General features: G+C 37.9%; 49 protein-coding genes and 1 riboswitch (2 of these 50 cut by a window edge). Of the genes, 33 read left to right on the top strand and 16 right to left on the bottom strand.

What is annotated here, in order from left to right:
* Positions 1 to 324 carry the final stretch of a glycoside hydrolase family 95 protein gene (locus KHA88_RS18540; RefSeq protein ID WP_213122625.1) on the top strand. Its footprint begins 2049 nt before the window's first position, so only the last 324 of its 2373 coding nucleotides appear in the window; its start codon lies beyond the left edge, outside the window; it ends in the stop codon at positions 322 to 324.
* A 404-nt stretch (positions 325 to 728) separates the two neighbouring features.
* Positions 729 to 1910, top strand: a complete 1182-nt coding sequence (locus KHA88_RS18535; protein WP_213099571.1) for a Gfo/Idh/MocA family protein — start codon at positions 729 to 731, stop codon at positions 1908 to 1910.
* 55 nt (positions 1911 to 1965) lie between these two features.
* Here the strand turns inward: KHA88_RS18535 and KHA88_RS18530 are convergent, their stop codons facing one another.
* Positions 1966 to 3603, bottom strand: coding sequence for a DUF4091 domain-containing protein (locus KHA88_RS18530; RefSeq protein WP_213099572.1), 1638 nt, complete (start codon positions 3601 to 3603; stop codon positions 1966 to 1968).
* Between the two features lie 209 nt (positions 3604 to 3812).
* Here KHA88_RS18530 and KHA88_RS18525 point away from each other — a divergent pair, with 209 nt between their 5' ends.
* The 3 genes from KHA88_RS18525 to KHA88_RS18515 all read left to right on the top strand — a co-directional run bounded on the left by KHA88_RS18525 (position 3813) and on the right by KHA88_RS18515 (position 8280).
* Positions 3813 to 5156 (top strand): sialidase family protein, encoded by a 1344-nt coding sequence (locus KHA88_RS18525; RefSeq protein ID WP_213099573.1) that lies wholly within the window; start codon positions 3813 to 3815, stop codon positions 5154 to 5156.
* Positions 5157 to 5337: 181 nt separating this feature from the next.
* Positions 5338 to 7083 carry a glycoside hydrolase family 35 protein gene (locus tag KHA88_RS18520; RefSeq protein ID WP_213099574.1) on the top strand — a complete coding sequence of 582 codons (1746 nt, stop codon included), beginning with the start codon at positions 5338 to 5340 and terminating at the stop codon, positions 7081 to 7083.
* 78 nt (positions 7084 to 7161) lie between these two features.
* A complete protein-coding gene (locus KHA88_RS18515) occupies positions 7162 to 8280 on the top strand; it encodes a GNAT family N-acetyltransferase (protein WP_213099575.1) in 1119 nt (372 codons plus the stop codon).
* 44 nt (positions 8281 to 8324) lie between these two features.
* Here KHA88_RS18515 and KHA88_RS18510 read toward each other — a convergent pair whose 3' ends face one another.
* Complete coding sequence (locus tag KHA88_RS18510) at positions 8325 to 8981, bottom strand: YesL family protein (protein WP_213099576.1); 657 nt, start codon at positions 8979 to 8981, stop codon at positions 8325 to 8327.
* A 58-nt stretch (positions 8982 to 9039) separates the two neighbouring features.
* Between KHA88_RS18510 and KHA88_RS18505 the strand changes: the two genes are divergently transcribed.
* The 11 genes from KHA88_RS18505 to KHA88_RS21070 all read left to right on the top strand — a co-directional run bounded on the left by KHA88_RS18505 (position 9040) and on the right by KHA88_RS21070 (position 20898).
* The gene (locus KHA88_RS18505; RefSeq protein WP_213099577.1) at positions 9040 to 9768 is read left to right on the top strand and encodes a FadR/GntR family transcriptional regulator; all 729 of its coding nucleotides are present in this window, start codon (positions 9040 to 9042) and stop codon (positions 9766 to 9768) included.
* A 215-nt stretch (positions 9769 to 9983) separates the two neighbouring features.
* Positions 9984 to 10700, top strand: a complete 717-nt coding sequence (locus KHA88_RS18500) for a (Fe-S)-binding protein (RefSeq protein ID WP_213099578.1) — start codon at positions 9984 to 9986, stop codon at positions 10698 to 10700.
* A 24-nt stretch (positions 10701 to 10724) separates the two neighbouring features.
* Positions 10725 to 12155 (top strand): LutB/LldF family L-lactate oxidation iron-sulfur protein, encoded by a 1431-nt coding sequence (locus KHA88_RS18495; protein ID WP_213099579.1) that lies wholly within the window; start codon positions 10725 to 10727, stop codon positions 12153 to 12155.
* Positions 12152 to 12871 (top strand): LutC/YkgG family protein, encoded by a 720-nt coding sequence (locus KHA88_RS18490; RefSeq protein ID WP_213099580.1) that lies wholly within the window; start codon positions 12152 to 12154, stop codon positions 12869 to 12871. Before KHA88_RS18495 ends, KHA88_RS18490 begins: the two co-directional genes overlap by 4 nt.
* A gap of 238 nt (positions 12872 to 13109) precedes the next feature.
* Positions 13110 to 13937 carry a sugar phosphate isomerase/epimerase family protein gene (locus KHA88_RS18485; RefSeq protein ID WP_213099581.1) on the top strand — a complete coding sequence of 276 codons (828 nt, stop codon included), beginning with the start codon at positions 13110 to 13112 and terminating at the stop codon, positions 13935 to 13937.
* 2 nt (positions 13938 to 13939) lie between these two features.
* The gene (locus tag KHA88_RS18480) at positions 13940 to 14914 is read left to right on the top strand and encodes a Gfo/Idh/MocA family protein (protein ID WP_213099582.1); all 975 of its coding nucleotides are present in this window, start codon (positions 13940 to 13942) and stop codon (positions 14912 to 14914) included.
* 24 nt (positions 14915 to 14938) lie between these two features.
* The gene (locus tag KHA88_RS18475; protein ID WP_213099583.1) at positions 14939 to 15940 is read left to right on the top strand and encodes a Gfo/Idh/MocA family protein; all 1002 of its coding nucleotides are present in this window, start codon (positions 14939 to 14941) and stop codon (positions 15938 to 15940) included.
* A 1-nt stretch (position 15941) separates the two neighbouring features.
* Positions 15942 to 16922, top strand: coding sequence for a Gfo/Idh/MocA family protein (locus KHA88_RS18470; RefSeq protein WP_213099584.1), 981 nt, complete (start codon positions 15942 to 15944; stop codon positions 16920 to 16922).
* A 50-nt stretch (positions 16923 to 16972) separates the two neighbouring features.
* Positions 16973 to 17836: a sugar phosphate isomerase/epimerase family protein gene (locus KHA88_RS18465; protein ID WP_213099585.1), complete on the top strand. Its 864-nt coding sequence runs from the start codon at positions 16973 to 16975 to the stop codon at positions 17834 to 17836.
* Between the two features lie 12 nt (positions 17837 to 17848).
* Positions 17849 to 18910 (top strand): Gfo/Idh/MocA family protein, encoded by a 1062-nt coding sequence (locus KHA88_RS18460; protein ID WP_213099586.1) that lies wholly within the window; start codon positions 17849 to 17851, stop codon positions 18908 to 18910.
* A gap of 314 nt (positions 18911 to 19224) precedes the next feature.
* Entirely contained in the window at positions 19225 to 20898 is a 1674-nt protein-coding gene (locus tag KHA88_RS21070; protein ID WP_213099587.1) for a methyl-accepting chemotaxis protein, read from the top strand.
* Positions 20899 to 21004: 106 nt separating this feature from the next.
* Here the strand turns inward: KHA88_RS21070 and KHA88_RS18450 are convergent, their stop codons facing one another.
* Complete coding sequence (locus KHA88_RS18450; RefSeq protein WP_213099588.1) at positions 21005 to 22222, bottom strand: MFS transporter; 1218 nt, start codon at positions 22220 to 22222, stop codon at positions 21005 to 21007.
* 680 nt (positions 22223 to 22902) lie between these two features.
* On the opposite strand from KHA88_RS18450, the gene KHA88_RS18445 reads away from it, so the two are divergent.
* From KHA88_RS18445 to KHA88_RS18435, 3 genes are read left to right on the top strand one after another with little or no spacing between them, the layout of a single operon-like run.
* Complete coding sequence (locus KHA88_RS18445; protein WP_213099589.1) at positions 22903 to 24033, top strand: betaine/proline/choline family ABC transporter ATP-binding protein; 1131 nt, start codon at positions 22903 to 22905, stop codon at positions 24031 to 24033.
* Positions 24030 to 24683 (top strand): ABC transporter permease, encoded by a 654-nt coding sequence (locus tag KHA88_RS18440; protein WP_213099590.1) that lies wholly within the window; start codon positions 24030 to 24032, stop codon positions 24681 to 24683. The genes KHA88_RS18445 and KHA88_RS18440 overlap by 4 nt, the downstream gene beginning before the upstream one ends.
* Before the next feature lie 9 nt (positions 24684 to 24692).
* Complete coding sequence (locus KHA88_RS18435) at positions 24693 to 25580, top strand: glycine betaine ABC transporter substrate-binding protein (protein ID WP_213099591.1); 888 nt, start codon at positions 24693 to 24695, stop codon at positions 25578 to 25580.
* 43 nt (positions 25581 to 25623) lie between these two features.
* Here KHA88_RS18435 and KHA88_RS18430 read toward each other — a convergent pair whose 3' ends face one another.
* Entirely contained in the window at positions 25624 to 26709 is a 1086-nt protein-coding gene (locus KHA88_RS18430; RefSeq protein WP_213099592.1) for an SDR family oxidoreductase, read from the bottom strand.
* Between the two features lie 215 nt (positions 26710 to 26924).
* Between KHA88_RS18430 and KHA88_RS18425 the strand changes: the two genes are divergently transcribed.
* The gene (locus KHA88_RS18425; protein WP_213099593.1) at positions 26925 to 27305 is read left to right on the top strand and encodes a hypothetical protein; all 381 of its coding nucleotides are present in this window, start codon (positions 26925 to 26927) and stop codon (positions 27303 to 27305) included.
* A gap of 132 nt (positions 27306 to 27437) precedes the next feature.
* On the opposite strand, the gene KHA88_RS18420 is transcribed toward KHA88_RS18425, so the two are convergent.
* Together KHA88_RS18420 and KHA88_RS18415 are read right to left on the bottom strand one after the other, a co-directional pair.
* Positions 27438 to 27920: a QueT transporter family protein gene (locus KHA88_RS18420; protein ID WP_213099594.1), complete on the bottom strand. Its 483-nt coding sequence runs from the start codon at positions 27918 to 27920 to the stop codon at positions 27438 to 27440.
* Between the two features lie 6 nt (positions 27921 to 27926).
* Positions 27927 to 27971, bottom strand: a riboswitch (PreQ1 riboswitch).
* Between the two features lie 86 nt (positions 27972 to 28057).
* Complete coding sequence (locus tag KHA88_RS18415; RefSeq protein ID WP_213099595.1) at positions 28058 to 28285, bottom strand: hypothetical protein; 228 nt, start codon at positions 28283 to 28285, stop codon at positions 28058 to 28060.
* Between the two features lie 174 nt (positions 28286 to 28459).
* Here KHA88_RS18415 and KHA88_RS18410 point away from each other — a divergent pair, with 174 nt between their 5' ends.
* From KHA88_RS18410 to KHA88_RS18395, 4 genes are all read left to right on the top strand, one after another.
* Positions 28460 to 28894, top strand: a complete 435-nt coding sequence (locus KHA88_RS18410; protein WP_213099596.1) for a GyrI-like domain-containing protein — start codon at positions 28460 to 28462, stop codon at positions 28892 to 28894.
* Positions 28895 to 29074: 180 nt separating this feature from the next.
* Positions 29075 to 29305, top strand: a complete 231-nt coding sequence (locus KHA88_RS18405; protein ID WP_213099597.1) for an excisionase family DNA-binding protein — start codon at positions 29075 to 29077, stop codon at positions 29303 to 29305.
* Positions 29306 to 29363: 58 nt separating this feature from the next.
* On the top strand, positions 29364 to 30512 hold the full coding sequence (locus KHA88_RS18400; protein ID WP_249313316.1) for an HAD family hydrolase: 1149 nt from the start codon (positions 29364 to 29366) through the stop codon (positions 30510 to 30512).
* A 135-nt stretch (positions 30513 to 30647) separates the two neighbouring features.
* Complete coding sequence (locus KHA88_RS18395; protein ID WP_213099599.1) at positions 30648 to 31367, top strand: YheC/YheD family protein; 720 nt, start codon at positions 30648 to 30650, stop codon at positions 31365 to 31367.
* A 115-nt stretch (positions 31368 to 31482) separates the two neighbouring features.
* On the opposite strand, the gene KHA88_RS18390 is transcribed toward KHA88_RS18395, so the two are convergent.
* Both KHA88_RS18390 and serA read right to left on the bottom strand, forming a co-directional pair.
* Positions 31483 to 31950: a hypothetical protein gene (locus tag KHA88_RS18390; RefSeq protein ID WP_213099600.1), complete on the bottom strand. Its 468-nt coding sequence runs from the start codon at positions 31948 to 31950 to the stop codon at positions 31483 to 31485.
* Positions 31951 to 32076: 126 nt separating this feature from the next.
* Positions 32077 to 33684, bottom strand: a complete 1608-nt coding sequence (gene serA, locus KHA88_RS18385; protein ID WP_213099601.1) for a phosphoglycerate dehydrogenase — start codon at positions 33682 to 33684, stop codon at positions 32077 to 32079.
* A gap of 495 nt (positions 33685 to 34179) precedes the next feature.
* Between serA and KHA88_RS18380 the strand changes: the two genes are divergently transcribed.
* The 7 genes from KHA88_RS18380 to KHA88_RS18350 all read left to right on the top strand — a co-directional run bounded on the left by KHA88_RS18380 (position 34180) and on the right by KHA88_RS18350 (position 43990).
* Entirely contained in the window at positions 34180 to 35169 is a 990-nt protein-coding gene (locus tag KHA88_RS18380; protein ID WP_213099602.1) for a Gfo/Idh/MocA family protein, read from the top strand.
* 90 nt (positions 35170 to 35259) lie between these two features.
* A complete protein-coding gene (locus tag KHA88_RS18375) occupies positions 35260 to 38001 on the top strand; it encodes a tetratricopeptide repeat protein (protein WP_213099603.1) in 2742 nt (913 codons plus the stop codon).
* A 32-nt stretch (positions 38002 to 38033) separates the two neighbouring features.
* Positions 38034 to 38417 carry a methylglyoxal synthase gene (gene mgsA / locus KHA88_RS18370; RefSeq protein ID WP_213099604.1) on the top strand — a complete coding sequence of 128 codons (384 nt, stop codon included), beginning with the start codon at positions 38034 to 38036 and terminating at the stop codon, positions 38415 to 38417.
* Positions 38418 to 38654: 237 nt separating this feature from the next.
* Entirely contained in the window at positions 38655 to 40385 is a 1731-nt protein-coding gene (locus KHA88_RS18365; protein WP_213099605.1) for an AAA family ATPase, read from the top strand.
* 151 nt (positions 40386 to 40536) lie between these two features.
* Complete coding sequence (locus KHA88_RS18360) at positions 40537 to 41496, top strand: polysaccharide deacetylase family protein (RefSeq protein WP_213099606.1); 960 nt, start codon at positions 40537 to 40539, stop codon at positions 41494 to 41496.
* Between the two features lie 114 nt (positions 41497 to 41610).
* Entirely contained in the window at positions 41611 to 42378 is a 768-nt protein-coding gene (locus KHA88_RS18355; RefSeq protein ID WP_213099607.1) for a FixH family protein, read from the top strand.
* Between the two features lie 238 nt (positions 42379 to 42616).
* Complete coding sequence (locus KHA88_RS18350; RefSeq protein ID WP_213099608.1) at positions 42617 to 43990, top strand: C40 family peptidase; 1374 nt, start codon at positions 42617 to 42619, stop codon at positions 43988 to 43990.
* A 20-nt stretch (positions 43991 to 44010) separates the two neighbouring features.
* On the opposite strand, the gene KHA88_RS18345 is transcribed toward KHA88_RS18350, so the two are convergent.
* From KHA88_RS18345 to KHA88_RS18335, 3 genes are all read right to left on the bottom strand, one after another.
* A complete protein-coding gene (locus KHA88_RS18345) occupies positions 44011 to 45408 on the bottom strand; it encodes a UDP-N-acetylmuramoyl-tripeptide--D-alanyl-D-alanine ligase (protein WP_213099609.1) in 1398 nt (465 codons plus the stop codon).
* A gap of 68 nt (positions 45409 to 45476) precedes the next feature.
* Complete coding sequence (locus KHA88_RS18340; RefSeq protein WP_213099610.1) at positions 45477 to 46253, bottom strand: YheC/YheD family protein; 777 nt, start codon at positions 46251 to 46253, stop codon at positions 45477 to 45479.
* A 26-nt stretch (positions 46254 to 46279) separates the two neighbouring features.
* Complete coding sequence (locus KHA88_RS18335) at positions 46280 to 47659, bottom strand: UDP-N-acetylmuramoyl-tripeptide--D-alanyl-D-alanine ligase (protein ID WP_213099611.1); 1380 nt, start codon at positions 47657 to 47659, stop codon at positions 46280 to 46282.
* Between the two features lie 163 nt (positions 47660 to 47822).
* Here KHA88_RS18335 and KHA88_RS18330 point away from each other — a divergent pair, with 163 nt between their 5' ends.
* Both KHA88_RS18330 and KHA88_RS18325 read left to right on the top strand, forming a co-directional pair.
* The gene (locus KHA88_RS18330; protein ID WP_249308737.1) at positions 47823 to 49076 is read left to right on the top strand and encodes an ATP-grasp domain-containing protein; all 1254 of its coding nucleotides are present in this window, start codon (positions 47823 to 47825) and stop codon (positions 49074 to 49076) included.
* Between the two features lie 515 nt (positions 49077 to 49591).
* Positions 49592 to 50946, top strand: a protein-coding gene (locus KHA88_RS18325) for an IS3 family transposase (protein ID WP_213121260.1) whose coding sequence is annotated in 2 segments (ribosomal slippage) — positions 49592 to 50045 and positions 50045 to 50946 — 1356 coding nt in all. Because the reading frame shifts where the segments join, the coding sequence is not laid out codon by codon here.
* A 232-nt stretch (positions 50947 to 51178) separates the two neighbouring features.
* On the opposite strand, the gene KHA88_RS18320 is transcribed toward KHA88_RS18325, so the two are convergent.
* The 5 genes from KHA88_RS18320 to KHA88_RS18300 all read right to left on the bottom strand — a co-directional run.
* Positions 51179 to 53344 (bottom strand): YheC/YheD family protein, encoded by a 2166-nt coding sequence (locus KHA88_RS18320; RefSeq protein WP_213099612.1) that lies wholly within the window; start codon positions 53342 to 53344, stop codon positions 51179 to 51181.
* Positions 53345 to 53533: 189 nt separating this feature from the next.
* Entirely contained in the window at positions 53534 to 54697 is a 1164-nt protein-coding gene (locus KHA88_RS18315) for an iron-containing alcohol dehydrogenase (protein WP_213099613.1), read from the bottom strand.
* Between the two features lie 125 nt (positions 54698 to 54822).
* Entirely contained in the window at positions 54823 to 55731 is a 909-nt protein-coding gene (thrB, locus tag KHA88_RS18310) for a homoserine kinase (protein ID WP_213099826.1), read from the bottom strand.
* Positions 55731 to 56792 carry a threonine synthase gene (gene thrC / locus KHA88_RS18305; RefSeq protein ID WP_213099614.1) on the bottom strand — a complete coding sequence of 354 codons (1062 nt, stop codon included), beginning with the start codon at positions 56790 to 56792 and terminating at the stop codon, positions 55731 to 55733. The genes thrB and thrC overlap by 1 nt, the downstream gene beginning before the upstream one ends.
* Positions 56789 to 57671, bottom strand: partial view of a homoserine dehydrogenase gene (locus KHA88_RS18300; RefSeq protein ID WP_213099615.1) — the 3' portion only. It continues 419 nt past the right edge of the window; the window shows 883 of its 1302 coding nt (coding positions 420-1302); its start codon lies off the right edge, out of view — the gene reads right to left on this strand; it ends in the stop codon at positions 56789 to 56791. Before KHA88_RS18300 ends, thrC begins: the two co-directional genes overlap by 4 nt.

Below are 57671 nucleotides of genomic sequence, written 5' to 3'. Positions count from 1 at the left end.
TACACAGCAGGAGTAGCGGAGATGATTATTCAATCCCATAAAGGTTATGTTGAATTATTACCAGCCCTTCCTTCCACATGGTTAAAAGGATCGTTAACTGGCATTCGTGTCCATGGAGGTTTTGAGGTAAGTGTATCTTGGGATAAGATGCAGGTCAGCTTGTTAGAAGTAACTTGTAACACCGAAAATCCATTTATTTTCAAGTCTAGTGAATCCGTCATCGTTCGCGAAGAAGGTAAAGAAGATAAACGAATCGATCCTGTTGATGGATTAATTGAAATTGAGATGAATAAAAACCAAAAGTATCAGTTTGTATTTAAATAAATATAAAAGGCACTTTTCTAAGAGATTGTTGCTTTTAAAGCAATAACTGTTGTATGTAGGTTGATTGGAGCGAAAGTGCGAGACTCCTGCGGGAGCAGCGGGACAGGTGAGACCCCAAAGGCGTTTACGCCGAGGAGGCTCTTGGAAAAGCGAAAGCGCCTTGACCAGCCCCGACAAGCATAAGACATATTACGTAGTGGCTGCCTTTCAGCCACGAAGTAATATGCCTTATGACCTCGAGGGGCTAGGAGCTGTAGCTGGACAAACCGCCCGCCCCGCGGAAAGCGAGCAACTGGAGCGGAAATCAACCTCTCTGCACTACTTGGTTAAAGCAACAAAGTTTGCGAAAACAATCATATTAAAAAATTGCCATGAAGCCCTAATATTAGAAGAGGTGTTAAATAGTGAAACAGTTAAGAATCGGCATCATCGGAGCAGGTGGAAGAAGTTCAATTGTAGAATATTGGCATAAGCCAGAGGGTAACTCAGTTGTCGTTGCAGCTGCTGATGTATCTTTAAAGGCACTAGATACATTTAAAAAAGATGTAAATGAAGCTGCATTTGTTACCACTGATTATCAAGAGTTGCTTCTAAGAGAAGACATCGATGCAATTGCAATTTTTTCACCAGATTTTATGCATGAAGAACATGCAACCGCAGCTCTACAGGCAGGAAAACATGTTTATTGTGAAAAACCATTAGCGATTACACCAGAAGGCTGCGACCGCATTCTTGATGAATGGAAAAAATCAGGGAAACATTTAATGATTGGTTTCAACATGCGTTATATGAGCATGTACCAAACGATGAAAGAAATCATCGATTCAGGTGTGATTGGTGAAATTAAAGCAGTTTGGGTGAGACATTTTGTTGGGCTTGGCGGCTATTTTTATTATCATGATTGGCATGGGACAGCTGCGAACACAACATCATTACTGCTGCAAAAAGCATCTCATGATTTCGACGTCATTCATTGGTTAACTGGCAAATATGCAAAGAAAGTTTCTGCATATGGAAGCCTAGATTATTATGGTGGAGACAAACCGAATGATTTACATTGCCCTGATTGTGAACTAAAAGATACATGCCCAGAAGCTAGTCTAGAACGGTTAACACAATGTGCATTCCGTGAAGAAATTGACGTAGAAGATAATAATATGGTGATCATGGAATTAGAAGGTGGCATTAAGGCGTCTTACATGCAATGTCATTTTACACCTGATTATTCTCGAAATTATACATTTATCGGTACGAAAGGGCGTATCGAAAATGACGATGTCAACGATAAGGTATATGTAAAAACAAGAAAATCTGGCTCATGGCATGAAATGAGCGATATTGTATATGAAATGAAGCAAATGCCTGGAACGCATGGCGGTGCGGATCCACGTATTTGTGAAGACTTCGTCAATTTAGCTTTATATAATAAGCAACCACTTACAACACCATTCGCCGGCCGGATGAGCGTTGCGGTTGGATGTGCAGCTACTGAATCGATTCGATCTGGTGGAAAAGTTGTTTATGTTGATCAAGGAATTCATCGTCCTAAGACGGATGAAGAGCTAAAAGTCGAAGTTAACGCTTAAACGAGAAAAATAGGCGACGAAGAAAATTAATTCTTCTGTCGCCTATTTTTTAAAATTAAAGGGCTTGTTCTATTTCCCTATTAATCTCTTCTCTAATTTGGAAAATATAATCTTTCTCTACCGGATAGTCAGTAAAGGTTATGGTTTGATTTTTTTCAATGATATTTAATACGAAAGCTTTTCCTTTTAGTTGTTCAAGCAATTGAAATGCGCGCAAATCTTGCAAGGCATGATAGAAGACCCGCGAGCGGATGGATGGAATTGCTTCTCCGTTTTTCCCAGGATAGACGAGAAACGAATCGCCCGAAGGAAAAGCTTTATTTGCATCTGTTATCACATAAGGATCGATTGGCTCTATCGAATATTGACTATTATAAAAGTTATATCCCCAGTGGAGAAATCCTTCTATGTTGTATTTGAATAATTGTGTGGCAATAATCCGATTTCTTGCTGAAGGCATAGCCATAAATCGATTGCTCACGTTTTTGTTCTGGGCACAACAATAATACACCCATAAGTTTGAAAGATTATTGTCGATAAAAGGTTGAATATGATCCGACGCGATGACAGGCTTCGTAACGATTCCCTTTTGGAAAAATGAATAATCACTTAGTGCATCGATAATTTTAAAATCTTTAAGATGCGGTTCTGCAATTGCTTTCGCTTTTGAGTAGGTAGCAATATTGGACTCATTCGGTTCATCAGAAATATGAAAATAAACTTTTTCTGCTTCCCAATTTGCTTTTAAAAACTCAGTCAATGCGGGGAGAAAAGAATCTAAAAATGAACGATATTCCATGCTGTCAGCAGCTACATCCCAACCAAATTTCCGTACGAGATCTCCATTTTCCATAACCATAATTTTAGGAGTAAATTGAGCGCCCCATTGTGTAAACAGATGAGCAATTTCTATGTACTTAATTCCATTACGTTTACAAATTTCTAGCCATTTTTTCAGTAATGAAAAATCAAACGAATACTCACTTTCGATAAAGGAAATTTGAACAAGTTGAACCGTTGTTCGCTCACCGCCAACCTTAGTATCCAATGGTGGTGTGAAAATAGGGGTAAGCAACATATTAATTCCGTTTTCTTTAGCTGTCTTAATGAAATTTTCAATGACTCGCCAATGTTCATCGGAAAAGGCTTCCACTTGATAATAATTCGCTAGGGAGTCAGCATGAAACCATTGTGTATGGATTAATGTTTGTTCAGGTAATGAGTGCGGTATGACTCTAAAATTGATTGATTGTTCGTAAATGGACGTATTAGTTTCATCTGTAATATGCAGTTTAATCGTCGTTTCGCCCACAGTACCTGATTGAGGATTTACATCGAACCAAATAGAGTTCCAGCCATCCGTTTCTAGCTCAATATTTCCATCCGATACAGGCTCTAGTAAATCAGGAAATAACCCTGGTGTAGTGTATAGATAATTTTCATCATGTGAATCAGGATAAGCTGGTAGATTAGAAGGCACTTTTTTTACAACACTTACAGATGTGTGGATTGAATCATCAGCCTCTACATGAATGTTAATCTTACTGTTTCTGTCATAACAATGATAGGCAAGTTGAAATGAAAATTGTTCATTTTGAAAAACAGAAATACTTTTCGATGAAAAAGATGTTGGCGGAGCTTCGGGAAATACTTTTTCTAATGAATCAGTTAATAGAAATTCAAAGTTAGCCATAAAAATCCTCCAATTTCGGTACTAGTAAGACTAGTCTATTTTTTTAAAAAAAGAGATTGACAATCATACTGTAAGCGTTTAACCTCAGTGGTAAGACCATAATATACCTTAGAACCGCTTTTTTCAATTGAGAAAAGTATAATAATCTCATATTTTTTATTTTTACTGATATGGGATATTAATAGATGGACTGTGAGGAGTTTTAAATAATGCCAAACATTGAAACACAAGCAATTTTTTATCCAAACTATGCAGCTTCAAAAGCGTATCGAATTCCGTCGATGATTACAACTAGGAAGGGAACTATTATTGCAGGAATCGATGCGAGGATCGTCGACCAGACAGACAACCCAAATAAAATCGATATGACGATTAGACGAAGTGAAGACAATGGTAAGACGTGGGGAGAAGCACAAAAGCTCGTTGCTTATGCTGGAGAAGGATTAGATGGTGCGGCAGCTATTGATTCGGCGCTATTAGAGGATGAAGAAACGGGCACCATTTTTATGCTTTATATGCATACACCAGGTGGAATTGGGCTGTTGGCGAGTGAACCAGGAGTAGGATTTGATGTAGATGGCCGCAGGAATTTATTTGATAAAGATGGAAATGTATACATATTGGCTGAAGACGGACAAGTGTATGATTCAAAAGGTGGGAAAACCGCTTATACTGTCAATGATAAAGGTTATGTTTTTAAAGATGGAGAGACATTAGGAAATATTTATTTTAAAAAAGACGTAGACCCAAATGAAAGTTTACTAGAAGCAAGGACATCATTCTTACAAATTATTCAAAGTGATGATGATGGGCTTACTTGGTCTAAACCAAGAGAATTAAATCCGTTAGTTAAAGAAGAATGGATGCGCTTTATTGGATCAGGTCCTGGATGCGGGATTCAAATGAAACATGGAGATAAAGCAGGACGTTTAATATTCCCAATCTACTTTTCAAATGAAGCGGGACATTTATCATGTGCTTGTATGTATAGTGATGATCATGGTGAAACTTGGCACCGCGGGGAATCGCCGAATGATGGGCGAGAGCTAGATGGAGAAACTTTATCTGCAAAATCGATTTCTAATGTGAAGCAATATTTGACAGAATCACAAGTAATAGAGTTGCCTACAGGAGAGCTAAGATATTATCTAAGAAATCACTATGGACTGCAAAGAACCGCTGTGACCACGAGCTCAGATGGCGGGGAAACATGGGGGGAAGTGACATTTGATGAGACTCTCATTGATCCAATCTGCCAATCAAGTGTTGTTCTTTATCCTGACCTAGGAGACGGAAAGGTGCGTGTCCTATTCTCAAATCCTGCTGATGAAAAAATTAGAGTAAAGGGAACAGTCCGTTTAAGCGAAGACGGTGGAAAAACGTGGCCCTACAGTAAAGTGATTGATGATGGTTTTTATGGTTATTCATGCTTAACCGTCCTTAAAAATGGAGAAATAGGAGTCTTGTACGAACGGGTATATGATTATGATGATTGGAATCAATTAGATATTAGGTTTGGGACGTTTACACTCGAGTGGTTGAAATCAAAATAATCAAGTTGCCAAATCGTTCGTAAATAGTGTGAACACGAATAAACAGCCGGTGAACGCGAATAACAGTTGCCGAACACGAATAAACAGCCGATGAACGTGAATAAACAGTTGCTGAACGCGAATATACAGCCAGCAAACACGAATAACAGTTGCTTTTCAATTTTAAAAATAGAGGTGCGAAATGCCAAAGTTAACCTATAATGAAAAGTCATTTTTACTAGATGGTGAGGAAACTTTACTATTAAGTGCTGCCATGCATTATTTTAGAACTGTACCAGAATACTGGGAAGACCGATTAATTAAATTAAGGGAATGTGGATTTAATACAGTAGAAACATATGTAGCATGGAATTTACATGAGCCAGAAGAAGGACAGTTTGTTTTCGAAGGAATTGCCGATATTGAGCGATTTATTCAAACCGCTGAAAAGGTTGGTCTTCATGTCATTGTGAGACCTGGCCCATATATATGTGCTGAATGGGAATTTGGCGGCTTTCCATATTGGTTAATGACCGTGCCGAATATTAAATTACGTTGCTATAATGAGGCGTATTTAGATAAGGTAGAAGCTTATTTTGATCAATTATTTAAGCGTCTGCAGCCACACTTAAGTTCAAACGGGGGCCCGATCATAGCTTTACAAATTGAAAATGAATATGGCAGTTTTGGTAATGATCAAAAATATTTACAATACATGCGTGATAGCGTCAAGAAAAGAGTCGGAGACGATCTTCTCTTTACATCAGACGGCCCTTTACCTAGCATGCTTAACGGCGGGATGATCGAAAACGTTCTAGAAACAGTTAATTTTGGCTCAAGGACTAAAGAAGCGTTCGAACAATTAAAGAAATTTCAGCCGAATGGTCCACTTATGTGTATGGAGTTCTGGCATGGCTGGTTTGACCATTGGGGAGAAGAACATCATACAAGATCATCGGAAAGCGTTGTAGAAACATTGGAAGAAATGCTAGAGCGAAATGGTTCTGTTAATTTCTATATGGCACATGGCGGCACAAATTTTGGTTTCTATAATGGCGCTAATCATAATGAAGAAATTTATCAGCCAACCATAACAAGCTATGACTATGATGGCTTATTGACAGAATCCGGAGATGTGACAGAGAAATTTTATGCTGTTCGAAAAACTTTCGAAAAATACGTAGAACTGCCTGAGATGAAGTTGCCTGCCCCATCATCTAAAAAACAATATGGTGAGGTTCAATTAACAGAACGCGTTGCATTACTAGATTCATTGGATCAGCTTTCCTCTCCACAGCAAAGCCAAGCACCTTTAACGATGGAGGAATATGGACAAGGGTATGGCTTCATAGTATATGAAACAGTTATAAAAGGCGCATATGGCAAACAAATCTTAACAGTTCAAGATGTTCATGATCGTGGACAAGTTTATTTGAATGGTGAATATGTCGGTTTAGTAGATCGAATTAGTGGAGAATCTCGACTGGAAGTTGACATCACTGAGGAAGAGACAACACTCCAAATTATTGTTGAGAATATGGGACGCATTAATTATGGCCCATTCCTAGTCGATTTTAAAGGAATTACCGAAGGGGTAAGAATGAATAATCAATTTTTATTTGATTGGACAGTTTATCCATTGCCTTTAAAGGAAGTAAGTCATCTTCGCTTTACCAATGCTGAAACGAAAGAAAATCATCCTTACTTCCATCGTGGAACTTTGACAGTTGATGAAGTGACCGATACTTTTATTGATATGTCAAAATGGACAAAAGGAGTAGTCTTTGTGAATGGTCATAATCTTGGCCGTTACTGGGAAATTGGACCACAGCAAACGCTATATGTACCTGCTCCATTTTTGAACGAAGGGGAAAATGAAATTATTATTTTAGAGTTGCATAAACATAAACAGGCTGTAAATTTTGTTGACACACCTGTTTTAGGATAAGCGAATTTAAGAGAGTTATAGAGGTCGAGCAATCGAGCCTCTTTTTTGATAAAATATAAGAAGAAAGGGGTTACAAAAATGCGTAAAGTCGAAATAAGATCTGTACATAATAATGAGGAACTCGAAAAGGCATATGAATTATGGGGAAATGTATTTCCTGAAGACAAGTCATTTTTTAAAGAACGTTTGGAAATTGAAGAGGATTATGATAATAAAACAACCTGGATTGCAATCGTTAATGGAAAGCTTGCGGCGGCTGTTCAGATTTTTCCCTATTATATTACTTTTGAAAACATTAATCTAAAGGTGGGGGGAATTGGAAATGTTGCCACGCTCTCGGAATTTCGAGGAATGGGCCTTACTCATACAATCTTAAAAAGACAATTAGATTGGATGAAATCGAATGGGTTTGATTTGTCTCTTCTTTTCGCAGGAATAAATCCTTTCTATGAAAAGCTGGGATGGCGTACAATCCCGAGGTATTCTCAAATTTTAAGAAATAAGCCTGAACTCCCACTCTTTGATTACACAATTACTAAATCATCAGATGGAGATTTAGAAGAAATAAAGAGCTTGTATAAAGATTTTTGTAAAAAGTTCATCGGTTCCCGGATACGTTCATCTGCCTATTGGGAGAATCAGCTTAATAGAAAGTCAAAGTTCCTAGTTGCAAAAGATAAAAATGAGATTGTTGCTTATTTAATATTTCAAAATAACGAGGGTAACATCGCGATTGAAGAATGTTGCTACGCGGAAGGACATGAAAATGCCGCCCTTTCTCTATTAAAAGAAACAGTGGGTACGCATTTTGATAGTGTCCGTATCACTTTACCAGAGAATCATATCCTTTCTAGTTATTTTCAAGAATGGGATGCAGAAAAAGTAGTAGATACATCAAGTATGTGGAAAGTCATTAATTTTCATGGATTAATGGAAAAGTTAAGGGATGTTTTCATAAATAGAATCCATTCCGAAATGGAGAACGATACCATTTTATTTCAATGTGGTAATTCAGATGCTCTACTTACACTAAAAGAGGGCATTATAGAAATAATAAAACCCGGTGATTCGTTTATTTATAATGATTTAGTGAAATGGAATGAAAAAGAATTTATTGAGATGCTGCTAGAAGGTTCAGAAGGGAATGAACTATTTCCGAAAGTTCATTATAATTTTTGGGGGACTGATTCATTTTAAGCAAAAGGGAGCCACTACGACATGGAGTGACTCCCTTTTTCAAATTATGCCTCTTCACTAACAGTATCTTCGTGCGGCATTAATTTATTAAACTTAAGATCGGCAATCCAATAAATGATGTACGCTGAAACGCTGAAAAAGAAAAAGAAAATTAAGAAAGAAAACTGTAAAGATAATAGTGTCCAAGCACTTAAAATGATCAAACAAAAAATAGATAAATGAATTTTGTATAAACCAATTTGGAGGCTGGAAATACATAAACGTTTAAATGTTGTGTTCATATGAACCATAAGCGGATAAATACTTATGAAAGTAAGAACAAACAAAAAACAGATAAATATAAGAGCACTAAAGATGAATATTTTATATGAAAAAGTCATTTGGTATAAAAGGAAGAAATCGATTGCTAAAAATCCACCGATGAGCGTGGAAAAAATACCTACTAAATAACTTTGCTTCCAATTTTCTTTAAACATTCGTATGAATTGCGAAAAGATTGCTATATCATTATTTCTTTTCCATTGTCTTACAACTCCAAAAAGTGCACCCAATGCTGGATAAATCGTTATAATGGGAATACAACATAAAATAAATAAAATATTTAAGAACATAAAATTGTATAACCACGTGCCTATTCGATAGAAAACGCCATCAATACTAAAAATAATAAACACCCCATGCTCCGAAAAAATTCTAATCAATATTTAAATATTATATCAATAATTGCTATTACAAACAATAAACCGGAGGACCATAACGATGATGTATCCACAAATTAAATCCAAAAAATTATATGAGGAAGTAGCGGAAGCGATTCACGAGAGCATTCGGTCTGGCCAATTAAAGCCTGGTGATAGGCTAGATTCTGTGGAGCAGCTGGCTGAAAATTTTCAGGTGGGACGCTCCGCCATTAGAGAAGCGCTGTCAGCACTAAGGGCGATGGGGCTTGTGGAAATGAAGCAGGGTGAAGGAACCTATATTAAAGAGTTCAGCTCAGATCAAATTGCTTTTCCTCTTTCAACCGCCATCTTAATGAACAAAACTGATGTTGCGAATTTGCTTGAAGTAAGAAAAATCATTGAGACAGGAACTGTTGCTTCCGCTAGTAAAAATAGAACCGATGAGAACTTAAAAGCTATGGAAGCTGCCTTGGAAGAAATGAAAACAGCCAATGGAAATAAAGAACTGGGGGAAAAAGCGGATTTGGAATTCCATCTCGCTATTGCCGAGGCGTCTCAAAATCAGCTCCTTTCTAGCTTGTTAAATCACGTATCCTTACTAATGCAAGAGACCATGAAAGAAACTCGCAAACTTTGGCTATATTCCAAGCAAACAACAACTGAAAAACTGTATGACGAGCACAAAAAGATTTATGAGGCAATTTCGTATGGGGATGAAAACAGGGCAAGAAAATCAATGTTAGAACATCTGGAAAATGTAGAAAAAGTTCTAGGAAGATATTTTAAGGAGAACGAGAAAGAAAAATAAGTGGCTCTTATTTTTCCTGAGTGGCCCGTACTTTCACCGAGTGACTCATATTTCCGGTGAAAAGCCTCAATTCTATCAAATAACTCGCAATCTATAAAAAGACTATTAATCTACATCATAAAACTAAGTCATCAAATGACCTGTTGACTAACTGGTTATATAAGAATAAAGTAGATTTATATGAAAATTCATTATACGGGGAGAAGGTCGAAAATATGAAAGTAAGTCTATTTGCTACATGTTTGGTAGATATGTTTCACAGTAATGTAGGAAAGGCTGCGGTAGAAGTATTAGAGCACCTTGGTTGTGAGGTTGATTTCCCCGAATCGCAGGTTTGTTGTGGCCAGCCGGCTTATAATAGCGGGTATGTTAAGGAATCTAAAGTAGCGATGAAAAGAATGATTGAAACTTTTAAGGATGCAGAGTATGTTGTCGGTCTATCGGGATCATGTGCCTATATGTTTCATGAATATCAGCATGTTTTTAAAGAGGATCCAGTTTGGGAACCAAAAGCGAAAGCGCTAGCAGAAAAAACATATGAATTCACTCAATTTATTGTTGATATTTTAAAAGTGGAGGATGTTGGAGCACGTCTAGCTGGTAAAGTAACTTTTCATACTTCTTGCCATATGACTCGATTGTTAGGAGTTACTGAGGCACCTATGAAACTACTAAACCATGTCAAAGGGCTTGAATTTACAGAGCTTCCTGGCAAGGACAAATGCTGTGGCTTCGGAGGTACCTTCTCCGTAAAAATGGCGCAAATTTCAGAACAAATGGTAGATGAGAAGGTGCAACATGTGGAGGAAACTGAAGCAGAATACTTAATAGGCGCAGATTGTGGTTGCTTAATGAACATAGGTGGAAGGATTGACCGGGTTGGCAAGCAAATTAAAGTGATGCATATTGCGGAAGTTTTAAACAGTCGTTAATTTTTCAAAAAAGGGGTGATGAGCATGACAATGAAAATTGATACGGGCGATTTTAAAAAACGTGTAGAAACAGGGATCGATAATACCTTTATGAGAGGTGCCGTTTCGAGTGCTCAGGAAAGGCTTCAAACAAGAAGGCTTGATGCAGCCAAAGAACTGGGGAACTGGGAAGAATGGCGTTCACTAGGAGAGGAAATCCGTCAGCATGTTTTGGAAAATCTCGATTACTATTTATTTGAGTTAAGCGAGAATGTTGCGAAAAGAGGCGGCCATGTTTTCTTTGCGGAGACATCGGAGGACGCTAATGAATACATCCGCAGTATAATCAAAAAGAAAAATGCTAAGAAAGTTGTCAAATCAAAGTCCATGGTCACGGAAGAAATTAACCTTAATGCTGCCTTGGAGGAAGCGGGATGTGAAGTGATTGAAACCGATCTTGGAGAATACATACTTCAAGTAGATGATCATGATCCACCTTCACATATCGTTGCACCTGCATTGCATAAGAATAAGGAGCAAATCAGGGATGTTTTTACCGAAAAACTAGACTATCAACATACCGAAAAACCAGAGGAATTGGCTTGGCACGCACGTGAAATGCTGAGACAAGAATACCTTACTGCTGATGTAGGAATAACAGGCTGTAATTTTGCCGTTGCCGAAACTGGCTCTATCTGTTTGGTGACAAATGAAGGAAATGCTGATCTCGTAACAGCGCTGCCGAAAACCCAAATCACTGTTATGGGAATGGAAAGGCTCGTTCCAACATTTGAAGAAATGGAAGTCCTTGTAGGCTTATTGACGAGAAGTGCTGTTGGCCAAAAGCTGACAAGTTATATTACGGTCCTGACTGGCGCAAAAGATGAGGGCGATGTAGACGGCCCCGAAGATTTTCACCTAGTCATTGTAGATAATGGAAGATCTGATATTTTAGGCGGAGAGTTTCAATCCATTCTTCAATGTATCCGCTGTGCTGCTTGCGTAAATGTATGTCCTGTTTATCGCCATGTCGGCGGTCATTCCTACGGATCTATTTATTCAGGGCCAGTCGGGGCAGTCCTTTCACCGTTATTAGGAGGTTATGATGACTACAAGGAGCTTCCTTATGCATCAACTTTATGCGGCGCATGTACGGAGGCTTGTCCGGTAAAAATTCCACTTCATGACCTGCTGCATAAACATCGCCAAGTTATTGTAGAAAAAGAAGGAAGAGCGCCAATCTCTGAAAAGCTGGCAATGAAAGCTTTCGGTTTAGGTGCTGCCTCACCATCTCTTTATAAAATGGGATCAAAAATTGCACCTACAGCTATGAATCCTTTTACTTCTGGAAATAAGATTACCAAGGGAGTTGGCCCATTAAAAGCTTGGACAGAAATCAGGGATTTTCCTGCTCCTAATAAAGAGAGATTCCGAGATTGGTTTAAAGATCACAAAAAAGGAGGCGATCAGTCATGAGTGGACCAATTCAAAATAGAGAGGCCTTCTTAAACAAAATATCCGGTCGATTAGGAAGGGATAAATTCCCCTCAAAAGTTGAAAGGCCGAAGTGGAGCTATAATCCACAGGATGCTGTTTTGAAAGAAGCTGACTTGGATGAATTGCTTGAGGCCCTTAAAACTCAATGTACAAAAATACACACAGATCTTATTGAAACAAATATAGCTGGTTTGGCGGAAACTGTACGAAATATTGTTTCTGAATATGGTGGAGGTCCCATCGTTACCTGGAAGGATTCCCGTTTTGACGAATACGGACTATCACCATTATTTAATAAAGTATGGCCAGGGGAAAATGTTGAAGTCCATGAATGGGATGCCTCAAAGGAAGAAGAGAATATTAAACTAGCAGAAAAAGCGAATATAGGAATTACAATCAGTGATATCACCCTTGCTGAATCCGGTACTGCCGTCTTATTCAGCAGCAAAGATAAAGGAAGGACAGTAAGCTTTTTACCATTAAAATCAGTGATCATTATTCCGAAAAGTTCCCTCGTTCCCCGTATGACCCAAGCAGCCCGTATTATTAGGGAAAAAACGAAAAACGGCGAACACTTAGCTTCTTGCATCAATTTTATTACTGGTCCGAGTAACTCTGCAGACATTGAAATGAATCTTGTTGTTGGGGTACATGGACCAGTAAACGCTGCGTATATTGTGGTGGAAGATTTATAGATCTATGGAGAAGGGGGGAGCTGTAAAACTATTAGGGCGTGGGACTAAAAAACATTGAATTGCATTTGAATATTGTGATATCTTCAACTATGAGGTTTCTTACTTTTTCTCCACTAGTGAAATGAGTATGTTTTTGTATAATATGCAAGCGCATACAGGTTAATTGGAAGTTTTATCAATCAAAATGAACAGGATTGGCTTCATTAATATTTACCTAGATCATATAAGGAGGAAAGTCATGCTTAAAGGAATTAATCAGTGGTGTTACCCCGAAAATACACCACTTGAAAATATTTTTGAGTATAGTAGACAGGCTGGTTTTGACGCAGTGGAACTTAATCTCAATGAAGAAGGTGGGATAGGGCTAACAACGGAAACCACAAAGGAGCAAGCAGAAGAAATTGCAGCGCTCGCATCTAAGTATCAATTGCAACTTCGAAGTTTATCGACGTCGCTACTTTGGAAAACGCCATTATGCTCCTCAGATGAAAATATTCGAAAACAAGGAATAACAGTTGTAGAGAAAATGTTGGAGCTTGCCAGTTACATAGGAATGGATACGATTTTGGTTGTACCGGGAGCGGTTTCGGAACATGTATCCTATGAAGAATGTTACAACAGAAGTCTTGAGTCGCTTAAACAAGTGATCCCTACAGCAAAAAAATACAATGTGAAAATCGGCATAGAAAATGTCTGGAATAAATTTTTGCTTTCTCCGTTAGAGATGGCGGCATATATCGATGAATTCGAGTCGGACTATGTCGGAGCATATTTTGATGTCGGAAATGTTTTGCAATTTGGTTTTCCAGAGCAATGGATACGCATACTTGGTAAAAGAATCTTAAAGGTACATGTCAAAGATTTTAGTACAAAAGTCGGTAATATCACCGGTTTTGTTCCACTTTTAGCTGGTGATGTAAATTGGAAAGCAGTAATTGCGGCTCTTGATGAAATTGGCTATGAAGATACTCTAACTGCTGAATTATCTCCGTATGCCTTATGCCCAAGCACATTAGCAGACGACACGGCACGTCATTTAGATGTAATTTTAAAAAAGGGGCGCTAATGATGGAAAAAGTAAAAGTAGGTTTTGTTGGTGTAGGCGGTATAGCGACTGTACATTTGAAAAATATTTCTAACAATGAACATGCCGAGATCGTCGCTGTTTGTGACATTTCTGAAGAAAATGCCAAAAAACAAGGTGAGACATTTAATGCAACAGCTTATACAGACTTTGATGAAATGCTTGAAAAAGAAAAATTAGATGCACTATTTGTCAGTGTCCCGCCATTTGCCCATGGAGAGATTGAAGAAAAAGCAGTGCAAAAAGGGATTCATATTTTAGTTGAAAAACCATTAGAGCTAGATCTTGAAAAGGCAAAGAAAAAAGCAGCAATCATCCGCGAATCGGGGGTGATCAATGCTTCGGGCTACTGCCTTCGCTATTTAGATACTGTTCAAAAAGCAAAAGAGTATTTGGAAGATAAAAAAATTGCAATGGTCCGCGGACATTATATTTCTAGTTTTGTTGAAACACCTTGGTACCGGGTTCAAAGTAAATCAGGCGGGCAGCTAGTTGAGCAATCTACACATATTCTCGATGCAATGCGTTACTTCGCAGGTGATATTGAAGATGTACATGCAAATATGTCACTTCAAGTGATGTCAAATATTGAAAATGTCGATATTCCCGATGTCACTTCCGTCAATGTTGCATTTGAGTCTGGAGCAGTAGGACACTTGGACAGTTCTTTTACTCAAAATGATCATCGTATGGGTGTGGAAATATTAGGACGCGATTTCCGAATTGAGCTGAATGGTACGACGCTATCAATCATTGAAAAAGATAAAACAACCATTTATAAATCGAATGTTGATTTTTATGAGGAACAAGATCGCATCTTCATTGAAGCGGTACGAACAAATAATCAAGATTTAATTTTATCATCCTATGATGAGGGTTTAAAAACACTGGCTGTAAGTCTTGCTGCCAATCAATCCAATAAAATACGGGAAACAGTACGTATGGGTGAGTTTAATTAAATAGAGTATGAGGTGGTATTGTTGATGAAAATAGCAGTAATTGGTTCGGGAAAACTTGGCCAACGACACTTGGATTCTTGGTCTAAAATACAAGGCGTTGAAGTTGTAGGCGTTATCGCCAGGAATAAAACTAGATTAGATGAAGTGGCAAATAAATATGGAATCAAATCGTACACAAGTATTCAAGAGCTACTTGCGGCCACTGACGTTGATGTCATTGATATTTGTACGCCAACTGACACTCATTCCGAGCTAGTTAAAGAAGCTGCAAATGCTAAAAAACATGTTATTTGTGAAAAGCCATTAGCTTTAACAGCTGAGGAAGCTGAAGAAGCAATCTTAGTATGTAAAGAGAATAACGTTCAATTGCATATAGGTCACACACTTCGCTTTTTTCCTGAGTACGCCAATGCAAGACAGCAAATTCTTGATGGATCCATTGGAAAACCAGGTGTCATAAGAATGAAAAGAGGTGTGCCGCATCCACCAAATGGAGATTCATGGTATGCGGATGAAGCAAGAAGCGGGGGGCTATTTCTCGACCTTGGAATCCATGATCTTGACTGGTTATTATGGACATTCGGCGATGTGCAAAGAGTTATGGCGAAACGTGTTAAACGAAGCAGGGAAGAAAAGGGCAATGTGGAGTTTGGTTTTATTACATTAAAAATGACCGATGGAACAATTTGTTATGTTGAGCTTTCATGGGCAGAGACAAACTTCCATGCTTCTTTTGAACTGGCTGGAGACAAAGGGATGATAACGTACAACCATAATGAGAGTAATCCTTTGGAAGTACAAATTCGTCCCCAAGTAGGTAATCAATCCGGAGTACAAGTTCCAAGAAATGTACTTGAAAAAGATCCATATCAACGTCAACTGGAACATTTTGTAAACTGTTTATTAGGCAAAGAAGAACCAATCATCACTGCTGAAGAAGCTGCTAAATCTATTAAAGTTGCTCAAGCAGCTATAAGATCTGCAAAAGAGGGACAACCAGTGACACTCACAGAAGGAGGAAGATAAAATGAAAATCGGCATCATTAGCTTTGCCCATATGCATGCCCTTAGTTATGCAACGCACATCGTTAACAATCCAGAAGTTGAGCTTGCATATATTTGGGATAATGACGAGCAACGTGGAAAAGAAATGGCTACAAAGTTTGATTGTCAATTCACTTCCGATTTTGATGAGTTTTTAAATACTGACATTGACGCTGTGATCATTTGTTCAGAGAATGCCAATCATAAAGAGCATGTAATTCAAGCGGCAAGGGCGAAAAAACATATATTATGTGAAAAGCCAATTGCAACGGAGATCGAAGATGCAAAAGAAATGATTAAAGTATGTGAAGAAGAAGGAGTCATTCTTCAAGTCGCATATCCTGTTCGATTTGCTCCAGTTTTAGGAAAAGCGAAACAGTTAATTGAAAGCGGAGCAATCGGAGAAGTGATTGCTATCAGTGGTACGAACCACGGAAAAATGCCGGGCGGATGGTTCATTGAGAAGGACCTTTCAGGCGGCGGAGCAGCAACTGATCATATTGTTCATATTATGGACTTAATCAGATGGATCCTAAAAGATGAAGTAAAGAGTGTCTATGCAGAATTAGACACAAGGTTTTACGACATCGACGTTGAGGATTGCGGCATGGTTACATTGGAGCTTGAATCTGGAGTCATCGTTTCAATCGATCCAAGCTGGTCACGACCGCAAACATTCCCAACATGGGGAGATGCAATTATTAACTTTGTTGGAACAAAAGGAAACCTTTCCGTTGATGCTTTTAAACAACATACCCTTTTCTACAATGACGGAGCGGGTAGCATCGAGCAACTTCCATTCTCTGAAGACATGGACGAAGGGCTGATTAAAGACTTCATTAAATGTGTTAAAAAAGGCGGAAATCCGTCAATTACAGGGACTGATGGCCTGCGTACATTGGAGGTAGTAAAGGCGGCGCATGAGTCAGATGAAAAGAGAGAGACCGTATTTTTGAATAGATGATTTGAGCCAATCGCTTGTTAAGGCTACTTACATAGATACGAGGTGTAAAAATGAAAATCGGATTAAGTTCATACAGTTTATATCAAGCAATCAACTCTGGGGAAATGACCATTATCGATGCGATTCAATGGGTCGCAGATCAAGGAGCAGATCATATTGAGATTGTGCCTTTAGGGTTTAGCTTAGATGATAATCCTCAATTAATTAATGAAATTATAGAGAAAGCACAAAGCGTTGGAATTGAGCTTTCACATTATTTAATAGGGGCAAATTTTATTACTGAAGATCAAGAAGCATTTGAACAGGAAATAGAAAGAGTAAAGAAACAAGTAGATATCGCCAATGCATTGGGCGTTAAGATGATGAGACACGATGTTGCATGGCGTGCAGGGGAAGAAGCATCTATCATCCAGTTTGAAAAGGACCTGCCAATTCTCGTTGATGCATGCCAACAAATTGCCGACTATGCAGCACAATTTGATATTACAACAAGCATTGAGAATCATGGTTTTTATGTACAGGCGAGTGATCGTGTTTTACGTCTCGTTTCCGAAGTAAATCGAAGCAATTTTAAAACGACTGTCGATGTTGGGAACTTTATGTGTGTAGATGAAGACTCCGTATCAGCAGTTAAGAAAAATATAGGACAAGCTTCCATGGTCCATTTTAAAGACTTTTATGTTCGTCCTTCCTATGAAAATCCAGGCGAAGGTTGGTTTCAAACAACGGGTGGAAATTATTTAAGAGGTGCAATCGTTGGGCATGGCGACATCGATATGAGAGAGATTGTAAGAATTATTAAAAATTCAAACTATGATGGTTATATTTCAATTGAATTTGAAGGCCTAGAAGAATGTAAACAAGGTTCAAGGATTGGATTAGACAATGTCCGTAGATTATTTAATGAAGAGTAGGGGGAAAAGAGTATGGCTAAATTAAAAATAGGTGTTATCGGTGCAGGTTCTATATCTGAAGCGCATTTTCAATCATATGCAAATAATAAAAAAGTAGAAATTTACGCCATTTGTGACCTAAATGAAGAAAGAGCGAAAGAAAAGGCTGAGAAATATGGAGCAAGTAAGGTGTACGTTGATTACAATGAGCTGATGAATGATCCAGAGATTGACGCTGTAAGTATTTGTACATGGAATACTTCCCATGCAGAAATTGCGATTGCGGCGCTTGATCATGGGAAAAACGTATTAGTGGAAAAACCACTTACAACAAGTGTTGAGAAGGCGTTGCAAGTTGAAGAGGCCGTAAAACGAAGCGGAAAAACACTTCAAGTTGGCTTTGTCAGAAGATATGCATCCAACACGCAAATCATTAAACAATTTATTGATCAGAAAGAACTTGGAGAAATTTACTACGCGAAAGCGACTTGCATCCGGAGATTGGGTAATCCAGGTGGATGGTTCTCTGACAAAGAAAGATCTGGTGGTGGTCCATTAATTGATCTCGGTGTCCATGTCATCGATGTACTTTGGTATTTGATGGGACGTCCTAAGGTTAAATCTATTAGTGGAAACACTTATTCACAACTAGGTAATAGAAAGAACATTAAAAATCTATCATTCTATCAAGCTGCAGATTATGATCCTGATAAAAATACGGTAGAGGATATGGCCAATGCGATGATTCGCTTCGAAGGCGGAGCTTCCTTACTTGTAGATGTCAGCTTCACGCTTCATGCGAAAAAAGATGAAATTGCTGTGAAGCTATATGGCACAAAGGGTGGAGCAGAATTAGAGCCGGAACTTTCCATCATTACGGAAAAACACGACACAATATTAAACATCACTCCACAAGTAGATAGCTTGACCTTTGATTTTGTTCAAGGTTTCCAAGCAGAAATTGACCACTTTATCGATACATGCTTAGGTGAAAAAGAAACACGAAGCCCAGTACAAGACGGTGTTGAAATGACGAAGATCTTGTGTGGAATATATGAATCGGCTGAAAAGGGGAAAGAAATTTATTTTGATTAAGTAGGATTGAATTACTTTCAAAGCATTCGCTGCATTTTGCAAAGGAGGGAGGTTGTACTTTTTCATCAATCGAAGAAGGGAAAGAAAAACTATCGTGATTTAGAAACGGGTATTTATTTCCGAAGGGGAAATGAATATCCGTTTTTTCTATGGTAAAAACAACAAGGTGTTTATTTTCTTCTAAGCCTCAATCAAATCTACACATAACCTTTACTTCATCTAAATATTATTTTAACAATAATAGGATTAAATGATTATTATAGGAATTTCATCATAGGTATTTTTAAACTGAAATAATAGAGAGAGTGGATTAGGTGAAAACACAAAAAGGGTTATTTAAACAAGGTAGATTTAGTCTCCAAACAATTTTAGTATTGCCGATTATTTTAGTTATCTCATTATCTTCCGTAATCATAGCGTACATCAGTTATGAAAAAAACAAGCAATTTACCATTTCTTCGATTGAACAGCAATTGCAGTCTTCTGCAGAAGTAATGACAGAGAAAATAACGATGCTTAAATCAACTGCAACAAAAAAGGAATTTAATAGAAAACTTGCATATGCCCTTAGTCAAAATGAAAAAATATACAAAAAATCTAATCAAAATCCAATGCAATTTCAAATAACAAAGGATGGAAGTGTCAAAGCATTTGATGGCTTTAACAGTCCACTACCGGCATTTTCTGCCTCAGAAATAAAAGGAATTTATGATCAAAAGCAAGGTGTTTTTCATGTTAAGGGACTGACTATTTCCTTTTCCTATCAAATTGAAATGGATGATTCCATATATGTGATAGCGCTCTCTAACCAAGAATATTTACAGCCTGTAAAAATGTATCGCAATCTCACAATTGGTATGACTGTATTTTCGATTATGGTGTCTAGTATTCTTGGTTATTTGACTATTCGGAAGGTCATTAAACCTATTGATTTATTAAAGAAATCGATGGAAAAGGTTGCAGGAGGCGATCTTCAAACAAAGATCCATTTACGTTCATCCTCAAAGGAAATCGAAGCTCTTTCTGAAGGCTTTAATCAAATGGTCGACAGTCTAAATACTTTAATAGGGCACTTGGAAACAAGTACAAAATACATAACTGATACCTCAGAAAAATTAAACATGGCATTTCATGATTCCATGCTAGCATCAGAGCATATTGCTAGTGCGGTAGGTGAATCCGCTATTGGAATGGATAACCAAGTTCAAACTACCATGAAAGGTACCGATACTATTTCAAGCATATCTGATTCCGTCGACAAAGTTGCGAATTCCATTAAAAGTGTTGAGAATTCTGCAAGTTTGGCAAATCAAAAAGCAAATATAGGTCAACAATTAGTCGGAAAAACAGTAGAACAAATGAACATTGGACAAAAAGCAGTAAGTGAAACGGCTGAAAGGATTTATGCATTAGAGGCGAAATCATCTCAAATTGACAATATTGTTAATTTAATTAGTGACATAGCAAATCAGACCAATTTGCTTTCATTAAACGCTGCAATTGAAGCAGCAAGTGCAGGTGAACACGGCAAGGGATTTGCAGTAGTGGCAAAGGAAGTGAGGAAACTAGCAGAACAATCTGGGCAGTCAGGTAAGCAAATTCAAGAAATTATCGAAGAAATACGAATAGAAACAAGGCAAGTTGTACAATCCATGTCAAACGGTGCAGAAGTTCTAAAAAACAGTATAAAGATGGTTTATGAAACCGAACGTTCTTTTGACGAAATTGTAGCTGTAGTAGTAAAAGTATTAATGGAAGCGAAAGCTTCATCAAGTGTTGCTCATGATGTAAATACCCAAATGCACAGCATGGTCAGTGGTATGGAGGAAATTGCTGCGATATCTCAACAAATTGCTGGAAATATGGATCAAATAACAGCCTCGGCAGAAGAACAAAGCTCTTCTATAGATGAGGTTGCAAATGAAGCACAGGCTTTAAATGATTTGTCTAAAAAGCTAAGGGAAGTACTTGGGAGATTTACGGTGTAGGAATAGTAACCATATACCTTTGTTACAGAAAAACAAAATATTGATACTTATCAAAAAAAGAAGACATCCCAATAAGAGTTAGGATGTCTTTTTAAATGAAGAATGATTATACTACATCGCCTTCCAAATTCTGAGGTGCTTTCAAGTTATATATCGGCAAGATGAATATAAGCCCGATAATAAATAAGATGGACGCAACCTCAAACATCGTGACGATCGAAAATATTTCCTTCAATGTTCCAGCAATACTCATCGTTAACACCATGGATCCGGTAAATAGCGGGCTTAATATCCCGTTTACTCGACCAATGAATTCTGCTTTTGTATTTTGCAAAATCATTGTATTAATCCCGATTTGGATACTAGGCATGAATAAGCCATTAATAAATTGCGCGATTAATGTGATCCAAAGAACAGTGGATACACCTGTAATACTTAAACCAACTGCATTGGCGAGCATCCCAATCACAAGCAGTCTTTGAGGTGGAACTGATTTTGAAAACATCATGGTTACTGCTCCACCTAGTATCATCCCACCACCGTTCACCATTAATAGCCATTGGAGGCTTTCTTTAGCTAAACCTAGCCGTTCTGTTACAAGAAAAATGTTTAAAGGGTGAATTAAGCCAATTGCAAGCCCAGCTGCCATAAAACAAACGCCAAGAAGTTTTAATTCCTTTTTTGCCAGTACGTACTGGACCCCGCCCTTCATTTCTTTGAGAATGGATGTTTTTGGTTTATTCTCTTCCGGCATCCGGTCCTTAGGGATGAAGGCTAAAGCTGCTGCAGAAAGTAGGAATGCAATACCAGTAATCGAAATGGAAATATTAATTCCCAACTGTTGGAAGACAAGTGTGCCAAGCATTGGACCTAATATCATAAAAATAGCAAATATCGTTTGGTAAATAGACATTGCCTGCTGAATCAATTCAGGAGGGAGGTGCATTTTAAACAACTTCATCCCAGATGGTTGGGAGAATTGTGACAGTATCGCGGAAATCAAGGTGGCAAAGAAGACTACCTTCCAAGTTCCGAACACAAGGGTAAGAAGGATGGCGAATACTGAAACAGCACTTAAAATATCGCACCATACCATTGTTCTTTTTGGCCGCCAACGATCAGCAAATGCACCTCCGATAAAGGAGAAAATAAAGATTGGTGCAAATTCAGCAACGGAAATCATCGAAATGGCAAAAGCATCACCATTCGTTTTCTCCATGACGAACAAGAGGACAGCGAAGTTTCGCACCCAAATGCCCGCTTGCAAAAATAATGATGAAATAAAGATCGCCTGCACAAAGCGATTACGCAATAACTGTGACATAACATTCCCCTTTTCTAATTAGTTGAGATAGAGATTTTTACAAATAAAAAACTCCCATCCATTATTTCTGGATAGAAGGTCTCCTAAAACCACAGAAATAGTACTTCAAGTACTAAAATCAATAGAAAATATCTTATATAATAACTTAAATATATTACCTGACGCACGACATTTTTTCAATAGGGAAAATGAAAAAGTACCTAATCATAAAGTCCCGAATTATTGTGTTGTTTTACCACTTTATCTAACGGATTGAAATTCAATTCACTACATAGTTATAGGAGCAAACATCATAGATAAAACTAGGATTTGCAAAGGCCCACAGGCAGGTAGAACCCCTTCATCGTCTAGTTGATTTAATAATCAATAATAAAAGGTGATGTTTCTTTTTCTCTCACTTCATTCTGAAAATTCTCTTTCCTATGATAGATAAAGAGAGGTTTAAGCAGTAACTAGGAGGATTTATCTACTTCTATACACATTCTTACATATCCTGTAGGAATAAAGAGGATTACCACTATAAAGAACAGATTGTGCACTTTGTAACAAATTTAAACTTAAGGTATACTTTTTATATAAAGCTTTTTCACAAGAACCTTTTGTAAAGGGTTACCTTTTCCTATTCGGAATTGGATGTGAAAAAGGGTTTTTTTTTGCCAAAAAATCTTATGGAGGTACACATGCTCAAATTTGAAAATGTAAGTAAAGTGTATGATGACGGATTTCAAGCTGTTTCATCTGTGAATTTTGAAATCCAGGAAGGAGAATTTCTTGTTATTATCGGACCGAGTGGATCAGGAAAATCAACGACAATGAAAATGATTAACCGGATGATCCCCCATACGAGCGGTACGATTACGATTGATGGGAATGATGTCACCAAATTGAATGCAGCCGAGCTTAGGCGCAATATCGGCTATGTTATTCAGCACATTGGACTTTTTCCACATTACACAATCGCAAAAAACATCGCAATTGTTCCTGAACTTAAAGGCTGGGATAAAGAGAAAATTAATGACAGAGTACACGAGCTTTTGAAGATGGTGGGGCTTGATCCAGAGGTTTACAGTGACCGATATCCGAAAGAGTTATCGGGAGGACAGCAACAGCGTGTTGGGGTTGCAAGAGCATTGGCTTCAAATCCTCGTGTGATATTAATGGATGAACCGTTCGGTGCACTGGATCCACTTACGAGGGATCAGTTGCAGGGCGAATTGATTTCTTTACATCAAAAACTAAAGAAGACATTTGTTTTTGTTACTCATGATATGGATGAAGCGTTAAAACTTGGTGACAGAATAGCGATTATGAAAGATGGGAAATTACTTCAGATAGATACCCCTGAGAAGTTATTACACGAACCAGCCCACGGTTTCGTAGAGGAGTTCATCGGTAAACATCGGATTATGCAAAATCCGGAATTAATGCCTGTTACCGATGTAATGAATGAAAAAGTTTTAACTTCCCTGCCTCAGCGTTCTCCGGAAAGAGCCCTTTCATTTATGCGTAAACGCCAAGTCAACACGTTAATTATCGTTGATGAAGATGATCGACTATTGGGTATTTTACCAGCCCATGATTTAATCGCCAAGATGAAAGATACGAAATATATTAAGGAAATTATGCTGTCTCCTAAACCATATTTATCCGATTCCGCAACTGCAAGGGATGCCATTATTATGATGGATGAAGCACCAAATGGGATAATCCCGATTGTAGATAAAGATCACAAGGTAATCGGGGTTGTCACACGAGGAACCTTGCTGTCCGCATTATCAAGCCAGTGGACAGAGTTGGAGGTAGCCCAATGAATAAGTTAAATATATGGGAACAATTTATCCAACAATCACAATTGCGTTGGCAAGAAGTATTAATGTCAACATTTACACATATTCAGCTCGTTTTTTTCTCCATGCTGCTTGCTATTTTTATTGGTATTTCCTTTGGAATCTTAATTACCCGTGTACCTTCATTGACTACTGTTGTTTTGGGAGGAGCAGGGATCATGCAAACAATCCCTAGCCTTGCCTTACTCGGATTTATGATACCTATCTTCGGAATAGGGATTAAAACGGCGATTGCGGCTTTATTTTTATATTCTTTGTTGCCAATCATCCGTAACACATACACAGGGATTAAAGATGTAGATAAGGCCACAACCGAAGCGGCTAAAGGTATGGGGATGACAAGCCGACAAATTTTATTTAAGGTGGAACTTCCATTGGCCATTCCGGTTATGATGGCTGGGATTCGTACAGCGGCTGTAATTAACGTCGGTACTGCGACATTGGCCGCCTTTATTGGTGCTGGCGGACTCGGTGATTTCATCTTTTTAGGAATTACCCGTGGAATTGATGGTCTCATTTTACTGGGTGCTATTCCTGCAGCCCTGCTGGCAGTTATTCTTGAAATTGTACTGAGCTCAGTGGAACGCTGGTCAACACCAGAAGGGTTAAGGTGAGGATAAGCTATGAAAAAACGTAAAATTATCATGTTTTTGTTAACGATTATGCTCGTGCTGCCTCTAACCGGTTGTATTCTTAAAAGTGGGGATTCGATCACACTTGGTTCAAGAAACAACACGGAAAGCATTATTTTATCTAATATAATGGCACAATTAATTGAAGCTAAAACTGATATTAAAGTAATAACGAAAGAAAACCTCGGTGGCTCCAACGTTGTTTGGAACGCAATGCTGAACGATCATATTCAAGTGATTCCCGATTATACTGGGACAATCGTGGCGAATTATTATAATGAAACTCCTGGAAATGCGGAAGAAACATTGGCAATGGTGAAAGAATTTGTATCGGAAGACGGGATCAAAGCATTTAACACATTTGGATTTAATAATACGTACACGCTTGCCCTTGATAAAAAAAAGGCTGAAGAACTGAACTTGGAAACATTTAGTGACTTCGCAAAAATATCCGATCAATTTACACTTGGTGCCGTGTTTGAATTTATTGATCGTCCGGATGGATTGCCAGGTTTTAAAAAAGAATATAAGATCAATTTTAAAGATGTGAAAGGAATGGATCACGGTATTATGTATCGTTCCTTCGCCTCGAAGGAAGTGGATGTTATTAATTCTTATACAACGGATGGCCAGCTGCAAATGTATGATTTGAAAGTGCTTGAAGACGATCTATCATATTTTCCGCCATATCACGCTCTTCCACTCGCAAGGAAGGATACATTAGAAAAATATCCCGAATTGGAAGAAGTGCTTAGTTTATTGGCAGGAAAAATAGACGAATTAACGATGCAGGGTATGAATGCGAAAGTAGATAATGAAGGCATGATGGTTGAAGTTGTCGCGAAAGAGTTTTTACAGGAAGTTGGTTTGATTGAATAAATTTATACGTAAATGAGGCTGTCCAAGTGGGCAGCCTCTTTGGTTATGATTGTGGAACATTCTCGATTTCTTCTTGTTGGATTCCAAAATAAGCATCGATAATCATTTGCAATGTATTAGACTCTAATTGCAAGTGATTTATTTTTGAGTCTTTTATCAATTTTTGAGTATTTGCATCTTCAAACACGATGTTACTTTTTAAATATGGATTGAACACTTGAATCATTTCATTCAGTTTTAGCTCATCATCACTCAATTCGTGTAATTCTTGACTTTGTGTAATGAAAAGTTGATCGAATTGCAGAGCTTTTTTTATCATGGACATAATCTCGAAATTAGAAGCGGGTTCGGGATTGATAATATTGTAGATTGTATTCGCTTCTGCTTTGGATACTGCTAAACTTAAGATGTCTGCCACATAGTTAACAGGGACAAAGTTGGAAGTGCCTTCTTTATTTCCTGCTACATAATAAGTCTTCTGCATACTATCTTCATTCCGCATGACTCTTCTTTTAAAAATATCAAGGGCTCGCATAAACCCATATAAAGTAAATTTAGAATCTGCTTCGCCAGTTTCTGAATCACCAACGATGATGGATGGGCGAAAGATTGAAATATCCATCTCATTTGCATAAGAAAATGCCAGATGCTCCGACTTCACTTTGCTTTCTTCATATGGATTATGATATTCACAATCTGGAGAATAGAGCTCTTCTATACCATATTGCATTTTACCTACCGTGTAAGCAGTACTGACATAGAAAAACTTTTCTGTATTCATGCTGTTGGCCAGTTCTAATGCATTGTATGTTCCATCATAGTTGACCGCAAATATTTCCTCATATAAATCAAGGTCAAACTTGACCAAAGCTGCCAGATGATAAAAGATATGAATTTTCCCAGTTAAACTCTCAATTTCGTACTCAGTTAATCCACAAAATGGCTGGGTAATGTCGCCTTTTAATAGATGGATTCTATTTTTCTCATTAGGTGGAAATGTATCAATTAATCGCTTTGCTTTATCTATATCCCTGACAAGTATATATAAATGATGCTTCGTTTCGCTTAATAAATTTCTCAGTAATTTCCCGCCTAAAAAACCTGCGGCTCCTGTTAAAAAAATGCTCAACAATTTCACTCCTAGTTTGCATTCATCGATGTCAACCCTTCCATTATGGCACATAATCACTTCATTTTCGATATAAATGCAAAGAGATTCATTGGTATCTCCTGTAAAAACTACTTATATATCAGTGATATCATAGACATAACTAATGTAAAAGACATATAATAAATGCATATATACATATTTTAGTTTCTTTGTTGTAAAGGGGGGATAGAGATATGTCGATGGCGCGTATCTTAACTGGGCTATGGAAAAATAGCACAGAAACAGGTGATAAGGCGAAGGATCCGCAATTAAAAACACGCTATTATAAGGTTAGTAAGCGCGTTCTTTTGGAAAAAATCAATTTTATCGTCAACAATAAACTTTCTGGGTGGAATATTACTCATTTAGACACTGAGCGCGGTGAAATGTTGATTGAGAAAAAAGGAATGAGACGGAATCAAATCGTCGTTACAGTGTATCAAGTAGAGCCGCTTCGCTGTAGTGTGGATGTTGTCTCAGCTTATGAAGGTTTGGGAGATTTAGGGTTAAGTTATTTTACGGTTCTTAAATTTTTTGAAGTTTTAAATAAAGAAATAGCACCGGAAAGAAAATAAGAGATTGATGCCAGTCCAATTGCAGCTATGCTAGGGCTGGCATTTATTATTATTTAACTAGCAAAAATGGACCGCCCTCGAAAGGTCAGTCCATCTTATACCATACGTCGCAAGATATCTTCACTATTAATCTTATACAAGTTTTTCGAAATTAATTCGTTTGTTCAAGGCGATCATGAGTGGTGCACCCACAATCATTACAACGAATTCCCCAATTGCAACAGTCAACCATGTGAATAAGAAAGGTAAACCGAGTACCAGATTCAGCTCAATTGCAATGATGAACATTGTAAAGGTAAAAATGACTGTATTGAAAATCATGCGCATCCAGATTCCTTTAATAAACCGGGCTGAAACGATTGTAATCGATAAAGCGAGGATTGATTGGCCTACTCCGAAAACTAAATCATATACGCCAAGCGGTGAAAATAAGTTTGTGAGAAAGACTCCAATGACAATCCCGAATATATATTTTTTATTAAAAACGACTAGATGGTTAAACATCTCCGAAACACGGAATTGAATGTTGGTGAATCCAAACGGCGCAATAACTGCTGAGACTGCAATATACAGTGCAGCGATAATCGCGTTTACTACGAGTGTTCTTATATTCATTTTTCTCTCTCCCTAGTTTTTTTCCGTGGGATGGTTGCGAACCACGTTGGGTGTAGACCCAATTTGATATTCTATAATAGATTAGGTGTTTAAGTCAATATAGATCGGTCCTTCCATTTTATGGAGGGCCCGTTTTCTTAATCAATCTTATCGTTGATTGGATTGCCTCTTGTTAGCTGTTCGAACTCTTTCATATCTTCACTTTTTAAATCGGTTACGTGGAAAGGTTTATTGGCTGAATCAATATTCATATTTATCCCCATTTGGGTGCTCTCAGTCGCTGTGGGATCATTAATTACATTTTCCAATTCGCCATCGAAATGAGGTCGGGTTGGGAGCCAACGTTTCGTTTTTTTATTTGGCATGATGATCATCTCCTTCTGCACTTAGGATTGGGACAAATTTAAAAAATATGCATATTTAGTGAAACAAGAGAAATGACCATCGAATGATATAAAATATATAGCCCTTCAAAAAGGTATTCCTCATAGTCATGTCAAATCTAATATTAGGAACACTTTTACCAAAAGGAGGAAAGTATGGATTTCACTATTATCAATGAATCAAAAACTTTTACATTATATGGTTTCTCAACAGTCCATGATGAAAATAAAAGTTACGGCGAGGAGATCATTGCTCTGCTGAACAAAATTTGGCCAAAAGTAGGAGACATGAAACATACGGGCGTTAATCATGCAGTTTATGATGCTGATAATCGTTTGTTTGCTGGGATTGAGTTGATTTCTCCGGAAGAAGGAGATTCAATCTTGGAAAAAAGGGAGATATGTTTTCAAAAATATGCTTACTGCAAACATATCGGTCCTTATAGCAAATTAGGCGATACTTATAATCGTTTTCATTCTTCTATCGAAGCCTTAGGACAACAGCATACGTTTCCGTTAATAGAAGTATATGGGCATTGGAATGAGGATGAATCTAAGCTTGAGACTGAAATTTATAGTAAACTTAAATAATCGACTTTTTGAAAAAACAACTCCGATTCATATTATTGGAATCGGAGTTGTTTTTGTATTTTCATCAGCCATATGTAAGAGGATAAGCCTTAATAGTTCCTTCCGGCTTCTCCAGCGTTTCTGCTATACTACTTATAACAAATTGGTGCGATAATTATTAATTGAAAGGAGATGGCGGTTATGTATTTATCAATCGAAGAAACTGCTGAGTATTTACAGTTTCCTGTATCATATATAGAAAGTCTCATTCAGCAGGGAAAAATTCGCGCTGTTCATGATGGGGAGCGCTATATGATTAATAAAGAACAATTCACTACTCATTTAGAGCAGATGGAAAAGTATAAAAGACAATTAGAGGAATATCTTGCTGAACCATTGCCAGAAGACTTGGATATAAAAGATGAAGATTAATATGAAATGCATTATTACTGTGCTACACTAAAGGGAAGAAGCGTCGGAAGAAAAGGGGATGGAAATGGTTAAAACGGTATTGTTTGATGTTGACGGGGTGTTACTGAGTGAAGAGCGCTATTTTGACATGTCTGCATTAACGGTGTGGGAAGTAATCAACAGCGAAAAATATTTAGGATTAGATTCTGAAAAGTTTAAAACTAACGTGAATGATGAAGAAATAACAATGATTCGTGCGAATATTTTTCAAAATGACAAAGTATTAAAATTAATGAAATCAGGTGGCATTAATTCAAACTGGGATATGATTTATTTGACAGTTAGTTACCAGTTGATTCGTCTATTAGAGCAAGTGAAAGATACCGAAAAGGAAAGTATTGTGAAATGGGTTTCGAATGAAATTGATCGCACCGTTTTGCAAGAAATTGCAGCAGTTTTGAAAGATAAAAGAGTAGAGCTCGATTATTCTGGTTTTCTTACTGATTTTGCATCATCAAACAAGTCTAAAGAAGGTTTGTTTGCACATATTGACAAAATTGCTAAAGAAAAGCTCAATGTCGAAGCGACTGTTTTTGGACAAATCGGTACACTTTGGTCAACTTGTGAGCTGATTGCACAAGAATGGTATGTGGGTGACAAGCATGTTCTAGCTTCAACTGGCAGACCATCAGTGCAAACGGGTAAAAAAGGATTTTTATCCGATGAAAAAACATTGCGTTCCCCTGAAGAAATTGCAGATTTATTCCAATCATTAAAGGATGCAGGTGTTGTCATTGGAATCGGGACAGGGCGTCCGGAACTTGAAACAATTGAGCCTTTTAAACATTTAGATTGGCTTAAATATTTTGATGTGAATAACATCGCAACTGCAGATGATGTTCTAGATGCTGAGCGTAAGTTGCCCGCAGCGCCACCTCTGTCTAAGCCACATCCGTATACATATGTTTTAGCATTATCCAGTAAAACGAAAAGTGCTGAAGAATGTTTAGCAGAAACATTGCCCCTAGAAAACGGAAATGAATTATTAATTGTCGGTGACTCATTAGCGGACTTATTGGCAGCTAGGAAAATGGGGGCTGTCTTTGCAGCTGTGCTTACGGGATTATCAGGAAAAAATGCCAGAGCAGAATTTGAGGAGCATAATGCAGATCATATTCTCGATGATGTTTCAGGAATCAAAGAATTGGTACTTTCTTTAGTAAAATAAAAAAAATTATAATAAACACCGCTGGGGGGCTACGTATCTCCAGGGTGTTTTTATTTTAATAGGTATATGGCGTGTACCGTTAAGTAATAATCTCATATCCTAACTATGAATCTTTTATTAAAGGAGCAATAATTCATGAGGGATAAGTGGAGAGATTACCAGGTGATGGGAGGAGAGGAGACCCTTCATAAATATTTACCGGAAACTCAGTTATTAACGAAGCGATCTTTATGGGAATTTATGAATAGATATAACCAAGTAATAATTAAGCCGCGTCACGGTTATCGAGGTCTTGGTGTAAGCACTATATCCTCTTTAGATAAAGATTTATTCGAAATTCATATTGAAAATAGAAAAATTACTTTAACCGATCGGGAAGAGGTTTATGACTACTTAAAAGATCTGCAAAAATCGCATTATTACAATCGCTATATTGTTCAACAAAGAATTCCACTAGCAACTATTGATGACTGTCCTTTTGATCTTCGAGTAATGGTACAACGCAAAAGAGGCTCCTCTAATTGGGTCGTTACGGGGAAAGCTGCTAAAGTGGCAGCAGAAAACTTTCTCGTTACGAACGTTGCCCAAAATGTTTTGCCTGTAGAAGAAGCTATTCAAAACTCTACTTTATGTCATATCCAACATCAAAGCCTATTGCCTGAAATTGATAATATTGGTATACAGGCAGCAACAAAATTGAATCCTAAATACCGTACCGTAGGTTTTGATATAGGTATAGATCATAACGGAAAGATATGGATTATTGAAGCTAATTTTAACCCTGTTATCTCTATCTTTGATTTATTAATAGATAAAATGATGTATGAAACGATAAAAAAATTTAAAAAGGGATAAAAAAGGAATTATACTAATATTGGTTTATAGTAAAAGCCGTAAATCTCTTATAATAAAAGATTTACGGCTTTTGATTATAAATACCTGTGTCACAAAAAGCGACAAGCGTTTCGTATTATGGTCCGACAGTTTCATTACAATTTCCGATAAAAGTTCTTGGAGAAACACGTGATGTAAAGGTTATTTCAATGGACGTTCCATCTGCACCAACTGCCGATATTTCAACTGTAGCAGTATTACCTACAATAGAATACGAGAAATCAACGGAATATTCCTGATGTGGTATTGCATTACCAGCTCCCTGAGCTGTTCCATTGATTAATGTAGCAAGAGTATGATCAAAACAGCTAATAATCCCGCGTCTTCCTTTTGTTAAATTAATTGTATGACCATTTTGTCTGAAAGTAACATTAAAATTATTAACAGCTGGATTACAGTTTGGTCCACCTGTAAAACATTGTTCTGCTGAAAAGTTGACCCTACCGGTAAAACGACATTCTGGTCCTTGTGGACTTGTCACTATAACGGTGGCGTTAGCACTATGAGCACCTAATCTAAATTTACAAGGACATCTTAAGCCCATCCAATCCCCTCCTTAATATTGATATGTTAATATCATATGCAAAAATAAATCTGTTGAATGGACAAATAGATTAATGTGTTTCATACAAAAAAGGACCAAACTCTTTGAGTTGGTCCTTTTAAAAAACTAGTTATATACCGGAATATTTCCATTTAGTTCAAGAAACTGGGCTGCATCTAAGCCTGGTAATTCAGTTAACGCGTTAATCACATCTTGGTCGGCGGTTTTATCGAGTGTTAATACCATAATTGCATCGCCGCCCACACCGGCACGGCCAACTTGCATCGTTCCGATATTAATATCAAAGCTGCCTAAAGTAGTTCCGACGCGGCCGATCATGCCAGGGATATCGTGATGTGTAATATATAACATAAAATTCTCTGGGCGTACGTCTATACTATAGTCATTTATTTTAACAATCCTTGCCCCGTATCCGTTTAAGACTGTGGCTCCAATATTTGTTTTGGCCTCGCCTCTAAATAATGTTAGTTCTACGTAGCTAGCAAAACCTTTACTCTTCGGAGTTTTGGCAACGTTGGAAGTAACCCCTTGATCTTTTAATAAGTGATGCGCATTGATAAGATTTACAGACTCTCCTAAGTGATGCGATAATACACCCTTAACCATTGTTCGTGTCAATAAATCAGTATCTTCTTTAGCCAGTTCTCCAAAATAGTTAATCTCTACTCTATCCGGAGCTTCTTTTAATAACTGTATGGCGAGTTCGCCCATTTGTTCACCGACTGTGATATATGGCTGCAATTTTTTATGAGTTTCACCAGAGATTTGTGGCATATTGACTGCATGACGAATCGATTGAGTTTCAAAAATATCGATTATCTCTTCACTTACTTCATTAGCAACCTTTTCCTGAGCCTCAACTGTTGAAGCTCCAAGATGCGGTGTTACAATAACGTTAGGGTGGCTCAAAAGCTCAAAATTTGTTGAAGGTTCTGTTTCAAATACATCGAGTGCTGCACCTGCAACCTGACCAGAATTTAACGCGCGGACAAGAGCTGCTTCATCAATAATTCCTCCGCGGGCGCAATTGATAATCCGCACGCCTTGTTTTGTTTTGGCAAAATATTCGTCATTTATGATGCCTCTTGTTTCTTTAATAAGCGGTGTATGAATTGTAATGAAATCAGCCTTACGAGCGATTTCATCTAAAGTTGCTTTCGTGATTCCGAGTTGGTCTGCACGTTCTTCTGTTAAATAGGGATCATATCCAAGAATATTCATACCGAAACTTTTAGCGCGTTTTGCAACGCCAGTACCAATTTTCCCCATACCAACAACACCGAGTGTTTTTTCATATAATTCAACGCCTTTAAACTTACTGCGCTCCCATTTACCTTCAGAGGTAGATGCGTGTGCTTGTGGGATGCTCCGTGCAAGTGAAAGCATCATCGCCATTGTTAGTTCTGCCGCTGAGATTGTATTCGCTCCTGGAGCATTAATGACGATAATTCCTTTTTTCGTAGCTGCATTGACATCGATATTGTCAACGCCAACGCCCGCACGTGCAACGACACGCATGCGGTTTGCATTTTCTAAAATATCTTCTGTCACTTGAGTCGCACTACGAACAATCAGAGCATCATACTCTGGAATCAATTTTTTTAAGTCTTCTGGGGTAAGCCCTGGGATTTTGTCTACCGTAAAATTGGGATGATCGTACAGCGCCTTTAATCCTGTGTCACTAATTGCTTCTGCTACAAGAACTTTATACATGATTGATCCATTCTCCTCTACTTTTTCGTTGCAAGTCCAAATACATCTCTACCTTAAATTAACTTAAAAAATGAAAACGCCCCCATAACAGACGCGTGCGTCTTGTTATGAGGGACGTAATATCGTGGTGCCACCCTCGTTCACTGTAAAAAATCTACAGACTCGAGTCGCTAACGGCTTGCGCCGGGCCGGAGCCAGTTTAGAAGTGCTGAGCATTCGAAGAGTAAACATCGGTTTTCACCAACCACCGACTCTCTTGGAGTTTTCCCTTCATGCCTTCTTCATCATTACTTGTTTCATATTCAGAATTTGTTGACTGTTAATATACAGAACATTCTACCACAACACAATTGTGATGCAAAGAGTAAAAAAAAATAATTCAAAAATACTTGGATATTGGACATTTTTCGACGTGAGGAATGCAAGATTGGTGTAAATGCAATATAGTAGTAAGTAAATATTGAATTTGATCATGACATTTTAGGGGGCAGACTAATGATTCGATTCGGCATAGTCGGAACAAATTGGATTACAGACGAGCTAATTCGTTCCGCATCAAACTTAGCTGACTTTCAATTAAGTGCCGTTTATTCACGCACAGAAGAAAAAGGAAAAGAGTTCGCGGAAAAGCATGGTGTGGATATTGTATTCACGAGTATTGAAGAAATGGCTAAAAGCGAAGTGGTGGACGCCGTTTATATCGCAAGCCCAAACTCTCTTCATGCGGAACAGGCGATTATATTCATGGAGAATGGCAAACATGTGTTATGTGAAAAACCAATTGCGTCAAACCCGGCAGAATTGGCAAGAATGCTTGAAGCTGCAAAGAAAAATAACGTTTTGCTTATGGAAGCCTTAAAGACAACATTGTTGCCAAACTTTATATCCATTCAGGAAAACATACATAAAATCGGTAAGGTAAGAAGATATTTCGCGAGTTTTTGTAAATATTCATCTCGATATGACGCTTACAGAGAAGGAACTGTATTAAATACTTTTAATCCAAAATTTTCCAATGGGTCTTTAATGGATTTAGGAATTTACTGTCTCTACCCGCTCGTAGTTCTATTTGGAGAGCCAAAGAATATAATAGCGAATGCTGTCATGCTTGATTCCGGTGTTGATGGGGGTGGGAGCTTAATTTTACAATATGATGATTTTGAAGCTGTACTGATGCATTCAAAAATCATCGATTCCCATCTACACTCGGAAATTCAGGGAGAAGAGGGAAGTATCATCATTGATGAAATATCCACTCCAGAACAAGTGGAGATACGCTATCGAAATGGGGAAATTGAAAAAATTAGTGAGCCATCTAAGTTCCCTTCTATGTTTTATGAAGTGGAGGAATTTATTGGCTTAATAAAATCCGAAACATATGAATCTCAAGTTAACTCACATAAAAACTCGATGATTGCTGCTCGGATTCTTGCAGAAGCAAGAAAACAAATCGGTTTAGTTTATCCAGCTGATTTATCCAAATGATTAAATGACTGCTGAGTAAGTCAATTTGTTTAAACTGCGTATAGGGCCTTGCAAGTGTATGGAAGATAAGGTCATTAAATCAGGAAGACGGTGATAAAAATGGCATTGGAAGAATATTTAATCCAAAAAACATACTATGAAGAAACGTTTATGAGAGAGTTTAGCGGAGAGAATCCGGCGAAACTACTAGGACAATTATTTTTTGCTGAACAAAAAAAAGAGCTTTCAGATTTAAATAGCATTCGCTTTGCACAAGGAGAAATCTATTACCAATTCCAAGATTTCGAATCTGCTATTTTTAAATGGGAAAATATTCATAATGAACTGGAACCATGGGCGAAGAAAAACATGGCAGATGCCTATTTTGAATTAGAACTCCTAGATACGGCAGAAGATATCTACCTTTCTATTAAAACGGATTCTCTTGTCTTAAACTCGGAAATTACTTTGCAGCTTTTCGGTTTATATTTAGCTCAGGGGAAACTTCAGGAAGCAGATCAAATGATTAAAAATGGTGTGATTTTGAACCCGGATTACCCAAATGTTACGAATTTAGCGCGTGCTTTTTTTGAAAAACAGCAAGATTGGAACAGTGCAGTTGAGCTGGCTGTAAGGGAAAGTATTCGAACGGAGTCTCCGGAGTGGTTTGAAACTTTAAGTGGTTATGTTGACAAAGGATATACGAGCATGTATGAACCTGCCTACTTTATTGAATCAATGGCTGTTTTAGCGAGTGTTGACCCTTACCAATTTGAAAGGTCTGCGGTGGGATTATGGTCAAGCTATCAGCATGAGAAATCATATTTAGGATGGCTTCAAGAGATAAACCGTTTAGTGGAGAGCCTCGAGGAGATCCCGGATTGGAGCATACTTCCGAAATTTTATAAGGAAGCCTATTTAGAGTTGATCAGTGGTTCATACTATATTTCTGAGATCGCCGACATTGTTCCGAGTTTATTGGAAGTATGGTTGAAAATTACTGATTCTAGAAATGCATTTTTCGCTTCTGCTGCGGTGTTGGCCTGGAACGACCATTTTCCCGGAAGAATTAGTACTCAAGTAGTTGAAAATGCCGAGACTATCTTGTCCAATACAAGTAGTAATAGCGATATTTTGCACGAAAGCCTAGAGTTTTTCCATTTAATTAAAGATTGGGCAGATGAGCAGAAAATTGAAATTGATGAAAGATATGACTGGATTATTCGCCAAATTGCCGACGTTGGGACACAGCATGTTTTAATCGGCGGTTCTGAAGAAAGTGGAAAAGAATTATTTGTTTCATCAGTTCTTGGTGAAAATGATATAAATACTATTCCGATTTCTGGATCAACCTTGTTTAAAGCCGACAGTCAAACATCCATTCATGCTGTCACAAAGACGGGAGTTGTCCCTGTATCTACCCAACAAGATTTTGATCATATCGTTGGAAACCCCAATATGATTCTCGATGTGGCATTAACGAATCAATTTATGGCTGAAAATAAGATGGCAATTATTTATCTTCACGACTTTAATTGGAGCGAGGAAGAGGTCAATGAGTTACCTTATTTGACTCGACTGGCAGATAGCTTATTATTCTTACTAAACCCTAAAGCTCCCTTTACTAATCATGAGCGATTATTACTTATGAAAATGAAAGAGCAAATGCCTGAGTTACGTGTGGATTTCATTTTGAATTTACGTGATACGAATAATGCGGAACAGGAAGCATTGGAATTACTGTATGAAACTAAGCAACGGATAAATATTTACTTCCCTGAAGCGGAATTGCTTGCTTATTCACCTGAGCAAGATCGTTCCAATCAATTAGATGTAATGTCTGAATTCAGTAAGGGTGGAGTGGCAGATGCCCGAATCGCCAAGATATTATTTTTCATAAAAAGCACGATTACCCACTTATTGCAGCAACAAATAAAAGCTGAAAATGAACTATCAGAAGCCATTCAAAGGGATGAAGATGTTTTAACAAAGTTACAAGGTTCCATTCATCAATTGCATGATATAGAAGAGGAAAAAATTCGTGTGATCCAGGAGGCATATCTATCTATTAAAGAAGAGATTAAAGCTGATCTTTTAAAGACGATACCAACCCTTATTAAGGATTCAACCGAGATTATTAAAGAAGATAGTGATTTCCGAAAAATCCATCTTGAACTAAATGCTGAGATGAATGAACGGGTTAGTTCCTACTTAAACAAGACGGTTCTTCCAATTTATATTAATTCGCTTCAAGACTGGATCACTTTTTCTAAGAGCGAGTTATCCGAAAGCCAAGAACGTATGACGGAATGGGAAGAGGGATTCAACGTCTTGCTAGGAGAAGAGCGAATGAATCTCGTTTGCGACTTTCAAATTTTCGATGATTGGAACAGGGATGCGGATCGTATGACTAGTACGATTCAGATTGATAAGGAAAACATTTTGCTGCGAAGAACCCCAACTCAAGTATTGTTAAAGGGTGCGGGTAAATTATTCGGAGCTCTTCCAAAAAATAATGCTGTGCTGGCAAATACGTATAAAAATTTCATTCAAAATGAAAACTACCTTGAAGCTTCAGAGTCTATTGCAGAGAAGTTCTTTCGCCAGTTTGAACTATTCGAGAAAGCAATCGGACGAGATATTCATATCTTTTTTAGAGAACCATTCAGTGTCTTGAAAAACACCTTGGGAGAAATCCATGAAGAAACAGAAACAAATAAGGCAGCTCTAGCCGAAATAAAAACAAATCCGGAGGCGTTTCGTGACCCGTTAACCGTATTTGAAGTGCGTCTACGCCAATATGAATGGATGAACTATGCGGAACAGCCTATTGGCAGTCATTATAAAAACTGAGCCGAAACTGTTATTTCTAAGGGGGAAATATAATGAAGATTGCATTGGTAGCCCATGATAAAAAGAAGAATGATATGATCCAGTTTGCGACGGCATATAAACTGATTTTGGAAAGGCATGAGCTATATGCAACCGGCACTACGGGAACAAGAATCATGGAGGAAACAGGTTTAGATATAAATCGATTCCAATCAGGACCGCTTGGCGGTGACCAACAAATAGGTGCATATATTGCTCAAAATGACATGGATATGGTTATCTTTTTCCGTGACCCTTTAACAGCACAGCCACATGAGCCAGATGTTTCGGCCCTTATGCGACTTTGTGACGTATACGGCGTACCATTAGCAACAAATATGGGAACGGCAGAAATCCTAATTCGCGGACTTGAAGAAGGCCATCTTGACTGGCGGTAATTTAAAAAACACAAAAAGCAGAACCGTGGAAAACTCCAATGGTCCTGCTTTTTTCTATTCGACAAAATTCGGTGGGTGACAGGCACGGCCCGGATTTTGTCGAATTTTCTTAATGGAAGTTTCTATTATTTGTCAGAATGTGACTAATGACCTATGTATGTTTATGGTGTTATACTTATAATAGTCTTATAATCTATGAGGCTTTTAGAAGGCATATTTTTATAAGGAGATGGAACAGTGAAGTCAAATTCCAGAATCGCATCGAAGATCGTTCCTTTAGCCATTGGTTTTGTCGTAGTCGTAGCATGCATCGTGTGGGCAGTTTTGGCAACGAATAAAGGGACTGTCATTCCATTTTCAGCCATTGAAAAAACCATTCAGGCTCAAAATGGCGAGCTGGTAACCCTTAAAGAAATGTCAGACGGCACACTTTATATAGATACTCCAGACGGCAAGTTTGTTTCTTACTTTCGGCCAAATAGCCCATTAGTGGAAGAGCTTGTTGGGAAATATAATATTAGCTATAAATATTCAAATGGTAGCCAAGCTGGTAATTGGATCATCGGAGGAATTGTTCTTCTTTTGCTTGCAACGGCGATTGTCATTCAAAGAAAAGGAGGGATTGGAGTAGCTAAAATGAAGCACAGTACTTCCAAGGCATTGCCACTTCCATCCATTACACTGGATGATATCGGTGGATTACCAGACGAAATGAAAGAAGAAATTCATCAAACATTGGAAATTATTAAAGACCCCGATCGTTCGGCTAAAATTGGTATAAAAGCACCGAAAGGGATTTTACTATACGGACCTCCTGGAACAGGAAAAACCTTGCTGGCACAAGCAATCGCACGTGAAATCGGAGCAAGTTTCTATTCGGCAAGTGGATCTGCATTTACAGAACTATTTGTTGGTGTTGGTGCTTCCCGCGTGAGAGGATTGTTTGAAAATGCAAGAAAGCAAACACCTGCTGTTATTTTTATTGATGAAGTGGATGCACTTGCAGGCAAGCGGAAGCAGCACGGTGGTGAAGAAGCGGAAAAAACATTGACGGAACTTCTTGTTCAGCTCGATGGTGGTCATTCGAATGACGGCATTCTTTTCATCGCAGCTACAAACCGTAAAGATATGTTGGATGATGCATTTCTTCGTCCCGGAAGAATTGATTTTACTTTCCAAGTACCGCTGCCGGATACGAAAGGCAGAAAAGAAATTATTAGCATTCATACAAAAGGAAAGCGCCTTTCAGAAGATGTTTTTGCATCCTTAAATACATTGGCTGAAAGCACATCTGGTTTTTCAGGAGCACAAATCAGCTCATTATTTGAATCAGCAAGCAGGAGGGCTGTTCGTGAAGGCCGCGATGAAGTGGATATGGGAGATCTAGACTACGCAATTGATCGGACCATTCTCGGAAGTACTTCTCGAGCATTGAATGACCTTGATACAAAGCGACGTGTTGCCATTCATGAAGCAGGTCATGCGTTGATTCAAGAATTAACAAAGCCCGGGTCAGTCCGAAAAGCAACAATTATCCCGCGTGGACAGGCTTTAGGTTATGTGGCTCCTATTCAGAAAGAGCTCCATTTAACAACAACAAGTGAATTATTGGATCAAGTCAGCATGATTCTCGCAGGTGGTGTAGCTGAGCGTCTATATCTCGGTGAACATAGCATCGGAGTAAGCGGTGATGTTCAGCAGGCGAAACATATTTTAGAGCAAATGGTTGATACAGGCATGCTCCAGGACGGTTTCACATTGACGTTCCAGAAACAGGAAAGAGAAACGAAGATGCAGGAACTGTTCGAGAAGGCTTTGGAAAAAACCGAGTTGATGATTAACGCAAATAGGTCGGAATTTGATCATTTGGTTGAAGCTCTTTTAAAAGAAGAAACCTTGGATGGATCAGAAGTTCAAGAAATTGTAAATGGCGGAACATTGTCTGAAGAAGAACTAGCATATATTTAATAAAGAAAACCCCTCTTTTGGATCCGGTTGGAGACCAAAAGGGGGGATTTTTTGCATTTAGTTTTGTAATAATTGTAACTTTTCTGTAACGAATTTCTCCGACAAGTGCATTACGATATAACATAGAAACATGTTGAGAGGATGAAAGTGAGTGAAGAAGACACCAAGAAAACGCCTGAAATTGACCCGGTTGGGGAAAATAACAGCAGGAGTGCTAATTTTATTAGTTATGTTATTAATCTATTTCCTTTTGGGTGGAATAGATGGGAAAAATGCAGAAGCAGGAAAAGGCAAACAAATAACAGCAGAAAGTAAAATGATGCAAAATGAAGGGGAAGTAAATAAAAGCAAAAACGAAACAATTCTTATTGATAAAGAGAAAAATAATGAGATTGATAGTAATAAAGGAATTAGTTCAAAGGATAATCATAAGATAATAGAGCCTTCTGGTGATAAAAAGAAGAAGGTGAAGCATACAGCGAAAAAACAGTCCAATGAACAAGCCACCCTAAAAACAGGGAAGGTAGTATATTTAACGTTTGATGATGGTCCCAACCCAGTTTCACTAGACATTTTAAAGCTATTAAAAACATACAATGCGAAAGCAACATTTTTCATGCTAGAACCAAATATGAGAAAAAATCCGAAAGTTGTAAAGAAAATGGTGAAAGAAGGCCATACAGTAGGGGTTCATGGTGTCACGCACGATGTATCAAAGGTTTATCGATCTCCAGCTAATTTTGTAGATGAAATGAAGCAGGCAATTGGATTTATCCAAGAAACAACCAATGTCAAAACCAACCTTGTCAGGGCTCCATATGGCTCTAAGCCTTATATCACTCCACCATTTCAAGCCGCTGCTGATCAAGAAGATTTTATTCTTTGGGACTGGAATATTGATTCCATTGATTGGAAATTAACAAATGGGGAATATATCCAAAAGGTGAAACAACAAACGATGGAACTGACCGACAAGGAACCACTTATTGTATTAATGCATGAAAAGGATTCAACTTTAGCCCATTTAGAAGATTTGCTAACATTTTTTAAAGAAGAAGGATATGAAATGGAAGCATTAAACGAAACGATGGATCCGGTTCAGCTCAAATAAAATCCCCTTCACTTTTCGGAAAATATACAAAATCTATGCATTAAATGAACACTAATTTAGGTTATGATGATAAAGAGTCATTTTATATTCTCATTATGATGGAGGAGATAGATTTTGAAAACTAAATTATGGCCTTTATTCATCGGATTAGTTGTTCTCATATTAGCCGCGTGCGGCAATGCAGGAAAAGACAGTGGTTCGAATGATGATATTCCACAACTACTGGAAGTTCAGCTTGAAGTTCAAGAAAGTGCTGATGTAAATGAAATGATTCCCTTTAAAGCGCTTGTCACCCAAGGTGATGAAAAAATTTCAGACGCTGATGAAGTGGAATTTGAAATATGGGAAGAAGGAAAAAAAGAAGATAGCGAAATGTTAGAAGCAAAAAATAATAAAGACGGTACATATGAAGCTGAAAAAGCGTTTGAACATGACGGCGTTTTTACAGTCCAAGTACATGTAACAGCAAGAGGGTTACATACGATGCCTAAAAAATCGGTAACTGTTGGTGAGGGAGCCTCAGATGATCATGACCATGGAGATCATGAACACGGGGACCATGATCATGGGGAGCATTCACATACAGAAGGCTTTAGTATGCATTTTGTGGAACCTGAAGGGGTAGAAAAAGGGCAAGAAACAAAGTTAGTTGTCCATTTACAGTTAGAAGACCATCCGATGGAGAATGCACGAGTCCGATATGAGATTTGGAACGATGACATCTCTGATAAACATGAGTGGGTTGATGCTGAAGAGTCTGTTGCAGGTGAATATAGTGCAAACTTTACATTTGAGGAAGCAGGCACTTATTCAATCCAAATTCACGTTCAAAATGATGAAGGACTGCACGAACACGAGGAACATGAGATTGAAGTAAAATAAATAAAAGCTGCCGAACGAGAATCTCGTCGGCAGCTTTTATTATTACTATATTGGATATTCGAGAGGAAATACTGCTAGGATGCGCTGTAATCAAATTGTAAAGTTGTTTGAAAAAGCTAGTGGGGTCAAGGCTTTTGGTATGTATGACATTGCGACTGGAAAGATTTCCCGCAAAGAACCTAAACTTTTCTATGATAGAATCAGGTTTGCAATCAACTACATATCCAGGAGGCAACCCATGAGAAAACATTTATTAACGACAACGCTGGCAATCACATTGAGTTTCAATACACTCGGGATTCCTTCTCTCGATCTTACGAAGGTTTCGGCAGCGACTACGACCACTCAAAATAATCAAAAAGCAGTGGAAGCAAAGGCTGATCAATTGATTCAAACAGCTAAAAGCTTAATCGGGAAAGCTACATATAGCCAAGCAGAGTATAAGAAAACGGCTCCTTATAAGTTTTCATGTGCAACATTCATTAATTTTATTTTTGAAAAAAATGGTGTAGATCTTGCTACTTATAATGAGGATTATATGATGGAGCAGGGTACTCATGTTGAAAGAAATCAATTGCAAAAAGGTGATCTTCTTTTCTTTGATAGTAGAGGAGGAAATATTCCAAATCATGTTGCGATGTATATTGGCGATAATAAAGTAATTCAGATGGCAGATCCAAAACAAAATATTGTAATAACGGATTTAAATAGCAAGCCATATTATAAGGACTCTTACATTACAGCACGTAGAGTATTGCCAAGCCTACTTCCATCTAATCCTGCGACAAAAGGGGATAATATTGTCGGAACTTCATATAATTTAATGAATAAAGTAACAATGGGCAGTGTTAACGATGAAAAAGCAATGAAATTTACGGGTGCAGGTTTCGTTAACCATGTTTATAAATCAAATGGTGTCAATTTAGGAGCAACAAACATAAAAGACCAAATGAATCTCGGTACAACGGTATCACGTGCTAACCTTAAAAAAGGTGATTTGATCTTTTTTAATAGTGTGATAGGATCAAAGACACCAACATTAGTAGCGATTTACGCAGGTGACCACAGATTAATTATTCCTAATTCAAATGGAATTACTACTAGGGTGCTCTTTGTTGACTATTATAAACAGCATTATATAACAGCCAAACGTGTGTTTACAGAAAAAGCTGCTCCAACAGTTGAACAGCCTACTGTAAAACCTGCTGTAAAACCGCAGGCACCAAGTGCATTGCCTGCAGATAAAGTTGTAAAATTTGCTTCTAGCCTTATCGGTAAAGCGAAATTTGGATATGTATACGATGAGAAATCTTTAACATTTACCGGTGCCGGCTTTACTTACTATGTTTATAAAAATCACGGCATTGATCTAAAATATAAACTAGCAAGCCAACAAGCACAGGTAGGCAAGGCGGTTCTAAAATCTAATTTGCAAAAGGGCGACATTATTTTCTTCTCGACAGATAATAAAGGGTCTAAAATAACTCAGACAGGGATTTATCTTGGAGGAAATGAATTTATTTCATTATCAACGACTGGCCCTGTTGTAAAACAAAGCATTAATTCAGTTTGGGCTAAGAACAACTACGTGACAGCAAGACGTGTCCTTTAAAAAAACAAGCAATCGTTACATTATCGTAACGATTGCTTTTCTTTTAAACTATTTGCAAAATCAATCATAGATCGGCTTGACATAGGACCTTTAATAAGTAAAATTGCTTTATCGTCAAGATGAGGGTCTAAAATATCATTGATTCCATTGACGTCTTTAAACATATAGACATTTGCCCTTGATCCATCCTTAATTGCTTGTTTTGCTATATCTTCGGCCTTAGCACCAATCGTAATGAGGGTGTGAATGTTTCTCCTCGCAACCAAACTTCCAATTTCACAATGATACTTTTTTTCAAAATTTCCCAATCTATTAATATCACCTAATACAAGAATGACATTTTTACCCTTCCCAATTGAATCAAGTACCTTTAAAGCAGCCTCCACAGATGTAGGATTATTCGTCCAAGTATCATCTATAATTGTACTTCCACCTATACCACTAGAAAATTCTAAGTGCCTAGTCATATTTTTATAGGTTCGAAGGCGGGAGATTGCTTCCTTGATATCCATTCCCATTTCATGTACAGCTGCTAGCGCAGCAAGTGCGTTATATACTTGGTGTTCACCATATCCAGGGATAAAAGCTTCGTATGTTTTGCTTGAAACATGAAATTGAAATTTCATTCCACGATGTGAAAACTTTATTTTGGAGGCTCTAAAATCTGCCCTCATACCGATTCCAAAATAGATAATCTTTCCTTTAAAGGATTGTAAAGGAACATTTTTCGTATTTTCATCATCTGCATTTAAAATGAGGGTTCCGCCTTCCCTTATCCCACCGACAATTTCTGATTTAGCTTTTATATATCCTTCAAGGTTTTTACAACCATCTAAATGGTGGACACCGATATTTGTAATGATGCCAATCGTCGGCTGATAAATCATACACTGATGCTTTATATTACCCGTATTACCGAGCCCGTGCTCAAAAACGGCCGCATCTGTTCTTTCATCGATCCCCATCAAATAAGGAAATGACCTTCGTGGTTCATTCTTGCTGCTTATGGAAGCTTGAACATTTCGATCCTTACTTAAAATATGTTTGATCATATCTTTCGTTGTTGTTTTACCACATGTTCCTGTTATTGTAACGACAGGTATTTGAAAAAGCCCGCGATAATAATCAATAAATTTCCAGTACGATTGCACGAGACTAGCCACTTTTATGACAGTCGTATTTGGCAAAGCTTTTTTAAATTCAGAAGCTGGCATATCTGAGATCACAAGGGAAGGTCCTTTATTATTAATTTCGTTCCAGTTAACACTATCATTTCTACTGACAAACATCAGTGTATGTCGATTGGTCAGATCATGCCGGTTATAATAAATGGCATCTCTTACTTTCCAAAGTTCTGATCCAGTTATTAATTCTCCTTGCAGTAATTTCCTAATATCCTTCACTAGTAAAGGTTTCAAGGAAATCCTCCTTTCCTTATATGAAAAGCTACTACATCATATTGGAACATGAATGCTTTATTACTTACTTAGGAATCAATTTCATTTTGAATTTTCCGGTTCTTCACAATTCGTTTCCAAATGACTTTATTTTCAATATGGGCAAATCCGGAAATACCTGGAGTTGAATTCACTTCTAATAACACGGGTTTACCTTTGGGTTCTAAACCAAAATCTATGCCATATTCTCTGCAAGGGAAATGTGTTGCGATCACTTTAGCTGCTGTAATAGAGATTTTCTTTAAACTATCAATGGCATCTTTTTTATCAGATTCTCCCATTTTCAGATGTACTGATAGTAAATCATCAATAGATACTACTTGAGCGCCTCGATGTGCGTTGACAATGCCATTCTCTATTGTTGCTGCAGTTCCAATCTTTCCGTACATTCCACCAATAACCCATTTTCCTTTTAGATTTTGAACGTGAACGCGTATGCTTATGGGAAGTCCATTCAGTGCCAAACTCTTGACACCCTCCTGAATAATATAGTTACCTAATTTTCCAAACTTCTCAAAAGGGTGTAAAACTTTGTGAAAATCCTTAATTGCTGGAACGCATTTATTGATTTGATCGCCTTGGATAGAAAAACCGTTAAAACAATAAAGTTCATTTCTCTTATAAACTTTAAAAATTCCTCTTCCTTGTCCAGATGTATCATGTTTAACAAAAATATATTCATAACGATTTATAAAATCTAATAGGTTTGCAAGACTATATATGCTCGTTTGTGGAATACTTTTAGCAGTTAAGGGATTTTGCTGCAAAAGCAACTTTTGTTTCCATTTTCCTAGTGGATTGCTCAAGAAATACACCCCATTATTCATTTGGTTTATTCTTTTTTTCGGATTTTAGCGGCCAATTCTATAATTGGTTCGCTATACATATCGCCTTTAATCAGTATAATTGTATTCTTATCGACTATTTTTTTTAATAAATCATAAACGAGGATATTATTGTTAAACGTATAGACCTCTGCATTCAAACCACATTTTACTGCATGATCAGCCATTATTTGTGCATGCATACCAATTGTAATAAGAACATCTACACCTAGCCGATTGATTATTTCTCCCGCTTGTTCATGAATAATATTTCCCCAAGAGCCTAAATCAGTTATGGTACCTAATATTGCCACTCTTTTTTTAGTTTTTCCAACATCATTTAACACTTGAAGTGCCGCTTCTAACGAAGTAGTTGTAATGCTCCATGTATCATCCAGAACAGTGGAGCCATTTAATCCTTCAAATACTTGAAGCTGCTTATTAAACTTTTTAAATGTTTTCAAGCGATTAGCGGCTTCAGGTATTGTAACTCCTATTTCATGCACAGCTGCAATAGCAGCAAGTGCATTATAAACTTGGTGTTCTCCAAAGCCCGGTACGAAAATGGGGTACTTTTTTTTCTTGAATTTGACATTGAATTGCATTCCGTCATTATCGTATTGAATATTCCTCGCTTTAAAATGACAAGATGAATCTTTTCCAACTTTAATAATCCGACCTTGAAAATTTATTAAATCTATCTTTTTACTATTTTCATCCTCGGAATTTAATATAAGTACACCAGATTGATCTAGTATTTTTGCCATTTCACCCTTAGCACTTATATAGGCCTCGAGCGTTTTACAATAATTTAAGTGGTGGGCTCCGATATTCGTAATAATCCCTATTGAAGGTTTAAAGTATTCACCGGCGTTTAAAATATCTCCAGGTGCGCCGACCGCGGTTTCAAAAACAGCTGCTTCAGTATGGTCGTCTATGCTTAGAAGGTAGTGTAAGTGGGCAGTTCGTGAATTATTCGTGATAGTTGTAGCTGTAACTGTTTTATTTCCTGAGAGGATATGTTTTATCATTTCTTTTGTTGTTGACTTTCCGGCTGTTCCTGTTACGGCAATTACAGGAATTTGAAATAAGCTACGGTAGTGATGCACAAATTTCCAGTATGCTTCATCGATATTTTGTACTTTTATGACTGTCAAATTATTTATTTGTTCATAATGCTTAATCACATTATGTGTAACAAGTACTAAAGGGAAAAAGGCTTTTAAGTGATCCCAGTTTACAATCTTTTCCTTTAAAAAAAGAATTGTATTTTGACTCTTTACTTGTTTAAGCCGGTATGCACCATGACTAACAACTTCATCATCGGACCCCTGAATTAATTCGCCACCAAAAATGTTTCGTATATAACTAACAGTGAGGGGTTTCATAGGTGAGGTTACACTCCTTTCTCTAAAATATAATATGTCTCCTTAATATATTTGCTTGTACTGTTCACCCACGTAAGTTCCTATTTAATTACCTCCCTTGCATGATACGTATCCATGCAAAAAGAAATTAAATTCATAAGTATATAGAAGGTTGTTTTAATCGATGGATATATGGGGAGTGGGAAGTTTGAAAACGATTATCTTTATTGGTACTTATAAATCCGGATCAAGTAGGGAAGCAATCAAAGCAGCTGAGAAACTAGGTTATTTTACGGTTGTATTCACAAATAACGAAAAGCAATTGAAACAAAGGAAAGAGTATACTGATGTTCATGAAATGATTTTTATCGATACTTATAATTTTTCTGAAATTAAAAAGGAAATTATTCAATTAAGGTTAAAGGGCTTAGAAATTAAAACCATTATCAGTTTAATAGATTCCAATGTTCATCTTGCTACAATTCTGTGTGATGAATTTTGCGCAAATAATACTTCGGATAAAGCGGTTCATATTATGGAAAATAAGGAGGAAACGAGGGATTATCTTAAGGATCAATCTTATACTCCTAAATTTTTTATTATTAAATCAGGTGATGAGTACTCTTTAAAATCTATACACAAAATGCTAGGCTATCCTGTTATCGTAAAAGTATCGAATTCGACTGGTTCCAAAGATGTACTCATTGCAGATGATAAAGACGAATTGGAAAAACAAATCTCCAATTTACGAGGAAAGTATCCCGATGAGGCACTGATTATTGAAGAATATGTTGCAGGGAAACAATATTTAGTAGAGGCTCTCGTATACAACGGAAAAAAAATGATCGCTGGAATTATTGAACAAGAAATTACCAAGGGACAAAGGTTTATTATTACAGGGTATGGTGTGATTGCTAAGGTTCCTAAAGATATTAGGGTAGGAATTGAAAAAGTCCTGCAATCCATCATTACCAAACTTGGAATTAAATCCGGTGTTCTCCATCTTGAGTTACGACGTACCGCAGATGGTTGGAAACTCATTGAAATTAATCCGAGAATTTCAGGAGGAGCTATGAATAAAATGCTTGAAGCAGCATTTGGCTTTAGTTTAGTTGAAGAGACCCTTAAATTATATTTAGGGGAAAGTCCTTCGGTAGTTCCGAAGTATTCTAATTACGTATTTACCCAGTATGTAATTGTTTCGAAAAAAGGTATATTAGAAAAAGTTACTGGGAAGGGAAGGGCAGGAAGATCCACTGGAGTAGTTCATGTTTATGTGAAACCAAAAAAAGGTACGATATTAAATCCACCATTATCTATGGGGCATAGATATGCTTATGTCATTGCTCGTGGGGAAAGCATGGAAGAAGCTAAAAAGTTAGCAAAAAATGCAGCAAAAGAGATCGAGTTCCATTTATCTGAGGAAGAAAGTGAATAAACAAGAAAAGCGTAAGCGCCTTGAACAGCCCCGACAAGCAAATGTTCTGATGCAATAAAAGTCCGGTCTTGACTTTTAATGCATCAGGTTATTTGACTCGAGGGGCTAGGCGCTGTAGCTAGACAATAGAAAAACGTAAGCGCCTTGACCAGCCCCGACAAGCAAATGTTCTGATGCAATAAAAGTCCGGTCTTGACTTTTAATGCATCAGGTTATTTGACTCGAGGGGCTAGGCGCTGTAGCTAGACAATAGAAAAGCGCAAGCGCCTTGACCAGCCTCGACAAGCAAATGTTCTGATGCAATAAAAGTCCGGTCTTGACTTTTAATGCATCAGGGCTTTTATAGGAACATCGGCTAAGAGCGCCGCGTCCTGCGGTAACGCCGATGGACCCGCTTCCGTGCGGGCCTCGAGAGGCTAGGCGTTGGAGCTAGAAAAGTTACAAAAAGGACACTGGAATGGATGAACTGCACCCCAATTGTTAGACACATACTCTAACAATTGGGGTGTATTTTTATGGCTAAATTTACTGCGGAAGAAAAATTACAAGCTGTTGCTCGTTATTTAAATGGGAATGAGAGTTACAGAGAAGTCGGAAAATCTCTGGGGATAAATTTTAGACACATCTATAAATGGGCAAAGCAATTTGAACATAATGGGGTAGAAGCTTTTAATAAACAATGTACAAGTTATACACAACAGTTTAAACTGGATGTACTAAACTTTATGACTGAAAATGGCGCATCCTTAACCGAAACAGCAGCTATATTTAATATTCCTGCACCTTCTAGTATTCTTGTTTGGAAGAATCAACTCGAAAAACAAGGAATTGATGCCCTTCAGACAAAGAAAAAGGGGCGTCCATCCATGAATAAGGAGTCAAATAAACAACCAAAACAAGCATTAGCTGAAGGTTCAGTTGAAGCTTTAGAAGCGCGCATTAAACAGCTTGAAATGGAAAACGAGTATTTAAAAAAGTTGAATGCCTTAGTTCAAAACAAGGAAAAATCACCAAACAAGACAAAGCGCAAATAGTCTTTGAGTTAAGGCATAAATATTCGGTGAAAGCACTTGTAAAGCTCGCTGGCATTCCACGTAGTACGTATTATGACTTAGTGAAACGAATGAATCAGCCTGATCCAGATGCCGATTTAAAAGTAGAAATCAAAGCGATTTATGAAGAACACGAAGGTCGTTACGGTTACCGTCGTATTCGTGATGAGCTAGCGAATCGTGGAAAAAAAGTAAATCATAAGAAGGTTCAACGTATCATGAAAGAGTTAGGTTTGAAATGCCTTGTACGTATGAAAAAATATAAATCTTATAAAGGCACTGTCGGTAAAATTGCGCCTAATCATTTAGACCGCCAATTTACAGCGGACGCCCCTAACGAAAAATGGGTAACAGATATTACGGAATTTAAATTATTTGGAGAAAAGCTGTATTTATCGCCTGTATTAGATTTATTTAATCGCGAGATTATTACGTATACCATTGGCCCGCGACCAACGTATTCATTGGTTTCGGAAATGTTAGAGAAGGCATTAGAACGCCTACCTGAAGAGAACTCACTACTGATGCATTCAGATCAAGGCTGGCACTATCAAATGAAACAATATCGCCATGCGCTTCAAGCAAGAGGGATTAAACAAAGTATGTCTCGTAAAGGAAACTGTTACGACAACTCTGTGATGGAGAACTTCTTCGGAATACTAAAGTCAGAATTCATTTACTATGGTGAATTTAAGAGTGTAGAACATTTTCAACAAGAATTAGAAAAATATATAGAATACTATAATACGAAACGGATGAAGGCAAAATTAAAAATGAGTCCGGTACAATACCGAACTCATTTTGAGCAAGCTGCCTGATGAAATAACCGTGTCTAACTTTTCGGGGTCACTTCAGGAGCCGGTGTCCTTTTTCATAGGATATTCTTGCTTTTCTTTGTCTAGCTCCAGCGCCCAGCGCCTAGCAAACTTCAGGATTCTTCCTACGATAAGTCAACATCGGTTCGCCTTACAGGCTTACCGTGTTTCCTTTATCTCGTCAGAATCCTTAAAAGTTTGTACGTCGCTAAACGGGCCCTTTCGCTTTTCTTACCTAATTAAAGGTTTGATCTAAAAATTTCACGGTATCAAACATATTAGTTTTACTCGCTCCCTTAACTAAGAGTGTGTCACCTTTTTTCACCAACTTTAATAACAACTCATGTAATTCATCACGGTTCGTGAAATGGTAAACATTTTCGGGAGAAAAACCTTTAGTCTTTGCTTGGCTGCCAATTTCATTTGTTCGAAAACCATAAGTGATTAGAATGTCAACTTTTTTATTAATAACGTATTCGCCAACCTTGCGATACTCTTCTTCTCTCAGCCCTCCTAACTCCCTCATTTGACCGATAATGGCAATGTTTCGACGCTTACCAATGTTAGTAAGGACATCAATGGCTGCTCTTACTCCTTGAGGATGGGAATGGACAGTATCATCGATAACCGTAATATTGTCACGGCAATTATAAATTGTCATTCTTCTAGGTGGTTTTCTAAAGAGAAGTCCCGCTTTAATTTCCATTGCAGTAAATCCTAAATAATCTGCCACTGCAATTGCATTTAAGGCATTATATACATGATGTTCTCCAAGAATAGGGATGAAAAGCGTTATTTCTTCACCTCGGAGTTTCATCTTAAAATTCATTCCATTTTCTGCATATTTAATTTGATAGGCCCTGTAATCAGCGGTGGATTTTATTCCGGTGGTGATAATCTTTCCTTTGAATTTTTTGGTCTCTAAATATTTAGAATTTGGATCATCCTTATTTATAAATAGAACACCTTTTTGATCCATACCATGGATCAATTCCGATTTCGCATGGGCTACTCCTTTAATATCGTCATTAAAATTTCCTACATGTGCAAGACCCACGTTTGTTACAATACTAATATTAGGCTTAATTATTCGGCAATGTTCAGTAATGACACCAGGGTAGGCCATGCCATACTCTAATACAATTGCTTGATGGGATTCATTGATTTCTGCAGCGTGTTTTTTTGTATGCTCTGTTGTATTCCAATAATCCTTGGATTCGAAAATATTCCACTTCTTCGATAAGATTGAAGCAAGGAACGCTTTAGATGTAGTTTTACCAGCACTACCCGTTATCGCGATAATAGGTATATCTTGTTTTTCTTCGATTGATTTTTTCTTTAATGCATTTATTTTAGCTTTTATTGTATTTTGATGTTTGGCTAGATACATAGCATATTGAATAGTATGGATGACAACATCTAACTCTAAATAAAAAGCGGGGGGGCAACCTGGACGCCAATTAACTTCATATATCCATATTTTATGATTCTGGTCTAACCCTATATCAATTCCAATTTCATCAATGACCTCACCGTATTGAATCATTTGTAGCTCATCCAAATGATTGGCTAATGATAAGGAAAAATGTTCGAGAGTTCGTTTAATATTAAATGCATTTTCTTTAAATTCTTGCTCTAAAAATGGATCTAAATAATTGGTGTAACCACCATTATTAATATTTGCAATAATCGATCCCATCGGGGCGATTCGTGGGTAGATTGTTGTGATCACCCATTTACCTTCACCATTTTTTTGTACATGTAGTCTAAAGTCAAATACTTGCCCAGATTTTGTAAGTGATTGAATATAGGGTTGAATGATATGTGTTTCGCTCGAAATTTTCTCCGAGATTAAAGCGCTTAATCGCTGCTTAGAATAATGTTGGCTATCTGAGTCCTTCACTACGTGAAAGACATCACCTTTTTTGGAAATAAAAAAGATACCCTGACCTTTTCTTCCGTCAATAGGTTTAAATACAATTTTTTTAAATGCGGTAATAAATTTGAATAAACCTTCAGTATCTTTAACAACTTCAGTTGGGATTAGATAGTTTGAGAATTCTTTTGCTTCTTTTAATCGTTCATGGACACTCCATTTATTTCCAATTGAATTCGTGGTAAATGGAATTTTTTCTTTTAGCTTTTTGATTATTTCCTTTGACTTGGCTAGTTTTTCGGGGCTTCCAGCATTATAAATGACATCCGGAAAAGGCATAATTCGCTCAATCCAATTACCGTTTTCATACAACTTTCCTCTGATCGTACTATTTACAAAATTCACCCCCCCAGGTGTAAAATAAATAAAATTTGCTCCTTCCGCTTTAGCCACTACTGCATAAGCATAAGATTTTATGACAGTTTTCGGGTCTTTACGATGATGTAACATTCCTATTAATGTCATGGAATAAACTCCTTTTGTTTTTTCGCAGTCTCTATATATTACATTCAATTCATCATCAAATTGCTTCGGACAATCGTTCAGATTATGACTATAAAAAATAAAGAAATATGGCTAACGCTTCCTTGGACATAGTTTTTTACCATAAAAAAAACCCGAGAACTTACTCTCGGGTTGGGTCGATCCTGTCGTCTATAATGATGCCTGATATATGGCTAAAACATCTTCATGATTTAACTTTTTAAAATTTCCGAACTCGCCAAATACCATTGCTTTATCAGCCATGACATCGAGCTTGCTGTTATCAATCTCGTAGTCAGCAAGACGAGATGGTGCACCGATGCTATTCCAGAATTCACGTAGTTTACCAATTCCTTCAAGAGCAGCTTCTTCATCTGTCTTACCTTCGGGATTTACTCCAAACACACGAACGGCCAGTTGTTTAAAGCGAGAAGGATTTACATGCAAATTATGCTTCATCCAGTTCGGAAATAAAATGGCCAGTCCTCCGCCATGAGGAATATCATAAACGGCAGAAACGGCATGTTCGATATTATGTGTAGCCCAATCGCCACTATAACCCATACTCAACATCCCGTTTAAGGCCATTGTTCCACTGTATAAAATCGTTTCCCGATGTTCGTAACTTTCTAGATCATTCAATAGTTTAGGAGCCGTTTCCATGACTGTAATCAGCAGCGATTCACACATACGGTCTTGAAGTAGTGTATTTCCCTCTTGATGAAAATAATGTTCAAAAACATGAGACATGATGTCGACGATCCCGTAAACTGTTTGATCTTTCGGTACGGTAAAAGTATTCACTGGATCTAAAATAGAGAATTTCGGAAAAACAGCTGGACTGCCCCAACCATGTTTTTCTTGTGTTTCCCAATTTGTTATGACAGATCCGGCGTTCATTTCAGACCCAGTTGCTGCAAGGGTAAGAACTGTTCCAAATGGGAGAGCTTCGCTTGCCTCTGCTTTCTTAATAACTAAATCCCATGGGTCACCATCGTATTTTGCACCAGCGGCAATCGCCTTTGTACAGTCGATCACACTTCCCCCGCCAACAGCGAGAATAAATTCAATTCCTTCACTTTTGCAAATGTCCACGCCTTTTCTGACAGTGGAAAGTCGCGGGTTCGGTTCCACACCTGAGAGTTCAAATATTTCAGTATCCATCTCTTGTAAAAGTTCAATGACTTGATTATATAACCGATTTCTTTTAATGCTGCCGCCACCGTATACAAGAAGAACTTTCTTCCCATATTGTGGCACTTCAGTTTTCAATTGCTGTAGTTGATCTTTTCCGAAGATTAACTTCGTTGGATTCCAAAAAGTAAAATTGTTCATAAAAATCGCCTCCTTCAAAGCTATTATCTTTCATGAGATAGAAGATTGCAAAAATGGCGTCTGAAAATATCCCCTTTAAAAAAACGCATTCTAATTTTTATAAAATGCGCTGTTTAAAATAAGTACTATAATTGAACAATTGATTCAACGCGTAACCCATGGAGATCCATTGCCAAAACTTCTACTTCATAATCTGGCAGCTGCTCCTGAAGCAGGGCTGCAATTTTTTCACCATTCCCTTTAGGTACAAGCGACATCATCGTAGGACCTGCACCACTGATGACAGTTCCGTATGCCCCAAAGTTCCGGGCTTCACGACGAATGTTTACGTAATTGGGTATGAGGGAAGCTCGATGTGGTTCATGAAATAAGTCACGCTCCATCATTCTTCCAGCAAGTTCATAATCACCTGCAATGAGTGCTGCAAACATTACGTTGCCAATGGCACTTGCTACTGCAGCATCATTTCGAGAATAAACATCAGGAAGAACTTTTCGAGCAGCTTCCGTTTTCAACTCGAAATTCGGAATATAGACGATAATTTCAAGATTGTCATCCTTTTTTTGAAAAAACTCAATTTTACCTTCTGAAGATGGTGCAGATATAACGAGTCCGCCTAGAAGCGCAGCGGCAACATTATCAGGGTGGCCTTCAAAGTCTGATGCACAATCCAGCTTTTCTGATTGCGATAAGGAAAGACTGCAAAGTTGGTTAGCAAGTTCAATGCCTGCAATTACTGCCGATGCACTGCTCCCAAGTCCACGCGTTAATGGGATCTCGCTTTCTACGACCACTTTACAGGAAGGAAGGACCGCCCCGTACTGTTTTGCTGTTCGCTCGGCTATTTGGTAAATGAGATGTTCACAGGCAGCAGGTGCTTCAGGTAAATGAATAGAACGATGTTCAAAAATCCACTGGCTATGTTCTTTTACATGAAGAGTTAAATAACGGCTCAACGCCATCCCAGCTGAGTCAAAGCCCGGTCCAATATTGGCAGTGCTGGCCGGAACGGTGATGGTAAGGGGCGTAACCATCATGCTTTTACCACGCCTTCTATGTACTCTAGCACCGTTTGTTCGTCGTTTGGTAACACAACAGGATCGATTTCCATTTGAGACATCGCTGTTTCGGGATCCTTCAACCCGTTACCTGTCAAGATTGCCACGACTTTGCTGCCAGCAGGAATGCTCCCATTTTTAACTTGCTTTAGTACACCTGCAATAGATGCACAGGAGGCGGGTTCCGCAAACACTCCCTCAGTGCTTGCTAATAGTTTAAAGGCTTCTAGAATTTCAGGATCGGAAATCGATGAAATTTTTCCATCAGACTCATCGCGGGCGGCAACGGCTAAATTCCAGCTCGCAGGATTCCCAATTCTAATTGCGGTTGCGACTGTTTCTGGCTGATCAATCACTTGATCCTGGACGATTGCGGCTGCGCCTTCCGCTTCGAAACCAAACATTCTTGGAAGGCCAGTAAGTCGAACATCATTATACTCTTTGAAACCTTTCCAATAGGCACTAATATTTCCCGCATTACCGACAGGAATTGCTAAAATATCGGGTGCGCTGCCAAGCTGGTCGCAAATTTCAAAGGCGGCTGTTTTTTGGCCTTCAAGCCGATATGGATTTACCGAATTAACGAGTGTAACCGGTGATGTTTCGCTGACTGATCGGACCATTTTTAAAGCTTCATCGAAATTTCCTTCTATTTCCACAATTTCAGCACCATACATTTTTGCCTGAGCAAGTTTCCCAAGTGCAACTTTCCCGTTCGGAATGACGATGATCGCTCTAATTCCAGCTTTTGCCGCATAAGCAGCAGCTGCCGCTGAAGTATTTCCAGTTGAAGCACAAATGATCGATGTGCTTCCTGCTTCAACTGCTTTCGCTACCGCCATCACCATTCCTCGGTCTTTAAAAGATCCCGTCGGATTGGCCCCTTCTATTTTCGCATATAGTTCAATTCCAAGCTTCTTAGATAAATTGGAGAGATGGACTAATGGTGTATTTCCTTCTTGCAGCGTTAATGCCGGTGTATCTTCTGTTACTGGTAAGTATTCTTTGTATTTTGCAATTAATCCCGGCCAGTTCATTTCTTTCCATCTCCTTCAACACGATAATAGCTGACAACCTCTTTTACAACTGATAAATCTCTTAATTTCATCAATGCTTTTTGGAAACTATCCAATGAGACAGTGTGAGTAACAATGATAATTTCAGCTAACTCATCCTTGCTGATTGGTGTCTGCAAGATTTTTTCGAAACTAATTCCCAATTCATTGAACAAAGTCGTGATTTTCGAAAAAGCACCAACTTCATCTTGCAAATGAAGGCGGAAGTAGTATTTGCCAAAGCGCTGATCCGATGATTTTAGAACACTTTCAAATCTTGGTGCAACCACACTTTTCCCATTGACACCTAGTCTCATATTTTTCATGACTGCTACAACATCGGACATGACTGCTGTTGCAGTTGGCAGACTTCCTGCCCCTGGACCGTAAAACATTGTTTCCCCAACAGCTTCACCATTCACATAAATGGCGTTATACTCATTTTTTACTGATGCAAGTGGATGGCTTTTTGATAAGAAAGTAGGCTGGACACTCACTTCCAATTGTTGATTATCGATATGGGCAAGCCCAATTAGTTTCATTGTAAGTCCAAGCTTATTGCCGTAATTTAAATCTTCGACAGATACATTACTGATTCCCGAAACCTCGACATCATTGAGTTCAACATTTGTGAAAAATGCGAGCCGGGCTAAAATGGCCATTTTTCTCGCAGCATCTAATCCTTCAACATCAGAAGTGGGATCTGCTTCAGCAAAGCCAAGGTCTTGCGCTTCTTTTAACGCTGTTTCATAAGATAGTCCATCTTCATCCATTTTAGTTAAAATATAATTCGTTGTTCCATTGACAATCCCCATCAATTTCTGGATTCGATCGGATACCAAGCCATCTGATAACCCTCTT

It is taken from the genome of Lederbergia citrea, from assembly GCF_018343525.1.
GTDB classification, from domain to species: domain Bacteria; phylum Bacillota; class Bacilli; order Bacillales; family Bacillaceae_C; genus Lederbergia; species Lederbergia citrea.
The sequence above is the reverse complement of the archived record's forward strand: the minus strand, read 5'-3'. Positions and strand labels throughout refer to the sequence as shown.

Bases quoted from the DNA above. Each gene is read 5' to 3' on its own strand.
- KHA88_RS18330 (WP_249308737.1), top strand. From the start codon at position 47,823: ATGGATATATGGGGAGTGGGAAGTTTGAAAACGATTATCTTTATTGGT.
- KHA88_RS18490 (WP_213099580.1), top strand. From the start codon at position 12,152: ATGAGTGGACCAATTCAAAATAGAGAGGCCTTCTTAAACAAAATATCC.
- KHA88_RS18460 (WP_213099586.1), top strand. From the start codon at position 17,849: ATGGCTAAATTAAAAATAGGTGTTATCGGTGCAGGTTCTATATCTGAA.
- KHA88_RS18470 (WP_213099584.1), top strand. From the start codon at position 15,942: ATGAAAATCGGCATCATTAGCTTTGCCCATATGCATGCCCTTAGTTAT.
- KHA88_RS18480 (WP_213099582.1), top strand. From the start codon at position 13,940: ATGGAAAAAGTAAAAGTAGGTTTTGTTGGTGTAGGCGGTATAGCGACT.
- KHA88_RS18335 (WP_213099611.1), bottom strand. From the start codon at position 47,659: ATGAAACCCCTCACTGTTAGTTATATACGAAACATTTTTGGTGGCGAA.
- KHA88_RS18450 (WP_213099588.1), bottom strand. From the start codon at position 22,222: ATGTCACAGTTATTGCGTAATCGCTTTGTGCAGGCGATCTTTATTTCA.
- KHA88_RS18500 (WP_213099578.1), top strand. From the start codon at position 9,984: ATGAAAGTAAGTCTATTTGCTACATGTTTGGTAGATATGTTTCACAGT.
- KHA88_RS18415 (WP_213099595.1), bottom strand. From the start codon at position 28,285: ATGCCAAATAAAAAAACGAAACGTTGGCTCCCAACCCGACCTCATTTC.
- KHA88_RS18475 (WP_213099583.1), top strand. From the start codon at position 14,939: ATGAAAATAGCAGTAATTGGTTCGGGAAAACTTGGCCAACGACACTTG.
- KHA88_RS18445 (WP_213099589.1), top strand. From the start codon at position 22,903: ATGCTCAAATTTGAAAATGTAAGTAAAGTGTATGATGACGGATTTCAA.
- KHA88_RS18400 (WP_249313316.1), top strand. From the start codon at position 29,364: ATGGAAATGGTTAAAACGGTATTGTTTGATGTTGACGGGGTGTTACTG.
- KHA88_RS18320 (WP_213099612.1), bottom strand. From the start codon at position 53,344: ATGACATTAATAGGAATGTTACATCATCGTAAAGACCCGAAAACTGTC.
- KHA88_RS18420 (WP_213099594.1), bottom strand. From the start codon at position 27,920: ATGAATATAAGAACACTCGTAGTAAACGCGATTATCGCTGCACTGTAT.
- KHA88_RS18440 (WP_213099590.1), top strand. From the start codon at position 24,030: ATGAATAAGTTAAATATATGGGAACAATTTATCCAACAATCACAATTG.
- KHA88_RS18525 (WP_213099573.1), top strand. From the start codon at position 3,813: ATGCCAAACATTGAAACACAAGCAATTTTTTATCCAAACTATGCAGCT.
- thrB (WP_213099826.1), bottom strand. From the start codon at position 55,731: ATGGTTACGCCCCTTACCATCACCGTTCCGGCCAGCACTGCCAATATT.
- KHA88_RS18425 (WP_213099593.1), top strand. From the start codon at position 26,925: ATGTCGATGGCGCGTATCTTAACTGGGCTATGGAAAAATAGCACAGAA.
- KHA88_RS18380 (WP_213099602.1), top strand. From the start codon at position 34,180: ATGATTCGATTCGGCATAGTCGGAACAAATTGGATTACAGACGAGCTA.
- thrC (WP_213099614.1), bottom strand. From the start codon at position 56,792: ATGAACTGGCCGGGATTAATTGCAAAATACAAAGAATACTTACCAGTA.
- KHA88_RS18410 (WP_213099596.1), top strand. From the start codon at position 28,460: ATGGATTTCACTATTATCAATGAATCAAAAACTTTTACATTATATGGT.
- serA (WP_213099601.1), bottom strand. From the start codon at position 33,684: ATGTATAAAGTTCTTGTAGCAGAAGCAATTAGTGACACAGGATTAAAG.
- KHA88_RS18405 (WP_213099597.1), top strand. From the start codon at position 29,075: ATGTATTTATCAATCGAAGAAACTGCTGAGTATTTACAGTTTCCTGTA.
- KHA88_RS18465 (WP_213099585.1), top strand. From the start codon at position 16,973: ATGAAAATCGGATTAAGTTCATACAGTTTATATCAAGCAATCAACTCT.
- KHA88_RS18350 (WP_213099608.1), top strand. From the start codon at position 42,617: ATGAGAAAACATTTATTAACGACAACGCTGGCAATCACATTGAGTTTC.
- KHA88_RS18435 (WP_213099591.1), top strand. From the start codon at position 24,693: ATGAAAAAACGTAAAATTATCATGTTTTTGTTAACGATTATGCTCGTG.
- KHA88_RS18485 (WP_213099581.1), top strand. From the start codon at position 13,110: ATGCTTAAAGGAATTAATCAGTGGTGTTACCCCGAAAATACACCACTT.
- KHA88_RS18515 (WP_213099575.1), top strand. From the start codon at position 7,162: ATGCGTAAAGTCGAAATAAGATCTGTACATAATAATGAGGAACTCGAA.
- KHA88_RS18395 (WP_213099599.1), top strand. From the start codon at position 30,648: ATGAGGGATAAGTGGAGAGATTACCAGGTGATGGGAGGAGAGGAGACC.
- KHA88_RS18315 (WP_213099613.1), bottom strand. From the start codon at position 54,697: ATGAACAATTTTACTTTTTGGAATCCAACGAAGTTAATCTTCGGAAAA.
- KHA88_RS18495 (WP_213099579.1), top strand. From the start codon at position 10,725: ATGACAATGAAAATTGATACGGGCGATTTTAAAAAACGTGTAGAAACA.
- KHA88_RS18530 (WP_213099572.1), bottom strand. From the start codon at position 3,603: ATGGCTAACTTTGAATTTCTATTAACTGATTCATTAGAAAAAGTATTT.
- KHA88_RS18505 (WP_213099577.1), top strand. From the start codon at position 9,040: ATGATGTATCCACAAATTAAATCCAAAAAATTATATGAGGAAGTAGCG.
- mgsA (WP_213099604.1), top strand. From the start codon at position 38,034: ATGAAGATTGCATTGGTAGCCCATGATAAAAAGAAGAATGATATGATC.
- KHA88_RS18390 (WP_213099600.1), bottom strand. From the start codon at position 31,950: ATGGGCTTAAGATGTCCTTGTAAATTTAGATTAGGTGCTCATAGTGCT.
- KHA88_RS18520 (WP_213099574.1), top strand. From the start codon at position 5,338: ATGCCAAAGTTAACCTATAATGAAAAGTCATTTTTACTAGATGGTGAG.